Origin of the sequence: Bacillus siamensis KCTC 13613, from assembly GCF_000262045.1 — a bacterium.
Taxonomy (GTDB): Bacteria; Bacillota; Bacilli; order Bacillales; family Bacillaceae; genus Bacillus; species Bacillus siamensis.
The window spans coordinates 631,364-687,046 of the sequence record NZ_AJVF01000013.1 but is presented as its reverse complement, the minus strand read 5'-3'; the positions used below and the strand labels follow the sequence as shown (position 1 = coordinate 687,046).

Below are 55,683 nucleotides of genomic sequence, written 5' to 3'. Positions count from 1 at the left end.
TGACAGATAAGCTGACAGACAGGCAGCATGCCGAGCCCGTTCAGGACTTACATCATGCAAAACCTCAACTTTAGTGATTTTAGAGACTGTCCGTTAATGGTACAATAGAAATAAATGACAGTATACAGGGAGAAAGGAAAACCGATGGTAACCATAAAAGATATCGCAAAACTCGCCAACGTATCCCACACAACGGTATCCCGGGCACTGAACGGCAGCCCCTACATTAAAGAGCATACAAAACAGAAGATATTAGAGCTCGCTTCACAGCTGAATTACACACCGAATGTAAATGCAAAAAGCCTTGCCATGCAAAAGTCCCATACGATCGGACTGTTTTTTACAAGCATCACAAACGGAACTTCACACAGCTTTTTTTCCGATACCATCAAAGGGGTAAACCGCACAATCAGCGAGGATTACAATTTGTTCGTCCGCGCTATTGACGACCTGAAAAGCTTTGAAACCATTACGCCCATGAGATATGACGGAATCATCTTAATGAGCCAAAGCGACAGTGATAATTCCTTTATTTATCATATCCGTGAGAAAAACATCCCGCTCGTCGTGCTGAACCGGGACATTGATGACCGGAGCTTCACGAATATCCTGTCAAACGATAAAGAAGGCTCCAGACAGGCGGTCGACTGCCTGATCGCAAACGGACACAGAAATATCGCGATCATTGAGGGAAAAGAAGGATTCAGGTCAACTTCTCAGCGGAAAGAAGGCTATTTGTCATCTTTAATTGATCATGCTATTCCGATTAAGCAAGAATACAGTGTAAAAGGCAACTACGATATGGAGAGCGGCAGTCAGGCGATGGAAAAACTCTTGGCGCTTCAATCACCGCCTACCGCTGTTTTTTGTTCAAATGATGATATGGCGATCGGAGCGATGAACGCCATTTTCGCCAAAGGTCTGAACGTTCCCGAAGACATATCCGTCATTGGGTTTGATGACATCGGCATTTCACAATACATGACGCCGAGACTTTCGACCGTAAAACGCCCGGTTGAAAAAATCAGTATCCTCGGCGCAGAGAAGATTCTGGCGCTTATCGCTGATCCGAATACGGCGGCGGGAAAAATATATGAAAACACTGAGGTGATAATAAGAGATTCAATCAAAAAACTCACATAAACTGCCTCGTCTGAATATCCAGTTTTTTTGTACAAAAAATGTTAACGTGTGCATAAATACAGCAGGAGGCGGACAGCTTGCGGCAGATACATTCAATATCCTGAAAAAGTCCTTCAGTTCGGTGAAGGCAATTTCTTGCGGGCTTTATCAGTCCGGCAGATCGATTTTTAAGTTTGGTGTGACGTTATAAGAGAAAAGGCGATCCGTGAAAGGGTTGCTTTTTTGTTTTGGAATGAATTGTGAGAATGGGAAGTGCGAAAATGCAGGCAGAAGAAAAGTGTTACTGCATACTTGATTAAGTTATAATTTGGAATGACGCTGTAAAGAGCAATCAAAACGGAATGGTTTTTAATAGCGACATTTTTTCTGCTGCAATGAACCTCGTAACGTTTCATTTCTGGTAATGAAAATGTCCGGTCGCAATCGTCTTATCTTTTTCCCAGACTAATAGGCATATTTGAAAAAATAGAATGTAAATGGAGGGTGATTTGACATGGAGCAGGTTATTTTTGTGATTTCAATGCTCGCTTTAGGAGTTACACTGGTGACATTTTTCGGAATGATTTTGAATGACGGATTAAGAGGAGTATTAAACTTCTCAAGAAAACCCGTAAAATTTATGACCGGATCATTTCTGGTATACATTGTCGCGTTTGCTGTTTATATTTTAATAAGTGTAAGGTGATATCGAAAAATAAAAAAGCGTTCCTGTAAAGGACGCTTTTTTTATATTAATTTTATTCCGCTGATCAAAATAATCGCCGCCATCACAAACTGCAGCGGGCGCGGAGAGAATTTCGGCGAAAAGAAGCTGCCGAGGAGCACACCCGGTACGGAGCCGAGCAGAAGATTCAATACGAGCAGGTAATCGACGCTGCCGAAGCCTGCGTTTAACAGACCTGCGGCCGTTACGAGCAGAAAGGCATGTGCGATATCTGTTCCCACCACTTCTGCAGTTTTCATTCTGAACAGGTACAGCATGGCGATCGCGAATAATGAGCCGGACCCGATAGATGTCAGGCCGACGATGAAACCGAAAATGACGCCGATCAGTATCATAAGTGTCCGTTTTTCTTCAAGCGTTTTTTGCTGCCAGCGGTTCGGCCGCAGTTTTTTATCGAAAAAAAGGCGGGCGATAATGGAAATGGCGACAAGAGTCAGCACGTAGCCGAGCGCCTGTTTGATAATCTGCTCCTGATGCTGGTGAAAAGCGGGAAACAGGTGAAGAATGCCGATGGCGGCTGTTGCGCTGGGAATACTTCCGAGCGCCAAGTAGCCGACAAGTTTAAAATGAACGGTGCGCTGCTTCCAATGAGAAACGACACCGAACAGTTTGGTGATGGAGTTATATAAAAGGTCCGTGCCGACGGCAATTGACGGGTTGATTCCCAAAACGATCAGTAAAGGAGTCAAAAGCGCCGCTCCTCCCACACCCGTCAATCCGACCAGCGTTCCGACAATGAACCCCATAAACACAATGCTTACAGTCATCTGTGTGCCCCCTGAATAATCCTACTATTTTTATCAGATTATATATGATTAAGGGGCGATTATCAATTAAATTTTCGGAAAATTTTATACAGAACAAAAAAATCCGCCAGCCTGCTGTTATTTCGCAGACCGGCGGATGGCCGGATTATGATTTTTGCTGATAAAACGGAAGTTCCGTGTGGCCCATTTCTCTTACATACACGAAAAGATTGCCTTTATGATGAATTTCATGTTCCATCGCAAGCTGAAGGAGAGCGGAGCCGGTAATTTTTCTGCCGAAAGAGGCAGTCAGGTCAATTTCGCGGTTCAGCTGCTCTTCAGTCAGCTGTGACAGGATGTCTGTCGTTTTTTCAGTACATGCTTCCGCCAGTTTGACGAGGTCTGTTTCCGCTTCTTCTTTCGGCTTGTTCTGGATGGCTGATCCGTCTCCGTCTTTAATGACGTTTGCAAACATGAGAAAAGAATAAACGATGTGTTTTACAAGTTCCTGAGCGGACATTGATGTCTCTGCCGGCTTGTAATCGTAATGTTCGCGGCTGATTTTTTCCGCCAGCTCAATCGTCACGTTTCGATGTGACAGAAAGTGGCTGACCAATTGATTTTGTGCTGTCATGTGAAAACCCCCATTTGATCAAGAATTAAAATGATGCAAGGATATGCTATATCAACGGCACGGAAGAAACAAGCAATAAGCTCTTGATGAAGATAAATCGTTGCGGATTTCCGAAATTCGACAATTGCGGTCTTTTTGCGTTCTTCTTTTTCTAGCAAATATGATAAAATATGACATATCTCGGTCATTCCAAAAGGGGGGATTAATTGAGGATGAAGCAGACTATTCCGTCCTCTTTTGTCGGGCTCAAAATTAATGAATGGTATACCCATATCCGGCAGTTTCACGTCCTTGAGGCGGAGCGCGTCAAACGTGAAGTAGAGAGAGAGATCGAGGATATGGAAGAAGATCAGGATCTGCTGCTGTATTATTCATTAATGGAATTCAGACACCGCGTCATGCTGGATTACATTAAGCCCTTAAAGGAGGACCCTTCTCAGCCTGAGTTTTCAGAATTATTGGAAGACATTGAAGGCAGCCAGTATAAGCTGACAGGACTGCTTGATTACTATTTTAATTTTTTTCGAGGAATGTATGAATTTAAACAGAAGATGTTCCTAAACGCCATGATGTATTACAAACGGGCTGAAAAAAACCTTGCACTCGTTTCTGATGACATCGAGAAAGCTGAGTTTGCTTTTAAAATGGCCGAGATATTTTACAACCTGAAACAAACCTACGTCTCCATGAGTTATGCCGTACAAGCCCTTGAAACGTACCAATCGTATGAGACGTACAACGTCCGCAGAATCCAATGTGAATTCGTTATTGCAGGGAATTATGATGACATGCAGTATCCAGAAAGAGCATTGCCCCACTTAGAACTTGCTTTAGATCTTGCGAAACAAGAAGGCAATCCCCGTCTTATTAGTTCAGCCTTATATAATCTCGGAAACTGCTATGAAAAAATGGGAGACCTCTCTAAAGCAGCCGAATATTTTGAGACATCCGTTTCCATTTGCAAGTCAGAAAAGTTCGATAATCTTCCGCATTCTATTTACTCATTAACACAGGTCCTTTATAAACAGAACACCACTGCCGAAGCAGAGAAGCAATACCGCCTCGGGCTTAGTATCGCCCGCGAATACAATGATGAATTGTTTGTCAAGCTGTTTCAATTTTTACATGCGTTATATGGCAAGATGGATAACGCATGCGTCAGGCACACCTTTGAGTTTCTGGAGGAACACATGCTGTATCCGTATGTTGAAGAATTGGCGCATGACGCTGCCAAATTTTACATGGAGCATGGACAGCCTGAAAAAGCGCTCACGTTTTATGAAAAAATGGTGCACGCCCAAAAACAAATCCAGAGAGGAGATTGTCTATATGAAATCTAAACTGTTGTCAGGATTGCTGCTTGTTGCTGTCGGGTTCAGCTTTACACAGGGAATCGGCCATGAAAGCCATTTGGAAAACCAAGCGGACGGCACATTTCATATTGCCGCGCGCAACCAAACATAAGTAAAGACCCTTCTTAGGAAGGGTCTTTTTTTTGCCTAAGCACAAACATTCCACTTTTATCCGATTGCAGGGTCTATATACTCAAGGCGTCTGTCCTACGAATGCCACCTATTTATGAAAAAGGCATAAGGAGAGATGAAGAGTGGGGATTGAAGTGAAAAAACGGCTCGTATCGGCTGATAAATATGCGTTAAAATGTCCGAATCCAATGACGCCGGAGTATATTACCATCCATAACACGGCAAACGACGCATCCGCCGCCAATGAAATCAGCTATATGACGGGGAACAGCGAATCAACGAGCTATCATTTTGCAGTCGATGACAAAGAAGTGATTCAGGGCATTCCGCTGGACCGGAATGCCTGGCATTCGGGAGACGGCACAAACGGCACCGGAAACCGGAAGTCGATTGCTATAGAAATCTGTTACAGCAAGTCAGGCGGCGAACGGTACAGAGCCGCAGAAGAACTGGCGATTGAGTTTGCCGCTCAGCTTCTGAAGGAGCGGGGATGGGGGATTGACAGAATCAGAAAGCACCAGGACTGGAACGGAAAGTACTGCCCGCACCGCATTTTGTCTGAAGGCCGCTGGGATGAAGTGAAGGCGAAAATTGAAAAGAAATTAAACGGCAGTACGCCTGCAAAAAAGGCTGCCGTTTCTCCGTCGGTATCTGAATACCATGTGAAAAAAGGCGACACCTTGTCGGAGATTGCCGCATCACACGGTGTCAGTGTAAAATCGCTGCAAAGCTTAAACCATATCACCGACCCGAATCACATTACAGCCGGGCAGGTGATCAAGCTGTCTCAGACGGGATCTTCCTCGAAAAGTCAGGCTGCGTCTTCCTATCCGCTCCCGTCCGGAGTGATTAAAGTGACAAACCCGCTGACGAAAGGGACAAACGTGAAACAAGTGCAAAACGCTTTATCCGCCCTTTATTTTTATCCTGATAAAGGCGCAAAACATCACGGGGTTGACGGCGTTTACGGTCCGAAAACGGCAAATGCCGTAAAACGTTTTCAATCCGTCAGCGGATTAACGGCAGACGGAATTTACGGCCCGAAAACGAAGGCAAAAATCGAGGAAAGGCTGTAATCAATAAAACGGAAGCTCCCCGGGCTTCCGTTTTTCTTACATACAAACTGCGGCAAGAGCCTTTTGAATATCATAAATGCTTTCATCTTTTTTAAACTGCTTTGAGACAGCGGGAATTTCCGCGCCGGAAATCCAAATTTTCAGCTCTGAATCTAAGTCAAAGCGGCCGGCGGTTTCTACGCTGAATCTGGAAATGCTTTTGTACGGAATGGATTGAATCTCTGTTTTCTTACCCGTAAGCCCCTGTTTATCAACAAGAATAAGACGCTTATCCGTAAAGACAATGATATCGCGGACGAGTTTAAACGCGGCGTTGACATTCTCACCTTCCAGCAGAATACGGGCCAGTTCTTCTTTTGCTTCAGCCGTCGATATTGTCGACGCGTTACCCAGCAATCTATTGATAAACCCCATGATAGATCCCCCCTGATACGTATTCTTTCAAATCATACTATAAAAAGGTTTTCATTCCTAGACGAGTAGAGTAAACTGGTGCTGACTGAAAAAGGAGAGCATGTTAAACATGAAAGATCGATATGACAGTTTCGCAGCTCTTTCCGCTGCTGAATCGGAATACAGAATTATCTATGAAGAAAATGAGGGAAGTGAACATATCGTCCTCGCTCCCCACGGCGGCAGAATTGAGCCCGGTGTCAGTGAACTGGTGCGGGCATTTTCTGACCAAAGCTCAATTTACTTATTTGAAGGCACAAAGCAATGCGGCAATCGCTCCCTCCACTTGACAAGCACACGCTTTGATGAACCGCTGGCTTTAGAAAAAGTGACCGCTCATCATTATGCATTGGCTTTTCATGGGTACCATGATCGGGAAACGGCAAATACGCTCGTCGGGGGCGCGGATCTGGAAAAGGCCAGACTGATTTGTGATCTGCTGCGTGAAGCGGGTTTTAGCGCCGAGCTGACGGACATGAACGACCGGCTGGCAGGTGTAAACCCCGGGAATATTGTGAATCGGACAAAAAGGAAAATGGGGCTGCAATTGGAAGTAAGCACGGCACAGAGAAACGTGCTGTTCAGCAATTTTGGCTGCAGGGGAGAAGAATACACGCCAACGGATCTGTTTTTTCGGTATGTAGATGCCGTCAAACTCGGTTTTTATGATAAATGAACAGGGTTCACTGGGTCTGTGGGGAGCAAGAAGTGCTTGGCTGGCAGCACGGTGAGAACAGCTTCATAATGCAAAAACCTTTCCTCCGATGTCAAAATGATGACATTCTGCCGGCTGCGTTTTCAGCCGGCAGAGAATCGCTAGTTTTCAATAAAATACGGCGATTTTTCTTCAGCGGCATGCAAGTGTGTCTGCCTGCCTTCGTAATACACATTCGGCCGCTTGTCGGATAGCAGACAAGTGAGCCGCTTCTGAAATTGAATACCTGCTTTACGCCGTTCAAACAGCTCAAGCCTTTTTTCCGCAAATGACGCCGTCACCCGGAAAGCGGCTGCGATTAAAATGACGGCGTGGTTCCTCCGCTGAGGAAGCTCCATGTTTAACAGCATAAAGGTCGGTACACAGAAGTGGTACATAAAATGGTTGGCCTGGAATTCCTGCAGTTCCCTGAACAGCTTGTTCATGTGGAAATGGTTCCCGGTATGCTTCAGCACATGGCATAGTTCGTGTGCAAAATCCTCCCATTGCTCCTCAGGTGACTTTCTTTGGTTCAGGACGATGCTGTACATGCCGTCCCGCTTCAGCATCATGCTGTGCGTATCTTCAAAATGAATCCAAATGTCAAGCTCCTTGGCAATCGTTTGCATATCAATATGGAGGGGGGCGGTCATTCCCATGCGGCAATATAAGTTTTTGACGTATTCCTCAAGATGTGTTAAAAAATCGCCCAATTGAATACACCCTTTCGAACATATGTTCTTTTTTAAGCGAGAAAGAAAAGCCCTGATCGGACTTTGAATCAATTCCCTTTTCTTTCAAAAATAAACATTCAGATATTATATCGGCTGAACGTTAAGCATTTTAAGGAAAAGAGCGAATTATTTATGTTTCGGCCTGCGGTTTTTCTCTTTTTCTTTTAAATAATTAATGAATTCAATGGCCTGCTGTTTGCTTTCCGGTGAAAAGTCCTGCATGTCCCGATATGCGATCTGCAGGTCGGGATCGGCAAACATGTCTTCATCTGAAGGTTCTTTTCCGGTTAACAAATAATCCGTCGACACTTTGAAATAATCCGCAAGCTTTTGCAGCGTTTCATAATCGGGTTCAGATCGGCCGTTTTCATAATGAGAATATCTGGCGCGCGAGACACCGATATGATTTGCGACTTCTTCCTGCGTTTTTTTTCCTCTGAGACTTTTCAATCTTCCGCCTATCATCCGAACGACCTCTCTTTTTTCAACACCCTAAGTTACTTATCATTATAGATACAAAATGTATCAAAATAAAGCGATGATAAAAAAAGTATCAAAAAGGTCTTGATGATACGAAAAGTATCGTTTATAATCAACATCACAGGGATACAAAATGTATCGAAAAATGATAAGAAATTGATCAGGAGGGTGAGAGATGCATCCGATTATCATCCGTTTCAGCAGCAATCCGGCTGACCAAAGAAGTTTAGGAAAAGCAGGCGGGTCGATATCTTTTACCGCTTGCGGACTTCCGGTGTTCCGATTTGATAACCGATTGCAGTATGAACACTATATAAGTTTGAAAAACGGAGATGTCCGTTATGAATCGTAAAAGCTACCCGTTTTTTATCTATTCCGGATTATTGAATTCTGAACATTATGACAAAATAGGTTCCGCTTTATGGCTGTTTTTATGGTTCATCAGTTCAACGACAAAGGAACACGTAAAAGACGGCGTCAAGTGGGGGCTTGTCCTCGGACATAAGCCAGTAAAAGCAAGAGAAATGGCCGATGTATTCGCAGTCAGTGAAAAAACCGTCAGGCGGTGGCTCGAGAGCTTGGAACAGCATGAATATATCAAAACCGTCCGCGCGCCTTACGGACTTATCATCTCCGTAAAACACTCGAAAAGATTCACGCAAAAAGGGACATTGCCCCGCCCGGAAGCAACTGACCGGACAATATCGGCAGATCACCGGGACAAAAATGTCCAGAGAGAAATAGATATAACAAAAAATCATACTGCTGAAGAAGCGATTACCGAAATTGCCGCCCATTTTATCAGATTAAGGTCTGCACAGGAGGGGCGGAGCGTATACCCGTCGCCAAGAGATTATCAGGCCATCGCCCGTATTGTTTCCCTCGGTGCGTCAGCACAAGAAGCAATCAAATGGCTCGGCGAATGCTTTACAGCTTTTGAACAGCGGCGCACCTCTTCAGCTGAAACGATCAAGGCTTTCAGCTATTGCGCCAAGTTTATGGAGGACCGCTTGAATGCACGAATTGCGGGAAGGACAATCACAACAAAAAAAGAGAGGAATACGATACATGACAAAACGAACGATCGAGCAGATACTGGCCGACCTGAAAAACGGAAAACGTCCATTACTGGCGGACAGACCGGAAGAATCAGACGAAAGCCGCTTTGACTGTCCGCTCTGTAAGGATCAGGGCGGTTATCTCGAAAAACAGCTGGGAATGGATGTGTGGGTCAAGTGCCGCTGCGCCGCGGAACGAAAAGCAGAGCGCATCCTCAGCGCAAGTGAGATTACAGGCGCTTTTCGGAAGCTGGATTTCAAAGGATTTATTACGCAGGGCAAGCCTCAGGCGATCGTTGACGCATATGAATGCGCCCTTGAATTTGCTGACAACTTCGACAAGATTAAAAACTGCCGGAAAAACAGCATTGCCCTATTAGGGCGTCCGGGATCGGGGAAAACCCACCTTCTGACTGCTCTCAGCAATCATGTCATGAGACAGAAGCAGACACCGGTGCTGTATTTTCCTTTTGTGGAGGGATTTACAGATTTAAAAAATGATTTTGATCTGCTCGATACAAAACTGACCCGTATGAAACGGGCGGATGTGCTCTTTATTGACGATCTGTTCAAACCGCTGAACGGAAAACCCCGGGCGACCGATTGGCAGATTGAACAAATGTACGCCGTCGTGAATTACCGCTATTTAAATCATAAACCGCTTCTTATCTCGAGTGAGCTGGCGTGTGACGAGCTGGTGCAGGTTGATGAAGCATTGGGCACAAGAATGTATGAGATGTGCAGCGATTATTTAGTCATCATTAATGGAAACCCATACGAAGTCAACCACAGATTAGAGGGGGCGAGATAATGTGTAAACTGTGCGGGCCAAAGAAGGTCGTTGTGACGGAAACAAGTTTCGGCGCTGTCTTTCACCCTTGCCCGAACTGCAAAACAGGAACTGATTTAACGCCGGTCATTAAACGTCTTGAGCGAATGGTTCAAGACGCAAAAGCGAGGCTTGATGCACGTGTATAAATATATCAAATGGCTTTTTTGCCTGCTGTTCAGGGCGAAACGGATCGAAAAGCAAATTGAAGCATGGCATGAGGCTGATGGAAAGTGAGGATAAACATTGCAAGTAAACAACAGCCCCGCTCCATGGCGGGCCGTACACAGCGGAGAAGAAAAACCCATTTACATTTATTCTGCTTACAGCGAAGCGGAAAAAGAGAAATTTCCTTATTCAAACGGAAGGCTTATCGCGGCCGTTTTCAACTTAAGTTCATACTCACAGCGGATCAACGCGGCAATGATGGCGAAAGCCCCGGAACTTTTTGAGGCGGCCGAAACGGCTCTCCGCCTGCTCCGGGGAGAAAGTGCTGAAGAAAAAGAAGCATTCATAAATAATCTCGAAAGCCTCATACATGAAGTAAATATCCTGAAAAAGACGGAGGACGTAAAACATGAATCCTAAAAAACTGTCAGACATTGAACATACAACATTAAAAAGCCAGCTGGAAGAAGGCAAGGTGCGGGTGATTATTGTAGACGGGCTGAAGAATGAAGCCTGGCTCGCCGAGGCGCCGGAGCACGGCAAAACGCTTGTCGAAACGAGAAAAGGCGACCTGACCCGTGTCGAATATGAAATCGGCTTTAAATTGAATTAATCGAAAAAACAGAATACGTCCAAGACGGAAAGCCTGCGGACACTGATCAATCGCGCATATGCTGCGCATTGGTTGGTGTCCTTTTTTTGTCCGAAAAAGAGGAGGATCTATGATGGAAGACTTACTATTTGAATATAAACGCACGCTGAAAGAGACGAAAAAATGGTACAAGCAGCTGGGGGAAGCTGACGAAGCGGCTCTGACTTCAGAAGAACTGAAAGATAAAAAAATCATCAGAACGATCATTACAGATTTGGAATATGTCACCGAATGGCTTGAAAAAGGCCGGCAGCCCGGCATAAGAAGAGCAATAGACCGCAGAGACGCTTATCAAAGGATGCTGATTAAAGATCCTAGAATCATAGATACCTATTCACAGGCGCTGATGTTCGAACCTTCCGGGAATGTGACTGAAGAAGACAGAATCAGACTGCGGGAAGCATTAGCCGTTTTAACGGAAAGAGAAAAAGAAATACTGCTGCTCCACAAAGCGGAATGCTTTTCGTATGAACGGATCGCCGCATTGCTGAATGTAAAAAAATCAACCGTACAGACGACGGTCAAACGGGCGCTTCTAAAAATTCAAAAACAGCAGGAACAAAGAAATCAGTCGCCTGCTTAAAATGTTGTCATACGTTTGCCACTTAGAAGTGAACAGACAAATTACAAAAAAGCGGCCCGAAAGAAGCCGCTTTTTATTATAGACATCCATGTCGGAGGTGGCGGTGATGCCGTAGCATGAAAAACGCAAAAAGAGAACAGGCATTTACAATCTATCAGTCTCATAAAGGCCGCATCACAAATCGCGCCCTTGCCGGCAAATCAGGCGTATCCGCAAGAACGATCGGCAGATGGAAAAAAGAAGGGCGCTGGGACGAGGCGCTCGATAAGAACGCGGAAAGCGGCGGAAAAATCGCCCCGGCCGAAAGTGATGAGTTAAACGAACGGCAGCGGCTGTTTTGTCTTTATTATGTGAAAAGCTTTAACGCCACCCAATCTGCGATAAAAGCCGGGTATTCACCGGAAAGCGCGCATGTCACGGGAAGCAGGCTGTTAAAAAACGAAAAAGTCGCCAAAGAAATCAGCCGCATGAAAAAGGAAATGGTCAATAAAGTGTTTGTCGAAGCGATGGACGTTCTTCAAGTCTATGTGAAAATCGCTTTTGCCGACATTACCGATTATGTAACCTTCGGAAAAAAAGAGGTTCAGGCCTTCGGAAAATCAGGGCCGCTCTTTGACGAAAATGATAATCCGATTATGCAGGAGATCAGCTACGTTGACGTTAAAGATTCGAATCTGCTGGACGGAACGATCGTTACGGAGGCAAAACTCGGGAAAGAAGGCATTGCAATCAAGCTTGCCGACAAAATGAAAGCTCTTGAAAAGCTGTCTTTGTACTTTGACCTTTTCCCAGATCAATTTAAACAAAAAATTGAAAATGAAAAATTAAAGCTGGCGCAGCAGAAGCTGGAAAAATCAGAAGACAGCCAAAAGCCGATTGACATTGTCATTACGCGGAAAGAGGAACGGCCATGATTGAAAAAGCGGTCAACCCGCGCTTTGAAGATTATTTATTCAATTGGAATGAAACGTACCAATTTCTCGTCGGAGGCTATGGGTCGTCAAAAAGCTATCATACCGCGCTGAAAATCATCTTGAAGCTGCTTCGTGAAAAGCGGACGGCGCTTGTGGTGCGGGAAGTTTTCGATACGCACAGAGATTCTACCTTTGCCTTGTTTGAGGACATTATCGAAGAGCTTAAGCTGGGACATGCCGTAAAGGCCGTGTCTTCACCGATGCAGCTGAGATTTTCAAACGGAAGCCGGATTATGTTTAAGGGGATGGACAACCCGGCCAAATTGAAATCCATTCATCATATTTCTCTGATTTGGATTGAAGAATGCTCAGAAGTGAAATATGAAGGCTTTAAGGAGCTGATCGGCCGTCTGCGCCATCCCGAGCTTTCGCTTCATATGATATGCACCACAAATCCCGTCGGCACTTCCAATTGGACGTACCGGCATTTTTTTCGTGATGAGCAAAAAAAACGGTTCGTTTTAGATGATCAGATGCTGTATGAAAAAGGCACCGTCGTTAAGGGAGATACGTATTACCATCATTCCACAGCGTGCGACAATCTGTTTTTGCCGAAAAGCTATATTAAGCAGCTGGACAGCTTACGGCAATACGATCCCGATTTGTACCGGATCGCCCGCAAAGGACAGTTCGGCGTGAACGGCATCCGTGTATTTCCGCAATTTCAGGTCCTGGAGCACAACGAAGTAACAGAGAGGATTGCCGCCATCAGGCGCCCTCTGTTTCGGACGGGCATGGATTTCGGTTTTGAAGAGTCATACAATGCGGTCATCCGGCTTGCCGTCGATCCCGATCAAAAAGAGCTTTATATTTTCTGGGAGTATTACAAAAACAAAATGACCGATGACCAGACAGCTGAAGAGCTTCAGGAATTGGCGGATCAAAAAGAGCTGATCAAAGCGGATTCGGCCGAGCCGAAAAGCATCCAATATTTCCGCAGGCAGGGCTTTTGCATGGTCGCGGCCAAAAAATTTCCCGGCTCAAGGCTCCAGTATACGAAAAAGCTGAAACGGTTCAGACACATCTATTGCTCAGACAGCTGTGAAAATACGATCCGCGAATTGCAGAACTTAACATATGCGAAAAACAAAAACGGCGCTCTGTCGGAAGATGAGTTTTCAATTGATCCCCACACACTTTCAGCCATTTGGTACGCGCTGGATGATTATGACGCGGCGGATCTGAAAGAGTCATCGCAAAAACGGATGCGTCCGAATCGGGAAAGGAGGAGGTAAACGTTGCCCAACAATCAAAACGTTAGAGCCACCGTCATTAAATCAAAAATGGCCGCGCCGCAGGCAAGGCAGATGCACGAAGATCAATTTGCCGATCTGTACGGAGAAGATATCATTTCACCGCCCTATAATCTGATCGAGCTGAAAACGATCGCTGAATACTCGACCATTCTTCAGCAGTGCATCGACGCATACCGGGTCAATATTACGGGTTTTGGATTCGATGTGGAATATACCTTTGACGTAAATAGTTCAGATTGCTCCCCGGGCAAAAAGGCGCGGGCCGAAAAAAACTGGATGAAGCTGGAGAGCTTTTACAAATGTCTTCATTTTGATGAATCAGCTGAGACGATCCTTGGATATGCGATAGAAGACCGTGAAAAAACAGGCAACGGTTTTCTCGAGGTGCTCCGGGACGGGCTGGGAAAACCGGCGGGGATTGAATATCTGGATGTAAAGCATATGCGGGTATGCGGTGTGACTGATCCTGTTGAGGTCACGTTTTCCTATGAAGACAACGGCGCATCCAAAACGATTAAAAGGCAAAAACGGTTCCGTAAATATGTTCAGATGCTGAACGGACGGAAAGTGTTTTTCAAGGAATACGGTGATCCCCGCATGATGGATATGAGAACCGGCGAATACGTAAAAACCCTGCCTGAAAAGTTCAGGGCAAATGAAGCCGTTCACTTGAAAATCGGAAGCGGAACGTACGGTATTCCGCGCTGGGTCGGCAATATCGTCAATCTGTACGGCGCCCGGAAAGCGGAAGAACTGAATTTTATGTATTTCAAACAGGGCCGTCACGTGCCGGCCGCCATTACGGTTGAAAACGGTATGCTGTCAGAAGCATCGTACAAAGAGCTTCACGATTATATGAATGACCTTGAAGGGGTGGAAAACGCCCACAAATTTCTGCTGATTGAGGCGGAAGGCATTGCGAAGGAAAAAGACCTTCACGGAGGCGAAGACATTACGCCTGTGTCTGTGGAAATTAAATCACTTGCGGAAATTCTGCAGGAGGATGCGCTGTTTCTTGAATATGACGACAAAAGCAGAAATAAACTCCGCTCCGCGTTTCGTCTCCCGCCGCTTTATACGGGCGAGGCGCAGGAATACAACAAAGCAACAGCCGATACGGCACGCAAAATTACGGAGGAGCAGGTGTTTCAGCCGGAGCGGAAAACGCTGATTAATAAGCTTAATACGCTATTTTTGCCTGAACTGGGGCTTCACGATGTACAGCTCACATTAAAAGGGCCAGATTTTCGCGATCCGCTTGAAATTGCGAAGGTGCTTACGCCATTTATCTCCGCCGGTGCCGTTTCTCCTAATGATCTCCGTGATCTGGCCGGAAGAGTGCTCGGCAAAACGCTTGAGGAATGGCCGGAAGAGTACTACAGCCGGCCGGTGCTGAAAGGGAAAAAAGAGCAATCCTGAAAGGGGGTGAAAACATCTCGTGCCGAGAGAATTAAGAAATGCCGTCATCAGTTTTGTGAGCTATGTCGATAAAGCGGCGAACCAAACGGAATTTTTTTTCACAAAAGCAGCCGGCCTTCCGTCATTTGAAAAAAAGGTGCAGGTGTTTACAAAAAGCGAACCCGATGAGCAGAAGCTTGTCTACGGCATCGTTTACGAGCCTAATGTCCCGGATGCCCATGGCGATTATATGACGGCCGAAGAGATTGAAAAGGCCGCTCACGGTTTTTTGGCGGACGCCCGCAACATTGATACAAATCATAATTTTGAAGGCGGAACCGGCGAGGTGGTGGAGTCGTACGTCGCCCCGGATGACTTTGAAATCGGGAATGCTGTGATCCGGAAAGGATCTTGGGTGCTTGTCACCAAAGCCTCCGATGAAGTATGGGATCAGATTAAAGCAGGTGTCATTACAGGCTACAGCATGGCGGGAACCGCTGATGTTTACGAGGAGCCGGCAGAAAAGCAAGCCGGCTTAATCGGCGCGGTCAAGCAATTTCTCGACCGTGACCGCAAATCAAGATACCGCAAGGGAGAGGACTTGAACAAGATGAGAAAAGATGATTTAAGAGAATCGATTGAACACGCGCTGCACCCGCTCTTAAAGCGGCTTGACAGTATGGAGCAAAATACGGAAGACAAAGACGGGGCGCCTGCACAGTCTGATGAAGAAAAACTGAAAACGCTTGTCGAGGACATGCTGGCGCCGATTATTAAACGCATCGAAGCGCTTGAAAAAGCAAGAGGCGCTTCAAAGCAGCCGGAAGAAGAGACGGGCGGCCAAGAACCTGTTAAAAAATCCATTTGGAGCGGACTGCTTTAAGCCCAGTCAGAAGGAGGAACTGTTAGTGAGAAATCAAGATATCATCAGAAAGGCGGAAATGTCACTTTCCGCTTTAAAAAGCGGCGGTTTAATGAATCCCGCACAAGCTTCAGCATTTATCCGCATGGTGCAGAACACGCCGACCATTTTCAGCGAATCACGTGTGATTCAAATGGAAAACGACTCGCAGAAATTTGAAAAAATCGGTTTCGGCCAGCGTATTCTGCGTGCTGCTGAGGAAGGTAAAGCCTTAACGGACGATCAGCTGACCGTCCCGGCAACAAGTACGGTGCAGCTGAATACGAAAGAAGTCATTGCGGAAATTAACATCACCTATGACACGCTTGAAAACAACATTGAAAAAGACGGTCTGCAGCAGACAATCATGCAGATTTTAGCGGAGCGGGCGGCAGTTGATATTGAAGAGCTTGTCGTAAACGGCGATACATCTTCTTCTGATCCGTATTTGGCACAGCTTGACGGAATCCGTAAACAGACTGTGTCTCACGTCATCGACGGAAATGGGGAAGAACTGTCCAGAGCTACATTTAAAAAAGGTTTAAAAGCCATTCCGGCAAAATATTTACGCCTGCCTCAGGAATTCAGATTCTACACGTCTCAAGGCATGGAGATTGAATGGAAAGACCGTGTGGCTGACCGTCAGACCAATCTGGGGGATCTTGCGGTGCAGGGCGGTTTATCCTCAGCATTCGGTGTTCCGGTCAAGGGGGTTTCCAACCTGCAGCCGTACTCAGTCGGAGAAGGTGATTCCCAGTACGATGCGTCTGACATCATTTTGACTCATCCGAAAAATATCATTCTCGGTTTTTCACGGAATATCCGAATTGAAGTAGATAAAGATATCCGCAGCCGAAAATTTATTATCGTACTGACGGCTAAACTTGACAGCAAATTTGAAGAAGAAGATGCAAGCGCCAAAATCGTAAACGTTAAAGAATAAGCCGGGGGTGGCAGTTATGTTAATTCAGCCGTCTGACGTTGTCTCATATTCAGTTTATGATGAAGTCAAAAACAGGCCGGAGCCGCTGCTTATACAGGACATTCTGGAGGCGGAAGCGGAAGCGGCCAGAATGGCGGGGCACTCGTTCACTGATCCTGTTTACTCACCGCTTCCCGAGAAGGTTAAGCTTGCGTTATTAAAGCTTTCTCAATATTTTGCGCTGATCAATCAGAATGAAGCCGCCGCTTCCGCCTATCAATCTGAAAAGATAGGCGACTATTCCTATACAGTGTCGGGTGAAGGCGGAATCCGAAAACCGGCGGTATACCATCTGCTCTGTGAATATATCGCGCCGGGCTATTCCCCGGTTTCTATAAGCGCTAAGGTGAGACCGTTATGAGCTATGAACGGCTGCTCACTGACAGATGCGATATTTATCATGAGACGGTGTCAGTTCCGAAGGCCGGGCGCTTCGGCATTCCCGCTGAAAAGCTCCAGCCTGTTTTTACTTATCCGGACGTTCCCGACGCTGAAGACGTGCCGTGCCTGTTTGTTGAAAAACAGCAGCGGCTTATTCAGCTTGCGCCTGATCATAAAGTATATCAGCGGTTTCTCGTTCATTTTCCGAAAGAGGCTGCAGTGCGTGTTAATGACAAAATCATTTGGGAAGGACAGGCGTATATTCTGGAAATGCCGAAGAAAGCAAGACAGCACCATTGGGAGGCCATTGCTGTGAGAGATGACAGACTATGAGCAAAAAAAGCCTGGAAAAATGGAATCGGTCGCTGCAAAAGGCATCATCCGGAGAATTTGCCCGTCAGGCTGGCCGATGGCTGGAACAATCAGGGGAGGAATTTCTCGACCTGGTACGGGAGGAGCTCATGCATTCGGGAGGGATTGATACAGAAAACCTGCTGTCTTCCTTCCGAAAAGGAGCGCAGGATCATGTATGGATCATTGAAAACGGGGGACTGACCCTTGAAATCGGTACTAATGTAGAGTATGCCTCATTCATAAATGACGGACATTGGACCGTCTCAGATGAAAATGTCAGATGGGTGCCCGGGTATTTTCAAGGCTCCCGGTTCATCTATGATCCGTCAGCTTCAACCGGAATGGCGCTCAAAAAACAGTGGATCAGCGGGAATGGGTTTTGGGACAAAGCCCTTCTTATGTATGAAACCATCTTCGCCGGTTCGCTGGACAAGCGCTTCAATCAGTGGCTCAACACGTTAGGGGGAGATAACGGATGAATCGCGAGACCGGTTCAATCGCCGCTTTTTTGTATCAGCAGTGCGGCGTGCCCGTATATGAAAATGAACTGCCTGAACAATTTCAGGTGCCGTCCCTTTACATCCCGCCCCCGTATGTTTTTGACGAGAATGACACAGTCTCTACCTTTAAGAAGACATACAGTCTGAATGTGAAGCTGTTTCATGCTGACTCGGTGCAGGCGCTCTCTGCAGCCGACCGGATCGCTGATGCGGTGAGAGAATCAAGACAGATCATTCCGCTGCTTACGGAATCAGGAGAGGATACGGGTGATTTCGTCCGCATCAGCCGTATCGAAACAAGAGTCGGAGACAAAGGCGAGGCAGTGATCACCATCCGCTGGACGAGCCGCTACTACTATCAGAAACAAACATCTCCCGCACTGCGGGATGTGGACATTAACAGCGGGGTGAAACAAAAGTGAAAGAACATAAAAAGAAAAATGCCGCAACGGCAGAAAGAGCGGTTCTTTTTGACACGGCAGATTTAACAAAGCACGCGAAGGAGCTTTTCGGCGTAAAACCTGAGATTCTCCAGGGGGCTTTATTCGGCGTGAAGCAGAAACAAATGACAAAAGCGCAAGCCCAGACTTACATTCAAGCATTTTTAACCAAGGAGGTCATGCAATAATGAACGGCGGAACATTTACGCAAGGAAAAGAAAAAGAACGTGCCGGGATCTATTTTAACTTTAAGACAACTGCCCAGGAGCGGGTCACAATCGGTGAACGGGGGATTGTCGCCCTTCCCGTCGCATCTAACTGGGGGGAAGCGAAAACATTCGTCTCTATTTCAAGCATTGAAGATTTGAATAAAAAAGTAGGGCTCAGCATTGAAGATCCGTCACTGATTCTGCTGCGCGAGGCGAAAAAGAAAGCAAAAACCGTTTTGATGTACCGTCTGACAGAGGGAATCAGAGCGAGCGCCGATCTTTCGCAAGGTGTAAAAGCAACCGCTTTGTACGGCGGTTCAAAAGGAAATGACATCATCATCCGCATCAGTGAGAACGTCCTTGACCAGACTGCTTTCGATGTGACCACATACATGGATGAAGCGGAAGTTGACAAACAAACGGTGAAAAAGGCCGAGGAGTTAAAAGCGAACGGCTATGTCACATTCACGGGAACGGGCGAGCTGTCGGCTTCCATCCCGCTGACAGGCACTGACGAAGAGTCCGGAGAAACGTTAAATCCTCAGGCAGGCATCCGTCTTGCGGGAGGAACTGATAAAGCGCCGGTCAACTCAGACTATACGGATTTTTTAGCTGCGGCTGAAACGGAGAATTTCGATGTCATCGCTCTTCCTGTCGCGGATAACGATCAGCTGAAAGCGACATTTGCCGCATTCATTAAACGCCTTCGCGATGCGCAGGGACAGAAAGTGCAAGGGGTGACTGCCCATTACAACGGAGATTACGAAGGTATCATCAATGTGACTGAGGGCGTCCTGCTTGAAGACGGAACCGAAATTAAAGCTGAAGATGCGACCGCGTGGGTGGCAGGTGCAAGTGCCGCCGCTGCATTTAACCAATCCTTAACTTTCGTTGAATACGAAGGCGCGGTTGATGTGCTGCATCGCCTGACTCATGATGAAGTAATCGAACGCCTTTCCAAAGGTGAATTCCTTTTCTCTTATGACGCCCGTGATAAGTCAGTCAGCGTAGAAAAAGATATCAACTCATTGGTGACATTTACAGCAGAGAAAAACAAAAAGTTCGCGAAAAATAAAATCGTCCGTGTGCTTGATGCGGTGAATAACGATTTGACACGTGAACTGAAAGCCTTAATTAAATCGAAAAAAGGCACCGGAAGCGATCTTCCAGCGACAAACGACGGCCTTCAATTCGTCAAAACGATGATTATTCAATATTTGACAACGCTTCAGGATGCGGGCGGCATCGCTAACTTTGATTCAGATAAAGACATTACAATCGGCCTTAATGAAGACCGCGACGGCTTTTTAATTGATCTCGCCGTGCAGCCTGTGGATGCAGCAGAAAAATTCTACTTTAATGTGGAGGTAAACTAAGATGGCATTAAAAGCGCAAAACACAATTTCAGGAAAAGAAGGCCGTTTATTTCTCGATGGAGAAGAGATGGCGCATATTAAAACCTTTGAAGCAAACGTAGAAAAAAACAAATCAGAAGTAAACATCATGGGACGCCGCATGACGGGGCATAAAACGACTGGCGCCAACGGAACGGGCACGGCGACGTTCTATAAAGTTACATCCAAATTCGCCGTGCTTATGATGGATTACGTGAAAAAAGGCAGCGACCCGTATTTTACGCTGCAAGCCGTTCTTGACGACAAATCATCAGGCCGCGGAACAGAACGCGTCACCCTGTATGACGTCAACTTTGATTCTGCAAAAATCGCTGGACTGGACGTAGACTCAGAGGCGCTTGAAGAAGAAGTGCCGTTTACCTTTGAAGATTTCGATGTGCCGGAAAAGCTTTCTGAAACGTTTTAATCAAAATCAGTATGAATGAAACAGGCCTTGTACAGGCCTGTTTTTTATAAAAAAAAGAGTAAGGGAGTTTTCATCATGAGCGAAAAAAACGAACAAGTATATGATCTGTCATTCTTTATGCCGGGTAAAACAGTCGAAGCTGAGGAGATCCGCGTTCCGCTTTCAAAGCGTTTTGTCGATAAAAAAGGAAACATCGTGCCTTTTATTTTTAAAGCCATTACGACGGAACGCATTGATGAACTGGAAAAGGAAAGCACGACTTATAAAAATGTAAAAGGCAGAGGCCGCGTAAAAGACTTAGACAGCCAGCGTTTTTATGCGCGGATCGCAGTTGAATCTACGATTTACCCTGATTTCCGGTCTAAGGAGCTCCGTGATGCCTACAAAACGGCAGATCCGGTCGAAGTCGCAAAACGTGTTCTTTCAGTCGGCGGCGAATATGCAAATTGGCTGAATAAAGCGATTGAGATCAATGGTTTTGAAGATGAATTAGAAGATCTGGAGCAAGAAGCAAAAAACTGATAAAAGATGGGAATAAGGAAGCCGTGTATCTTTATTACGCGATGCACGAGCTTCATTATTCTCCATCAGAACTGAAAGAGTTATATGAAGCACCGAGGCATTTTAAGGCGCTGCTGTACGGTTTAATCGGTTACAAGCTGGACATTCTTGAAAAACAAGCGAAGAAAGGGGGAGCGACATCATGGCAAAGCTGACCGCCCGTTTTGAATTGGAAGATCGGGTTTCAAAGAAAATAAGGAAAATCCAAAATGGCTTCAGAGCGCTTGAGAAATACAGGAAAATGACAAAACGCCAAAGTGAAATTGATATACGCAAAGAGAGTAAATCTGTTTTAAGAACAATTGACCGCATTCAGCGCTCTATGAAAAGAAAGCTGGGCGCACAAACGATCTCTATTTCAGCTGAAGACGGAGCCAGTGCCGTCATTCAAAAGGTGCAAGCCCAATTAGCGGGTCTGCCTGCGTCTTTAACCATTAAAATAGGAGCAAAAGACAGCGCGACAGCGGCATTTGAGAGATTGCGGAATCTGGCTGCGGGTTTCAAAGGATTTACCGTTTCACTGTATGCGTCAGACGAAGTGACCCCTGCCATGGAACGCATCAAACGCTACATGCAATCTGCGTTAAAAAACGGGTACTCCGTCACTATACGCGTCATAGATCATGTCATGAAAACAGTCGGCCGAATTTCATCGGGCATTGATTCGCTGACGGGAAAAAACAATGTCATTCAATTATCGTTAAACGAAAAGGTGACAGCACAGCTGGCTGCAATGCAAAAGAATATGCCGGACTTCGGAAAAGCTTCTGCATCTGCTGCTCCTGCTTCGCCGAAAACCGATTTTTCAATGCTTGATTCCGTTGCAGACACCTTCATGAAAAAAGTCAATGACATCGCATCCAAGTTCTATCCGGAAACGATTATCGCGGAACTGGACAAATTCGCCGCAAACTTTATGAAAAAGGCAGACGAAATTGCAAGCAAATTCAGTCCGGAAACCATTTTAGCGGAGCTGGATAAGTTCACGACATCATTCATGGGAAAAGTGGATGAAATCGCAAGCAAATTCAGTCCGGAAACGATTTTAACCGAGCTGGATAAGTTCACGACGTCATTCATGGGAAAAGTGGACGAGATCGCGAGCAAATTCAGTCCGGAAACGATTTTAACCGAGCTGGATAAGTTCACGACGTCATTCATGGGAAAAGTGGACGAGATTGCGAGCAAATTCAGCCCGGTAACAATATTAGCCGAACTGGACAAGTTCACGACGTCATTCATGGGAAAAGTGGACGAAATCGCAAGCAAATTCAGCCCGGAAACGATTTTAACCGAGCTGGATAAGTTCACGACATCATTCATGGGAAAAGTGGACGAGATCGCAAGCAAATTCAGTCCGGAAACGATTTTAACCGAGCTGGACAAGTTCACGACGTCATTTATGGGAAAAGTGGACGAGATCGCAAGCAAATTCAGTCCGGAAACGATTTTAACCGAACTGGATAAATTTGCTGATTCGTTTATGAAAAAGGTAGACGGAATCGTGAGTAAATTCAGTCCGGAAGCCATATTGAAAGAGCTGGATAAATTCACTGATTCATTTATGAAAAAGATAGATGACGTTGTCAGCAAATTCAGTCCGGAAGCCATATTGAAAGAGCTGGATCATTTTACTGATTCGTTTATGAAGAAAGTCGACGACGTTGTCGGTAAATTCAGTCCTGATAAGCTGATCGACCGCGCCGAACAATTTGTAAATGACACGATCGACCGAATTTCTGAGAAATTCGATTTTCTCAATCCGGATAAGATTCTGGAAAAAGTGGAGCAGTTTACATCCTCACTGTTCGGAGGCATTGATAAAAAGTTCGGCAAGTTCAGTCCTGATGCAATCATCGAAAAAGCTGAGGCATTTGTTGATAAAATTGTCGGTAAGATTGCAAAGAAATTTGAGAAATTCAGCCCGGACAAAATCATCGAAAAAGCCGGGGAATTAATAGAAAAAATATTCGCAGGCATCGCCGAAAAATTAGGCAAACTCAATATCGGCGGATTATTAGGCGGCGGCACGAAAAAAGAAAAGAGTAAGGGCGGCCTTTCTGCCGGCGGCGCCAACGGCCCGAAGCGTCCTGATCTGACAAAGGGTTCACAGCGCACGGCAACAGCGACAAAATCTTCAGGAAAGTCAGCCAAAAAAACCGGCGGGGCTTTTGGGGGATGCTGCTGCTGTACCGGAGTGACAATGGGCAAAAGCAGTAAAGTCGAAGGGCGAAATAAATCTTCGAAAAAAGGCTCCTCTGTAAAGGAAAGCAAACAGGCATCTGTAAACACGCCGAAAACAAAAGGGGCAGGTAAAGGAATCGGCGCATTTTTGAAAGACTTGGGAGGTTCAAAGGCGCTGAAAGGCGGTATGAAAGGGTTGAAAGGTGCCGCTAAAGGAATTCCAGGCATAGGTGAATTGTTGTCACTTACTGATTTAGCCGGCATCAATAAAGATAATGCAGGGGAGAAAGTCGGCTCGGCGGGAGGCGGTCTTGCCGGCGCAGCGGCCGGCGCGGCAATAGGCAGCGTTGTTCCCGGAGTGGGCACATTAATTGGCGGCGCGGTAGGCGGCATCGCCGGCAGTTTAGGCGGTTCCAGCTTAGGAGAGGCCTTTGATTCAGGGACTCTGAAAGACACGTGGAATGATATTTCCGAAGCGGCACAAAGTGCTTGGACAACAATACAAGATACTTGGGGAAGCGTTTCATCCTGGTTCATGGAGAATGTATGGACGCCGGTTTCAACGGCAGTAGTCGGAGTGGCGACAAGCATCTGGTCAAATATCGTGAATGCGTGGACGACGATTCAAGGGATTTTCAGCACGGTGTCATCCTGGTTTATGGAGAATGTGTGGACGCCGGTTTCAACGGCAGTAGTCGGAGTGGCGACAAGCATCTGGTCAAATATCGTGAATGCGTGGACGACGATTCAAGGTGTCTTCAGCACAGTATCCGGCTGGTTTATGAGCACTGTCTGGGAGCCCGTAAAATCGGCTGTAGTCGGAGTAGCGACGTCCATTTGGAGTAAGATCACAGGAGCTTGGGATAAAATTAAATCTGTTTTCAGTACGGTATCCGGCTGGTTCATGGATATTGTCTGGAACCCGGTGAAAAACATGGTGGAAAAAGTCGGAAAAGGAATATCAGACGCTTTCACGACTGCTTTAGATACGGTAAAGGATATATGGAAAGGGTTAAGCGGCTGGTTTGAGAAAAATATAAAAGAACCTCTTGTAAAAGTGGGAACAGCCATATCAGATGCTTTTTCTGCAGCATTCGACTGGGTGAAAAAGATTTGGGATAAAACCGGCGGCAAATTGATTTCAGGCGTAATGGACTTCGTCACAGGCGGCGGAGATAAAAAGAAAAAACCGGACAAAAACGCCACAGGCGGCTTCATTACAAAGCCGACCATTTCGTGGATCGGTGAAGCCGGTAAAGAATTTGTTATTCCCGTTGACAACAACCGCGGCCGCGGGAAAATGCTGCTCTCACAAGCTGCGTCTAAGCTCGGCATGCGTGTCGTCGACGATATGGGAGCGGCTTCGGCTCAGTCTTCCGCTGCACCGGCGGGAGCAGGCGGTGTTTCTTCTTCGGCGTCTGTATCGGCCGCTGCGTCTGTGGATGCTTCCGGATTTGCCGGGACGGCTTCATCACTCGGCAAACAGTTTACAGAAGGCTTTGACAGCGGGATCAGCAATAAAGCGGTGGATATGGACGGCTGGAAAGAGAAAAACATCGGCACGCCGTTTAACGCCCTCATTTCGTCTTCGCCCGATTACGGAAAGCAAGTCGTTGCGGGCTATGCGAAAGGTCAGAATACGTCACAGACGGGCACCGATTCGTTTTTAAAAACAAAGGTGAAAACACCTTATCAATCGGCGGTCAATCAATCGTCCTCCTGGGGCACCGCTACAGTTAAAGGATTTTCGGCCGGACAGAATGCAAAAGATACGGGAACCGCACAATACGTGAGCACACACATCAATAAACCGTTTGTGCAATCAAGAGATTCTGCGAACGGCTGGGGGTCAGGCCTGATCGGACACTTCGTATCAGGGATGAATGCGAAGGGAAGCGAAGTCAAACAGGCGGCCAAAGATTTGGCCAAAAAAGTCGAGGAAGCATTCAGGGAAGAGCTTGATATTCACTCTCCTTCCCGTGTCATGATGAGTCTCGGACGCTTTGCTTCAGTCGGCGTCGTCAAAGGGCTCAGCTCAGTTGACGTGAAAAAATACGCCGAAAAACAGGCAGGCTCGCTTGCAGCGGCCTTTTCCGGCATGGGTGCAGCGGGAGGAAGCGTCAAAGAGTGGCTGTTGGCCGCAATGAAAGCGACCAATACTCCGATCAGCTGGCTTCCCGGATTAATGACGATCGCACAGAATGAATCAGGCGGCAATCCTAATTCCATTAACTTATGGGACAGCAACGCCAAAGCCGGACACCCGTCACAGGGCTTAATGCAGACAATTCCGAGCACTTTTGAATCTCACAAAGCGCCGGGAATGAATGATATCAGAAATCCAATCCACAACGCCGCTGCCGCCATCGGCTATATTAAAAGCAGATACGGCTCGATCAACAATGTGCCGGGGATTAAGAGTATGGCGCACGGCGGCCCATACGTCGGTTATGCCAACGGAGGCCTGATTACGAAGGAGCAGATCGCCCGTGTCGGCGAAGGGAACAAACGGGAGTGGATCATCCCTGAAGAACGGGGCATCCGCGGCCGTTATCTGCTTCAAAAAGCGGCTCAAGCGCTCGGCATGGAAGTGTCTGATCCGTCCCAGACGGAAACCGCGGCACTTTCAGCCGGCACGGTTTCCGCAGCCGTTAAAGGCGGCGGACAAACCGTTCAAAAAACGGGAACAAAAGAGATCAAAATCGAATTCAGCGGCGATCAGCATTTCCATAACGGACAGGACGCCGACAGCCTCGCCGCCAAAATCAAACAGGCGCTGATTGATGAACTGCAAAAAGACATTTATACCGGAGCAAAGGGGGCCGTTGCTTTTGACTAAATCTGTTTACGAATTTTGGCTGTCACAGGGGAAGGACAAGCTCCGGCTTCCCGTTCTCCCTGAAGCGATTGATATCGCAAACAGCGTGCAGAATGATTCCGTGAAAGTCACGGGTCTTGGAGAGGTGACGTTTATTGAAGAACCGGGAGCGAAAGAAATTTCGTTCTCTTCTTTTTTTCCGAAACGATACACCCCGATTGCCGAATATCAAAGCATCCCTTCGCCGGAAAAAGCCATTTCAGCTATTGAAACATGGATGAAAGCGAAAAAACCCGTTCAGTTTTTAATTACAGGAACAAAAATCAATGTTACATGCAGTATTGAAAGTTTCAATTACAGCGAAGGTGACAATGAAATCGGCGACCGGAATTTTGATATCGTACTGAAAGAATATAAAACTGCTTCGCCAAGAAAAATTAAACAAAAGAAAAAAACGAAAGCGAAGCGCCCATCCAAAGCTTCACCCAAAACATATACCGTCAAAAAAGGGGATACGCTTTGGGACATCGCCGGCAAGTTTTACGGAAACCACACGGAGTGGCGGAAAATCTGGAACGCGAATAAAACCGCCATGATTAAGCGCAGCAAACGGAATATCCGGCAGCCGGGGCATTGGATCTTCCCGGGGCAGAAGCTGAAGATACCGCAATGAAACGGGTGAGAAGATGATTGAACTATTTGTTATAAAAGAAACGGAGTGGCTCGAGCTTGTCACGGAAAGCGTAACGCTGGAAGGACACAGATATCAGGCGCCCCGCTCCATCGAAGCGACAATTGTCGTAAAGCAGGGCAGCCAGACGTATTACGGCGTATCAGAAGGGGATACGGTTTTGTTCAAATGGAACGGAAAAGAGCTGTTCCGCGGCATTGTCTTTGCAAGAACGCCGGATGAGCATACCGTCGCCTTCACCGCATACGATATGCTCCAATACCTTGTGAAAAACCAGGACGTTTATGTGTTTTCCAACAAGCGCGCCGATCAAATATTAAAAAGGATCGCCAGCGATTTTCAAATTCCCGTGACATCCATTGCCAACACAGGGCATACCATTAAATCACTCGTTTTCAAAAATGATACAAGTCTTTACGATATGATGTTAAAAGCGTTAAAACAGACAAAAAGCCAGACGGGCCGCAATTATCAGCTCTATTCAGAAAAAGGCAGACTCGGCTTGCGTGAATGGCCGGATCCGTCTGACATTTGGGTGCTGGAAACAGGAGTTAATATTACAGGGTATCAATACAGCACTTCAATTGATGATACCGCAACCCGTGTCGTCATGCGGCTGCAAAAAGACGATAAAACCGTGAAGGCTTCCGCGTCAGACAGCGCGGGCATGAAAACATTCGGCGTTTTACAGTATACCGAAACGGTTTCTGACGACATTAACGAAGCCCAGCTGAAACAGCGCGCAAAAGTGAAGCAGGCTGAGAAAAAAGGCGTTAAGAAAGAGCTGAAAAATATACAGGCGATCGGTATTCCGGGGTTAGAAAGCGGATTGCCGGTCTATATCTCAATTCCGGAAATCGGGCTGAAGAAAACTTATTATGTAGATACGGACCGCCATGAATTCCAAGGAACAAAGCATACCATGACGATTGATGTCACGGAGAAAAATTCACTTCCGGAGGGGACATCCTGATGAGATTAAGCGATGCTATTAAACATTTAGCCGTCGGGGCGGTTGACGCCGAAGCGCCGGTGGAGCTGATGACGGCGGAAGTGACCTCGGTTTCGCCGCTCGAGCTGAAGCTGAAAGATCACGACAAACTTTTGATTCCGTCTGATGCACTCATTGTGCCGAAGCGGCTGAAATCCGGCGGAGATGATCAGCTCCAGGCAGGAGACCGGGTGATGACCGCCGCATTAACAGGAGGACAGTCCTTTTTTGTGCTGGATAAAATTTAACCGCATTCGATGAATGCCGGGAGTGTGACTTTGAAAATTCATCCGTCTGGACAGAAATGTATTAAAGATATCAGCCTGTTAAAGCCGCTTCTTTTTCTGAAGAGGGCTTTTTTACATGAATAAATCAAAAAGGAGCGGGTGCAATGGCCCTGACACCGGAAATCGAATTTGAAGATTTGGAGGATGCGAGTGAGGCCATTGAAACTTCACAAACCTACCGAATTGATTTTGAAAACAACCGGATTACCAATGAACTGATAAACGGACTGGACGCCATCAGACAATTCGTCTATATCGCTCTTCACACAGAACGGTATTCATATTCTGTTTTCAGCCATGATATCGGGAATGAACTGCAGGAAGTGCTTTCTGATCAAAACACGACGGATGCTTATAAAAAAATGGAGATTCCAAGACTGATAGAAGAAGCCTTGCTGTATGATGACCGGATTTTGGCTGTTGCCAATTTTGAGATTGAGAAAAAAGATGATGCCTTCATCGCCTCTTTTACCGTTGAAGCGGATGAGGGCATGCTTGAGATAGAGGAGGTGCTGGGAGAGGATGTTTGAAGCTCAGACGTTTGACGGCATTATGGACAGAATGCTGGCGCGCATTACGGCGGATATTGATACGAGAGAAGGAAGCGTCATTTACAATGCGCTCGCGCCTGCGGCCGCTGAGCTCGCAAAGTCTTATATTTGGCTTGATACCGTGCTGGAGCTTGTTTTTTCCGATACGGCTCAAGGAGAATTTCTGGACAGGCGGGCTGCCGAAGCGGGAATTGAACGAACATCTGCCACAAAAGCGGTCAGAGCCGGAGAATTCACAGCGGGCATCACCATTCCGACAGGCTCCCGTTTTTTCGTCGACAACCTGTATTTTCAATATACAGAGGATGGAACGCTCGAATGTGAAACGGCCGGAGAAGCGGGGAATGCCGGCATTACAGGTCAAAATCTGCTGCCGCTTGATACGATTCCCGGGCTTGAGAAAGCGGTCATGGGCGATATATTAATTCCCGGCCGTGAGGAAGAAGATGACAGCAGCTTAAGGACACGATATTTTACCCGAGTCCGCCGGGAGGCAGTCAGCGCAAATAAACAGCATTATAAACAGTGGGCTGAAGAAGTGGACGGTGTCGGCAGAGCGAAAATCTTCCCGCTTTGGAACGGAGACGGAACGGTGAAAGTTGTCATTACAAATGCGAATTTGGAACCGGCATCAGATATTCTGATCAAGAAAGTAAAGGATTATATTGATCCCGATGAAGGCCAGGGAGAAGGCCAGGCGCCGATCGGAGCTGCAGTAACAGTGGAAAGCGCGGTATGGAAAGAGATCGAAATCTCCGCTTCCGTGCTGCCTGAACTGAACAGCTCGATCGATGACGTGAAAGCGGAGATTGAAAAAGGCATCCTGAATTTATTTAAGAAAATGGCTTTCGAAGAAAACACCGTCCGCTTATCACAAATTAACAACATCGTTTATAACGCGGCATCCGTCAGTGACTACGCAGATATCAAAATGAACGGTGCGGCGGAAAATCTTGTGCTCAGTGATGTGGAAATTCCTAAACTCAAAGGGGTGACAATCCTTGAGCAGACTCGATGAGATGACGGCATATCTCCCGCCGTTTTTAACTCAATTAAAAGAGATGGCGGAAATTCTTGAGGCGGAAGCTCCCGAGTTTGAGCGGCAGAATAACGATATTTTCGATTTGACAGACCAGCTTTTTATTACGACGGCGACGTGGGGGCTTGACCGCTGGGAAAAAATATTAAAAATACCGCGGGAGTCAGGTGACACAGAAGACATGAGACGGCTCAGGCTGATCTCGAAGATGTCGAATATTCCGCCCATCACCCATCAAGCGATCGAACAGGCGCTAAACCGTTTTTTAAAACATCCGTCAGCTTATGTTCGGATGTTTCCGGGGGAATATCGTTTTTATGCCGATATGGAGCTTGATGACCTGCAGTACATGAACGACCTGATTGAAACGCTTGAAAAAATCAAACCCGCTCATTTGGCGTATACACTGAGAGCTGCATTAAACGAAACACTGGAAATCAAAGACCGGGTCATTCTCAACAATCGGAGATACCGAAAAGTCAGTGAACTGAAGGTCGGTTATTCCGTCACACTCAACAATAACGAGGTGGTCTTACCATGATATCAGCCGCTTACAGACAGCGTGCCGCAGCCGATTTGAAAAACAGGATCACAAAAGTGCTGTTAAACGGCAAAGAAACACCGATTGCGGACATTTCTGTAAAAGATGCCGCAGTCACCGTTCTCACACGCAGGGAAGAAGACATTAAACATATTGAAACCGTGCAGATGCTTGACGAAACAGGGAGCATCATCACAGAACGAAAAACAAATTTGGACCTCAGCAATAACAGAACGCTTGATTTAAGATTTACTTTTGAGGTGGTGTAACGATGGCTTACGAAGAAAAAACAGACTGGCTTCCAGACGACCCGATTAACGAAGATGACGTCAATCGCTGGGAAAAAGGCATAAAAGACGCACACACGGATCTGGCGGCCCATAAAAATGACATGAACAACCCGCACAAAACGACAAAGGCCCAAATCGGCCTCGGAAACGTGGATAATGTCCAGCAGGCAGCAAAAAAAGATTTCGACCAGCACAATCAAGATCAGAACCGGCATGTGACGATAGCTGATAAGGATAAATGGAATGCAGGACAGCTGTTTAAAATCACTGCCGATAATGGCACTCAGAAAATCAATTTAACTTCCGGCTCGTTTTATGACTCGTTAAAAGACGTTGGTTCTGTAACTTTTTATGGAACCAATGCAGTAACAGACAACCCGTCAAATACGAGCCTGCGCGGTATGCAGTTAGTGGGGCAGCCTGGAATAGGTAATGGTTATGCCGTAGACGTGAAAGGTAATGCATGGTGGTTTTACTATAACTCTAATCAAACAGCAATCAATTGGTATCCTATAGAGTCTACAACTGATGTGCAATCAAAGATAGATGCCCATGCTAATAAAACAGATATTCACGTAACAAAAACTGATAAAGACAAATGGAACAATTCGCAGTTAAATAAAATTTCGAATGATGACGGCCAGCCGTTATTAAATGTCACAACTGATCTTCATGCTGAATTGTTAAACTATCCGTCATTAACCTATTTCTCATATGAAAAAACTGCGGCGAATACCCCGCCTGCAGGCGGACGCGGGTTTTGGACCTGCAGCGTCGGAAAGTCATATGGTCATGTTCTTGCCATGACAAATGACAACAGAACATTTCGTAAGTCTTTGGCAAATAACGTTTGGAGTGATTGGGTTGAGTTGGACAGCACAGAAGGTGCACAAAAACTAGTAGACGCTCACGCCAATAAAAAAGACATCCATGTCACACAGGCGGATAAAAATATGTGGAACGGCGGGCAGCTTTCCAAAATCACAAACGACAGCGGCGGCATTCTTCTCGCGATTGGTGATGAAGATAACTTTCTTGAAAAAATTGTGAAAAACGGCAGGGCGTTCGGCACCTTTTATTCAACCGGCAAAGCGGCAAACAGTCCGAGCAATGCTTCGACCCGCGGCATGTTTCATTTTACCTCTATTGACAGTGAGGGAAAGGGAACGTTTGGGTATGTCATTGCCATCGATTATAAAAATAATATGTTCACGAACTATTTGGATTTGAACTTGGGCTGGCAGGGCTGGAGGCGGATCGTTACCGAACTTGATACTGAAAATGTTCCTTGGATAAATGTTCCTTATAAAAATGGCGCTAAGTCAGGAGACAGGCCGCTTCAATATCGCAAAGTGGGAAACACCCTTCACCTGAACGGACACGTTCTTACGGACAGAGAAGTGGTATTCGGCAGTGTGCCATCCTCTTGTGCGCCGGCAAAAGGCGTTGTGACTATGGTCGCAGCCAGCGGCACCACCGGTTACAGTAAGATTGTTATTTATTCTAATGGAGATATGAAGCTGACGGGAATTATGGCCAATATAGAAAATAATGTTAACGGCTATTACATTGATCTTGTTGTGGCCCTCACGTAAAGGAGCGAGAATATGAAATTAATATTTCCGTATGACAATGACAACATTTATACAGGCAGTCCGGTTGAGCTTTATCCGGATTCTGAGACAGGAGATTATATAATGCCGGCTAACGCTGCGGACTTTCCGCCGGAAATAAACGGCGAAGGCATGTGGCGCCCATTTTTTGATGAGGAAAAACAAGAATGGGTGGAAACGGCTGATGAAGCATATAAAAACAGTTTAAAAAAAGATATGGCCCCCGATGCAAATTCATTAAACCAGCTTGCGGGCCTCGGCGCGCAGCTGGCAAATGAGAAATTGGCCAGAAAAGCAGCCGAACAAGCACAGCAGTCACTCGGCGTGCAAATAGCATCTTTAAAACTGGAACTCTTAAACGTAAAAGGAGAATGAAAAAATGAAGAGACTTAACTTTTGGGTTTACGCTTTGTTTTATAAGTGGGCCTCAACAGAAATGGTCAAACAGGCTATGGGCTATAATGACTGTTCTGCCGAAGATCTGGCTGAAGGGGTGGCCGCGCACTATATCACGCCTGAGGAATTTCAAGAAATAACGGGTGAAACATACGCAAACTATAAAAATGCTGTGTCATAAGCCAAACGGCTTTTTTTATTTGTCATTTTTAAAAAAGGAGGATGGCCAATGATAAAGCATTCATTTGAATTTCCCGCTGATCAACTTGGCAGGCCAGGCGCCGTAAAAGCTTATCGCGGTAACAAAAACGATTATGCCACACCGGTTGCTGATTTGTCCGGAATGGCAGAGCTGCTTACCAACACGCCGCTGCAGGCAATTGAAGTTTACAGCCAATTCGGACAAGACCGTTTAGGGGCCGTCTTAATAGACAGAGCACAGGGTTGGGCTTATTCGGACCGCAGCGGAACTCTTTTTATCGAAGAGAGCGAAGATAACAATTCGTGGACAGCTTCACATTCTGTCACAGTCAAAGGCGGAGTGCTGACCGCTTCGGGGTGGGTCTGCCTGACAAAAAGATATTACCGGTTCCGTTTTGAAAATGGAAATCAAAAGCAGTCCGAATTTGTTTTATACCAATCCGTCGGTACGGGCGGTGATATGGCGTTTTCATATACAGACGTGATTTTTCATGAAGATGCAGCAGAGGCGGGCGAGGGGGTCATCTTCTCAGCGGGCGCCTGGAAAAAACTTCTCGTCGAAATCACCGGCACGGCTGAGTCGGGCCATGTCGCGTTTTGGGGAAGGTCTATCTCGGGGAAAAATGTGCCGATCAGGGGAATCAGATCTGACGACGGAACCTCAGCCGCCGGCACGTCAGGCACAGGAGAAGTGTGGTTATTTGATATTGCCGGCTTTAAAGAAATCGTCATGGAAATCAAGAGCATTTCCGGCGGCAGCCTGTCTGTCAAAGGCACGGCATTTTCTTAAGAATGAAGCTTCCGAAGGGAGGTGAGAACAATGTAAGAGGGGGGAGCGGAAGTGCTTCTGGATGAACAAGCGGTGCAAAAAGAATTCGCAGGCATTAAAGGTGAACAAAAGGTGCTTGAACAGCGGGTGGCCGCATTAGAGCGGGTATCCGACCGGCAGGATCAGCAAATCATGACGCTGAATGAAAAACTGAACAAAATTGACGAAAACACAACATGGATTAAGCGGACCATTACAGGAGCGATCGTGACAGCAATCTGCACGGGCGTCATTGGCGGAGCCATCGCCATCATGTACAATCTGCTGCAAAAGTAAGGGGGAAAACCGATATGAAATTCGCGGACAAAGGCACGGTCGTCAGGACGGTGCTTCTTTTGCTTGCTTTATTAAACCAGACTTTGCTGATGTTCGGCAAATCGCCGCTTGATATTCAGGAGGACCAGGTCAGCCAGCTTGCAGATACACTGTATGCCGCCGGATCGGCCGTTTTTACGATCGTAACGACAGCCGCAGCCTGGTTTAAAAACAATTACGTCACTGCAAAAGGGAAAAAACAGCAGGCTTTATTAAAAATAAACAATTTATCGAAATAGGAGAGATGAGAACATGGTAAAAATCACACAGGATTTTATCCCGGCAGGAAACAATAACCGCCCCGGCTATGCAATGACACCGATTTACATTACGGTGCACAATACGGCCAATACCGCAGCCGGCGCTAACGCCAAAAGTCACGCAAACTATGTGAAAAACCCCGATACGCCGACAAGCTGGCATTTCACAGTCGATGATACGGAAATTTATCAGCATCTTCCGCTCAACGAAAGCGGATGGCATGCCGGAGACGGAAACGGGGACGGCAACCGCAAATCTATCGGTATTGAAATTTGTGAAAACGCCGATGGCAACTTTTCAAAGGCCGTGGCAAACGCCCAATGGCTCATCCGCACATTAATGACGTCGCACGGCATCCCGCTTTCAAATGTCGTTGCGCACAAACATTGGTCAGGAAAGCTTTGTCCGAGAAGACTGTTGGATACATGGGACGAGTTTAAAGCGGGAATCGGTTCTGAGGAAAGACAGACGTATACTGTTCAAAAAGGAGATACGCTGTCGGCCATCGCGCGAAAATTCGGCGTCAGTGTGGCTGATCTTCAGAAATGGAATAACATCGCAGACCCGAATTTGATTAAAGTCGGACAAGTGCTGTTTGTCAGCCCGCCGGTTGAAGCACTGTATCCTCTTCCAGATGAGGTGATTCAGCTGACAGAGCCGTACACGTCCGGTGAAAAAGTATACCAGGTGCAAAACGCGCTCGCCACGCTTTATTTTTATCCTGAAAAAGGAGCTGTCAATAACGGCATTGACGGCATCTACGGACCGAAAACCGCAAATGCCGTGGCCCGATTCCAATCTGTAAACGGACTGCCGTCTGACGGCATCTACGGTCCCGCTGTAAAAGCGAAAATTCTGATGCAGCTTTAAAAAATAAAAGGCTGGGTCCCGATCACATTACGGGATTCAGCCTTTCTTCTTTTTTAATCGGTTCAATAGCCCGAGACTCCTCGCCCGCATCCTCAGAGAATAAGCGGAAAGCCCGAACCGTCCGTAATCCACAAACTTTACGCGCCTTACAATTTTCTTCACATCATCACCTGTCGCATCTCTTTGTTGATTTTATTATATGAAATATAAGGAAAAAAGGAATAAGGACAAGAGCCGTGTCTCCTGTCCTTAGTGTAATCAAGCTTTTTTTTGTTTATACTTGTCAATCAGCCGTTCGTTTTCTTTGAAAATTCTGGCGGTATGAGGGCTGACCTGGTAACTTGCGATACTTGTCATTGAGCGTTTTTTAAACATTTTGAACGGTTTCGCTCTTTGTTCCGGCTGCCCGTTTTGAAATGCCTGCTCCATTATTCGTCACCTTCCTCTTCTATTGGCAGCATTAAATCATAAATGCTCGTGAGCGATGTGAAAAGCAAATAATCGAATTCCGTCAACAGGTTTTCTGACGTCAGTTTGATCACATAATGGCGGTCCTGGACTGTAAACGGAATAAGCACAAGCCTGCCCTTTTGATCATAGTAGACGTCTTTTCGGTTAAGGCGGGACTGAACGTCTGCCGCATCAGGCATATGCTCCGTCAAGCGGTCCTTATCCGACTGTGCCGAATAGTCGCACAATGAAGCCGTGACATTCATTTTTTCTGCATAAGCGGCCAGCAGTCTGCTGATGCCTTCTGCATAAGCTTCTGTACTTCCATAATATACATGGATCGGTTCATTTTTCAACAGATATTGATAGGTTTTCAGTTTTTCAAGGTAGGAGTGAAGCATTTCATTGTTTTCTTCCAAAATCTCCCTCGTATCCGTCTCTAATTCATTGCCGGCGAGCTTTTTGATATATGCGCTCAAAAAGATAAACGCATCAATAAGAGCAAAGCAGACGGCAACAATCAAATATTGTCTCCATGCGGAAAAGAGCGATTCGGGATCATATGTCCAATAGACCATGGAGCCCAGTACAAATAGTAAATACCACGTTTTACGGATGGCAAACATTTTTTCTTTTACCTTTGCCTCAAACCGCCAGGATGCGTACACATATAAAATGAGTGCGGCGGCCATCGTCCACACCATGATCTGAAAAAACATGAGCATGAGCATCCCTCACAATTCGAAAAATGGTCTGCTATGTTCATTCTATGTCATGACATCATTTTCCTGTCACAAAAAAACCGCTTCTGTAAAGAAGCGGATGCCGTCATTAGAAAAAGAGATCTAAGATGAAAAAGGCGATGGCGCCGAGTGTGCCTGCAATCGGCAGGGTGATGACCCATGTAATGAGCATCCGTTTAGCCGTTCCCCAGTTTACGCCTTTTACGCGGTGGGAAGCGCCCACACCGAGAATGGAAGACGAAATGACGTGCGTCGTGCTGACAGGGAGATGAATAAACGTGGCCCCGAAAATAATGGCTGCGCCGGTTAAGTCGGCAGATACGCCGTTTACCGGACGGATTTTCATAATTTTACCGCCGACGGTTTTAATGATTTTCCAGCCGCCGATGGATGTGCCGAGACCCATTGCCAGGGCACAGGAGAGCTGCACCCAGAAAGGAATCGTATCACTTTTATGTAAATTGGCCGTCATAAGCGCCATCGTAATGATACCCATCGCTTTTTGCGCGTCGTTTGTTCCGTGTGTATAGGACTGAATGGCAGCCGTCAAAATCTGCACTCTGCGGAAGCGTTTATTTGTTTTCGCCAGATTGCTGTCTTTAAAAATCAGCTTCACGATCGAATATACGATAAAGCCGAGAACAAAGGCGATGATCGGTGATAAAATAAGTGCTTCGATAATTTTAATGAACCCTTTATAATTAAGCGTCGCAAAACCTGATGCTGCAATAGCCGCACCGGCGATCGCTCCGATAATCGCATGTGAAGAGCTGCTCGGAATGCCGAAATACCATGTGATCAAGTTCCAGGCGATTGCGGCGAGTAAAGCAGCAAGAATGACAACCGATCCGTTGTCTAATGTATAAGGATTCACAATATCTTTCGTAATGGTTTTCGCCACACCGGTAAACGTCATGGCTCCGAGAAAGTTCATGATGGCGGCCATGATAATCGCGTGCCGCGGCTTCAGCGCTTTTGTCGAAACTGAGGTGGCGATTGCGTTGGCGGTATCGTGAAATCCGTTAATGAAGTCAAATACCAAAGCGCAAATGACAATTAATATCGTTAAAAGTAATAGAGTATCCATTATAACCCCTCGTTACGCGTTTTTCATAATGATGGTTTCAAGGTTATTGGCAACGCTTTGGCAAGAGTCGGCAATTTCCTCAAGCGTTTCGTAAATCTCGCGGTACTGAATCACTTTAATCGGATCGGTTTCTGTGCCGAACAGATTTTTTAATGATTTTCTGTGCAGGTTGTCACAGTTGTGCTCATACTCTTTAATTTTGATGGCGTGAGGCTGAATGTCCTTTAAGCGGTTTTCTGCCAACAGCTCAGTTGCAATTAAAATTTCTTTCGCACATTCTCTAATGTATCCGCTGAATTTGTCGATATGCTCGTCTGATGAAGTAATTGAGAAAATCTCCATCATGGCAGAGAAATGTTCAATTCCGTCAAGCACATCATCCAGGCTGTTTGTCAGCTGAAGGATATCTTCGCGTTCAATAGGAGTGATGAATGCTTTGTTAAGCTCTTTAATCATGACATGAACATGATTGTCACCTTTTGTTTCGTATTCTTTTAACGTATCTGCAAATTCTTTAAGTGTTGTTTGGTTTGTGACTTTAAAGTTCACAAAATACTCTGCAGTTTCATCTATATTTTTTGCGATTTCTGTTAAAAGGAGTGAGAACTTATCTTTTTTTCTTTTTATCATTAAAAACCCTCCATTGTTTGAATGAGACAATGCACACATCAAATTATTATATAGCCTTTTGTCGAAAAAAAACAGATGAAGTCGAAAAAAACGCCTCTTGATTTTTTCGTAAAAACGTGTCTCATCCTGTTTTTCTTATGTTACCCACTTTGCCAAAAAAACGTAACATACTTCGAATTCAGACATCTTGCTTAAAAAGTATAACAAAAGATGTGAATTTGCTGTCAACTTTTGCACGTGATTTTGCCGAAAAAAAACGGCTCCCGTAAAAGGAACCGTTTTTGTCAGTCATTTCTGCGGTTTTTCAGCCAAAAATAAAGCGGGAGTCCGGCAAGACCGATCAAGATGGAAAGCCCGCAGCTCAGTGTATCTGTAATGATCGTGCTGATCAGCACAAACAGTGAACCCGCTATGGCCAAAACAGGAATGACCGGATACAGAGGCACGCTGTAGGCGCGCGGTTTTCCGCCGCTTTTTTTTCTTAGGATGAAAACGGCGAAAAAGGCCATGACGTAAAAAATATAAATCATGAAAATAGAGATTTCAGACAGCTTATCAGGGTTGCTGATGATCATAAAAATAATAGCCAGCGCGATCTGAAATGACACGGCAATCCAAGGAGTGCGGAACGTCGGATGCACCCGTGAAATCTGTCCGGCAAACGGCAGCTGTTTCCGTTCCGCCATTGCAAACGAGACACGCGGAAAAGCGAGAATCTTTCCGTTTAAACAGCCGAAAATGCTGACGATGATCCCGACGCTGATCAATTTTCCTCCGATACCGCCAAACAGCATTCCGGCAGCGGTGCCTGTGGCATTTTCACCGAGTTTGACAATGTCGGTCGCGGGAAGAATGTGCAGCAGTGCGAAGTTAATGAAAAGATAAATGGCGGTGACAACCAAGAGTCCGCCCGTCATCGCTCTCGGGAGAAGCTTTTCCGGGTTTTTCATTTCACCGCCGAGAGCCGCAAGCAGAATCCAGCCGTCATAGGCAAACAAGGTAGCCAGTATGGCAGCGCCGAAATTCATTTCTGACATGCTGCTTGTAACGGCTGTGAAAATATGCTGATCGCCTTTCCAAAGGCCGAACACAATCATGCAGATAATCGGAATCAATTTGCCGACCGTCGTAATTCCCTGGACGATGCCGCCATATTTCGTTCCGATAATATTAATGATGCTTAAAAACAAAACGGCTGCAATTCCGATCAATTTAGACCAGCCGGAATCCCAATTGAACAAGTGCGCCATCAAAGAGCCGAAATACAAGCCGATTGCTCCGATAATCGCGGGTCCGTAAATGATGATTTGCACCCAGCCGCATAAAAAGCCCCAAAATTCGCCGTACACTTCTTCAAGGTATGTATAGAGTCCGCCCGTTTTCGGAATCTGAGTGCCGATTTCCGCAACGGTCAAGCCGCCTGCAAGCGTCAAAATGCCTCCTAACAGCCACGCGATAAGCGCGGTTTTTGCATCACCGGAGTAGGCAAGCACGGCGCCTGGTTTCATAAATACGCCGGAACCGATGATGGTGCCGATAACAAGTGAGAGGGCGATGGTAAGGCCGATCTCTTTTTTTAGTCCGTTTTCTTCAATCTGCATATCCTTTCCCTCCAGATGTAAAATCGTCATGCTGAAAAAACTATTTTCCATATTGTAAACCCTAATTGCTGAAACACGAATAAAATAAATTTTCTGATTTCGGCTTTTGGCTTAAAAACAAAGGTTTTCGCTTTTGATAAGAAAAATATCTTATTTTAAAAACGAACATTAAGAGTTTTAAAATTTCTATAGTTCGTTATTTTGAAGACGGAAATCTGCAGACCGTCGGCAAAGCAGATGTGTTGACTTTATGCTCCGGATAACATAAATTGTATATATAAAATATCTCGAAATCGAGATAATTGAGTGGAGGATAACATAATGAAAGTTAACGGAATACACCATGTATCAGCAATGACGGCTGATGCGCAGAAAAATTTAGATTTCTATCGGGACATCCTGGGACTGAAACTTGTGAAAAAGTCCGTAAACCAAGATGAACCGACGATGTATCATTTGTTTTACGGTGATGAAACAGCCAATCCGGGATCTGAATTGACGTTTTTCGAAATTCCGCGGATTGCGCCGTTTCATGCGGGAACAAACAGTATTTCTTCAATCGGCCTGCGTGTCCCGGATGCACAAGCGCTGCAATATTGGAAAAAACGATTCGAAGAGCATCAGGTCGCTCATGGCGACATCGTGACAATAGCGGGCAGAGAGACACTCGCTTTTCAGGATCATGAAGGACAGCGGCTTGTACTGACGGCTGACGAAAAAGGAAAAGACATCGGTGAAGCGGTGAAACAAAGCGGCATTCCGGAAGAATATTCTTTCCGCGGTCTTGGTCCCGTTGAATTGACTGTCCCGTATGCGGAGCCGACGCTGCGTGTGTTAACCGATGTGCTCGGCTTCACTGAAATCGGAAAAGAAACCCATGAAGACCGGGGCACAGTTACAGTGCTGGAATCAGGAAACGGAGGCGCGCGCACGGAAGTCCATCTGATTGAAAGAAACGATCTTCCGCGAGAGCGTCCGGGGAAAGGCAGCGTCCACCATGTGGCCTTCCGCGTTCAGAATGAAGAGGAGCTTGCTTTATGGCACCGCATCATTACAAAAGAAGGTTTCAGCAACTCAGGCATCGTAGAGCGTTATTATTTCAAAGCGCTGTACTTCCGGGAACCGAACGGAATTCTGTTTGAATTGTCAACGGATGGTCCGGGATTTATGGTTGATGAAAAACCTGAGGAGCTCGGCAAAACGGTGGCGCTTCCGCCTTATCTCGAACACCGCCGTTCTGAAATAGAAGCGCGGCTGAAACCGATTCAATAAATCAGGAATAATGACAGATGCCTCCCGCGGCTTGAGGGAGGCATCTTTTTTTGCTTTCTAAAACCGTTTTGTCATTCTTTTTACCCATTTGTCAACGGCAAAATAATTGTCTTTGTTTATTAATAAATTTTTCACATTTGGTTGTTACACTTGTTCAAAGTTCAACCAAAGGAGTGAAATACAGGTGAAAATGAAAAAACGCGAGATAGACGCAGTCTTAATCCTCATTTTACTCGTTTCCGCATTCTTGAATATGTACAACATCTGGAATGACGATACGGTGAACCCTTATTACACCGCAGCGGTAACGAGTATGCTACAAAGCTTTCATAATTTCTTTTACGCTTCATTTGACGCAGCCGGATTTATCACGGTAGATAAACCGCCTGTTACATACCAGATTCAAACGATCAGCGCGCTGATATTCGGTATGCACGGGTGGAGTGTCATCCTGCCTCAGGCATTGGCGGGTGTAGGCTCGGTTCTATTCATGTACTTATTAATAAAGCCGACGTTCGGAAAAACGGCGGCCCGCATCGCCTCATTTGTCATGGCATGCACCCCGATCGCTGCAGCGGTCGCGCGGACAAACAATGTCGATGCTTTACTTGTCTTTTTCCTGCTGTTCGCCACATGGCTCCTCTTTAAAGCGATTCGAAAAGGAAAACTGATTTGGCTTCTGGCGGCGTTCTTTGTCGTCGGGGTAGGCTTTAATACAAAAATGCTTCAGGCTTATATGATTTTACCGGCTTTCTTGCTGTTCTATATGATTGCGGCAAACACAACCATTAAGAAAAAAATCATTTCATTGGTAAGCGCGCTGGCCGTATTAGCGGCTGTTTCGTTATCGTGGCCGCTCATTGTTGACAATATCCCTGCCGGCAAACGGCCATATGTCGGAAGCAGCCAGACCAACTCCGTATTGGAATTGGCTTTCGGATATAACGGGATTCAGCGGCTGACAGGCCAAAGTTCGGGCGGCGGTCAGGGCATGCCGCACGGAAACGCTTCGAAAGAAAAGGCTTCTTCCGCCGGTTCTTCACAACTGCAGGCGCCGCCCGGACAGTCTTCAAACGAAGGCAAATCTCAAAACGGCAACATGACGGCACCTCCATCTAACGGGCAAATGCCAAGCGGCGGTCAAGGAGGCCCTCCAAGCGGCGGAGGAAAAGGAGGCGCAGGCACCAGCTCAAAAATGCAATCAGGTTCAGGAATGTTCGGGACGGGAACCCCCGGTCCGCTGCGGCTCTTCCAACAAGAATTATCTGATCAGATCAGCTGGCTCCTGCCGTTTGCGATTTTTGGAATGGCCGGTTTACTGATCGCCGGAGCGAGAGAAAGAAGAAGATTGTCAGAAGAACAGAAGGAAACGATCTTTTGGGCAGCATGGCTAGTGCCGATTGCCGGATTCTTCAGTGTGGCGGAATTTTTCCACCATTATTATCTCATTATGCTGGCCCCTCCGATTGCTGCTCTTGCCGGTGCGGGATGGGTCGCCCTCGTTCATCTGTACCGCACGGAGACAGGCTGGAAGTCTTGGCTTCTGCCGGCCGCCATTCTTGTGACAACCGGATTTGAGCTGTTTATCCTCAGAAACTGGATTGATCAAATCGGCGCAGGCTGGAGCATCGGTGTTGGCGTTATCGGAGCTTTGTCTGCAATCGCTCTGTCCGTGTTCAAACAGCGCCAAAAACCGTTCGGTTATTATCTGTCACTTGCCGCTCTTCTCGTCTTGCTGGTGATGCCGTTATATTGGGCGAGCACACCGCTTCTGTACGGGGGCAACAGCTCATTGCCTGAAACAGGCCCCCAGCTTGCGTCAACAAGCGGGAAAGGCATGGGAATGAATAACGCCTCTGTAAATAAAAAACTGATCAGCTATTTAGAGAAACATAACGCCGGAGCGGACTATCTATTTGCAACAACGGATTCCAACACCGCGGCGCCTTACATTATCAAAACGAAAAAAGCGGTCATGGCGATCGGCGGATTCAGCGGATCTGATCCGGCCATCACGCTGACTCAATTTAAAAAGCTCGTAAAAGAAGGGAAAGTAAAATACTTCTTAACATCCGGAATGGGCAAAGGCGGAAACAACGAAATTGTTGAATGGGTTGAGAATAACGGTAAGAAAGTATCTTCAGATAAATGGCAAACAAGCACAGATCAGAAAACGAAAAATCATGATGCAGCTGATACAAAGCGCAGCAAGACCTCAGGTGAAAACAGCCGGATGGGCGGCGGCCCCGGCGGAATGAATCAGTCAGCTTCATTATACGAACTGCAATCTGATGAATAGGAGGAAAAAATATGAGCAGACATATTCAATATTCAATTGTCGTCCCGGTGTATAACGAAGAACCCGTCATTCAGACAACCTATCAGCGTCTGAAAGAAGTCATGGATCAAACAAAAGACCATTATGAATTAATCTTTGTTAATGACGGAAGCAAAGACCGCAGTATTGAAATATTACGAGAACACAGTCTGATTGATCCGAGAGTGAAAATAATTGATTTTTCCAGAAACTTCGGACACCAGATCGCGATCACCGCGGGCATGGATTACGCAGAGGGAAATGCAATCGTCGTCATTGACGCCGATTTGCAGGACCCTCCCGAACTAATCCTTGATATGATTGAACAGTGGAAAGAAGGCTACGATGTCGTGTACGCCGTCAGAACAAAACGAAAGGGAGAAACCTTTTTCAAGAAACAGACGGCTTCTATGTTTTACCGGCTGCTTCGGAGCGTGACTGATATTGATATTCCGCTCGATACCGGAGATTTCCGCCTGCTTGACCGAAAAGTCTGTGACGAAATGAAAAGATTAAAAGAGAAAAATCCTTTTGTCAGAGGGCTCGTCAGCTGGGTCGGCTTTAAGCAGACTGCTGTTGAATATGAACGTGATGAGAGGCTTGCGGGAGAAACGAAATACCCGCTTAAAAAAATGCTGAAGCTTTCCATGGACGGTATCACAACGTTCTCCCATAAACCGCTCAAGGCGGCAAGCTACGCGGGAATGATGATGTCCGGGGCGGGTTTTCTCTATATGTTTATCGTTTTATATATGAAACTCTTTACAGACAGCACCATAACGGGCTGGTCCTCTCTGATTGTGATACAGCTGTTATTCAGCGGCATCGTTCTTTTAATGCTCGGAATAATCGGCGAATATATCGGAAGGATTTATGATGAAGCAAAAGACCGTCCGCTCTATATCGTGCAAAAAGCGTACGGCATTAAAAACGAAAAGGTTTATCGGGATCAGCATATGTCTTAACCGAAACACCCTGTCCGGCCACCCGGGCAGGGTGCTTTTATGTCAAAAATAAAAACCGCAAGAACACAGAGTGTCCCGCGGCTTTTTTCATTCATCTGCGGCCGGTCTGGATGTGCAGAGAGCGCATGATCAAGCCGGTTCCCGTCAGGTTCAAAAAAATGCTTGCACCCAGCGTCACGCCCCAAGCAACGTTTTGCTGAGGAAGCTGAATGCTCAGCTGCAATAAGATAAGGCCGGTAACGACCAGCAAAAGTCCGGTATGTTTCATAGGTATGTATCCTCCTTTGTACAATCTTTCATACGGACGGTCTGCGCTTTAAAGTTTCATTATTGATGTAAAAAAATCCAAGGCCGCTGCCTTGGATTTTTGTTAAGACGATGTTTCTTCTTTTTGAGTCAGTTTCATTTTTTTCGTCATTTCCTTGCCGTTTCTGATAATCTTCACGTCAACGGTGCTGCCGACTTTCGTATTCTTATAGAGAATATTGCGAAGTTCGCTGCCCGTGTCAGTTTCTTTCCCTTTCAAGCTGATAATGATGTCTTCTGCTTTTAATCCGGCTTTGGCTGCAGGGGATCCCTGCGCCACTTCGCGAATGTAAACCCCTTTATTCAGCTGTTTGCCGAATAGGCCGAGTGTGCCTTCCTGATAGTTTTGCGGCACTTGCTCCAAGTCGATCATGCTCACCCCGATATAAGGGCGCTCCACCTGTCCTTTCGTGAGAAGCTCTTCGGCAATCGGTTTTACATCGTTGCTCGGAATCGCAAAGCCGATGCCTTCTACATCATTTTCACTGATTTTCATGCTGTTGATGCCGATGATTTTGCCGTCTGTATTCAAGAGCGGTCCGCCGCTGTTTCCGGGATTGATGGCGGCATCGGTTTGAATGACGTTGATGCTTGACTCGCCGGCTGACGTGGAAATCGAGACCGTTCTGTTTAAGCCGCTCACAATCCCCTGTGTGACGGTGCGGGAAAGGTCTTTGCCGAGGGGATCACCGATGGCGATCACGGATTCACCCGTTCTGAGAGCGGATGAGCTGCCGAAGCTTGCCGTTTTTGTTACGTGTTTATCACTGATTTCTAACACGGCCAAGTCTGTCAGCGAATCACGGCCGACGAGTTTAGCTGTTACATCGGTCCCGTCATATAATGACACCTTAAGAGAAGAGGCGCCTTCAACCACGTGGTTATTCGTAATAATATACGCTTTGCCGTTTGCTTTTTTAAAGATAACGCCTGAACCTGAGCCTGTTTCCGCATCTTCACCCGATGAATTTGAGTTCGAATCTGAACCGAATCCGAATAAATCTGAACTGCTTTGCTGCTTTTGCAGATTGGTGATTCCGACGATCGCCGGTGAAATGTCTTCCACCATATTCGAAATGCTGCTTGAATTTGCGGATGAGCTGTTTGCCGATTTGCCGCTGCCGGAATCAGAAGATGTCTGCTTAGCGGTTACTGAAGACGTTTCCTGAGCGGGAGCCGGATTTGAAGTATCTTGAGTCTGATGGTCTCCAAGCGGCGTAAATGTATAGATGCCGAGGGCGAGCCCCCCGCCGATCACCCCGCCGAGAAGCGGTCTGAACCAGCCGAAGCTTCGTTTTTTCTTGTCATCGTCCGACGCGGAATATCTCGCCGGCTGCTGATTTTCTTTTACTAAAAGGACTTCCTGTTCTTTTTGGTCTGTCCGATTTTCATCACGATAGTTATCCATCATGTTCACTCCGTTTCTCTATTTCATCATAGCATGATTTGCCTATTATTACTGACTCCATCTTAAACAAAAAATGTGGGATAATAATGAAAAGATTGTGGGAAATTGTGAAAAAGACGTAATCGGATGGCTGCGCTCTATATTGACAATTTCCATCGGATTTGAAATAATAAATAAGATATTATGTTCAATCCTTCACATGAAAAGATATGAAAATTCTGTCAAGCTAATGGGGGAAATCTGTTAGCTTTTTCACTTTGTCAAATTTTAGAAAGGGGCTGTCAAATGAAAGAAAAACATCACTGGATTATTTCTCTGCTTGCTGTGCTGGCGGTCGGGCCGGGACTGATGTCGAACACCGCTCTTGCGGCTGTCCAAAGCCTTGTCCGGCAGACGGTCGGCGGGGAAAACTTTGACTCTTTTCATCCGATTATTATCGGTAATATGGCATTCGCCTTATTTGTGCCGGCTGGGCCGTATTTAAGAAAAAGGTTCGGCTCCCGGCCTGTCTATATGATTTCGATGGCTGCAGCTGTCATCGGTGCGCTGCTTGCTGCTGTGACGAATGATATTTACCTGCTCGCTGCGGGCCGTTTGCTGCAGGGAGCTGCGGCGGGCACTATGCTGATGATTATGATTCCGATGCTGGTGCTTTCGTTTCCGATTGAGCGGCGCAATTACGCATTATTTGTATTAATCGGCGGATTTTACGGAGCCGTCATAATGGGGACCGTATTAGGCACGGCGGCGGCAAGCGCCGGCCATTGGCATTGGCTGTTTATCATTTTTTGCCTGCTGTCTCTATTCGGCTTGATTTTCAGTTATATGTGGCTGCGGGATGATGCTCATAAAAATGCTGAAAAATCTCCATTTGACGGCATCGGTTTTCTTTTGGCCGGTATATCAGCCGTGCTGACCGCTTATACGTTTATTCATCTGCCGAAATGGGGCTTTTCGTCTTGGCATACATTGGCGGGATTTGGCGGAAGCTTCGTCATTCTGCTGATCCTGCTGATTATGCAGTACAGAAACGAACATGCGCTGATTTCGATTAAACTTATGCTTATTCCAAAGCCGATTCTGGGTGTTTTCATGATCGCTGCGGGCAGCATTTCCATAGCGGTCAGTCTTTCTGCATTTCACGGGGAGCTTCAGACCGCATACCATTTGTCACAAACCCAGTTAATATTCTTATATGCGAGCCTTTTGGGAGGCGTGGCCGTTGCCGCTGTCATCAGTGCTTTAGCATATGATAAAGTCGGCCCGGGCATGCTCGGCATAACAGGCTCTGTTATATTGGTGTTCGTGAATTTTCAATGGATGACGACGGATCATCATCTGCCGCTTATTCTATTTGCGGGTCTTTTCGTGATGCTGGCGGCAGGGACAGGGCTTATCGTGGCGGCCGGACTGATGGGCGCCGCGTTGGGCGGACCGCTTCCGGAACTGGTGAAACGCATGACGGCCGTTCAGTTTTTACGGCTGTTCATTTATATGGGCGCGCCTGTATTAATCGGGTATTTTACGAAAAGAGATGCTTCGGGCACGCTTTGGGGCGCGCGCAGCACACAATCGCCGCATGACCAGCTGATGGGGACATACAGCGATCTGTTTCTAATTGCTTTTATCTTTAGCCTGCTTTTAGTGTGTTTATCATTTGTCATGAATGCGACCGGCATGGGACATAAGCTGGCGCATAAACCGCATGCCGTACGCAGGCAGGCGGCTGAAGAGCCTTCGCCGCAGGCTCCTGAACCGATCAGGCATCAGGTCATTCCCGATCGCGAATACAGAAGTGCGGTCAGACAGTTTCAGGGTCACCCTATAAACAAAAACAGTATGTAACTTTTTCTATCAACAAACCCTTTTCCCTGTGAAAAGGGTTTGTTTTTTCCTATAAAGGCATAATGGTATATTGCATGTTTCATCCTTTTTTAATATAATTTGTTAGAATATTCATAATTTAATATCGGAATTTAAATAAAAAAGGAGGCATTATATGAAACTGTATCTATCTGTAGACATGGAGGGGATTTCCGGACTGCCGGATGAAACATTTGTCAATTCCCGCATGCACAATTATGAGCGCGGCAGGGTTCTGATGACTGAAGAAGCAAACTGGTGCATCGCTGAAGCGTTTAATAACGGATGCACGGAAGTGACTGTGAATGACAGCCACTCTAAGATGAATAATCTGCTTGCAGAAAAACTTCATCCTGAGGCAGAGCTGATCACGGGGGATGTCAAGCCGTTTTCTATGATGCAGGGGCTTGATGAATCATATTCGGGCGTGATGTTTATCGGCTATCATGCAAGAGCCTCGATGCCGGGCGTCATGTCACACAGCATGATTTTCGGCGTGCGCCATTTTTACATAAATGATCAGCCGGTCGGTGAACTGGGGCTGAATGCCTACCTCGCCGGATTTTACGGCGTCCCGGTTATCATGGCAGCCGGAGACGATTGCGCCGCAAAAGAAGCGGAGGAGCTGATACCGAATGTGACGACTGCCGCCGTCAAACAATCCATTTCAAGAACCGCTGTCAAATGCCTGTCTCCTCAAAAAGCCGGGCGGCTCCTGACGGAAAAAACAGCTTATGCGCTCAAAAATAAAGATAAGGTCAAGCCGCTGACACCGCCTGATCGACCTGTATTAGGCATTGAATTTGCCAACTACGGACAGGCTGAATGGGCCCATTTAATGCCGGGCACAGAAATTGTACCGGGAACGACAACCGTTCAATTTCAGGCAAAAGACATGCCGGAAGCTTATCAGGCCATGCTCGTCATGACAGAACTCGCCATGAGAACAACATTCTGTTAAAGGGGTGAACGGCATGCTGCGGTATTTTATCAAACGTTTTATCGCCATGATTGTGACCGTGCTCGTCATCACCACTCTGACATTTGTCATGATGAAAGTGATACCCGGCTCGCCTTTTAACGAGGAGCGGGGCACAAACGAAGCGGTCCAGCGAAATCTCGAATCCTACTACCATCTGAACGAACCTCTTATCACTCAATACGCCATTTATCTAAAATCCATTCTCGCCTTTGATTTCGGTCCTTCAATCAAAAAACCGTCAGACAGTGTAAACGCCATGCTTGAACGCGGATTTCCCGTTTCCTTTGAGCTTGGCATAACGGCGATCATTGTCGCTGTTATTTCAGGACTTGCGCTCGGCATAACGGCCGCTCTCAGACGCGGCGGCTTTCTCGATTATGCAGCCATGAGCCTTGCGGTGCTGGGGATTTCCATTCCGAATTTTATTATGGCGACACTGCTGATTCAGCAATTTGCGGTTCATCTGAAATGGTTTCCGGCAGCCACCTGGACGAGCCCCATTCATATGGTGCTGCCGACTGTTGCGCTTGCCGTCGGCCCTATGGCCATTATCGCGAGGCTGACAAGGTCAAGCATGGCCGAAGTGCTGACTCAGGATTATATCCGCACGGCAAAAGCAAAAGGTCTTTCCCCTGTCAAAATTATCATCAAACACGCCTTGAAAAATGCTCTTATGCCCGTTGTGACAGTACTCGGCACGCTTGCCGCAAGTATCCTGACGGGCAGTTTCGTCATCGAGAAAATCTTTGCCATTCCGGGAATGGGCAAATATTTCGTGGAAAGCATCAATCAGCGTGACTACCCGGTGATTATGGGAACGACCGTTTTTTACAGTGTGATTCTGATCGTCATGCTGTTTCTGGTTGATTTGGCATACGGCCTGCTGGATCCGCGCATAAAACTTCATAAGAAAGGGTGAGTCTGATGAGTCTCCCGCAAGAAACGGTAAAACACACAGAAGTGCCAGATGACTGGTTTCAGCCGGGCCTGGAAAGAAAGGGTGAAACCGAGTCGGTGAAGCGCCCGAGTCTGTCTTACACACAGGATGCGTGGCGGAGGCTTAAAAAGAACAAATTGGCGATGGCCGGCCTTGTGATTTTATGCTGCCTGTTTCTATCGGCTGTGTTCGGTCCGCTGATATCACCGCACAGTGTGACGAGGCAGACGCTCGCCGAGCAGAATCTTCCGCCGTCTTTTTCACATTGGTTCGGAACCGATGAGCTTGGGCGGGACGTGTTTACAAGAACGTGGTACGGAGCGAGGATCTCTTTATTTGTCGGTGTGATGGCGGCGTTGATCGACTTTTTGATCGGCGTCATTTACGGCGGCATCGCCGGCTACAAAGGAGGGCGGACAGACAGCGCCATGATGAGAATCATCGAGGTTCTCTACGGCTTGCCGTATCTGCTCGTTGTCATTTTGTTAATGGTGATGATGGGGCCGGGGCTCGGTTCCATCATCGTCGCTCTGACCGTGACGGGATGGGTCGGCATGGCGCGGATTGTCAGAGGGCAGGTGCTGAGGATGAAGCATGATGAACACGTGCTTGCTTCGAAAACGTTTGGAGCGAAAACATTTCGGATCATTAAGAAAAATCTGCTGCCGAATACGATGGGAGCTATTATTGTCCAGATGACGCTGACGGTGCCGGCGGCGATTTTTGCGGAATCATTTCTAAGTTTTCTCGGACTCGGCATTCAGGCGCCGTTTGCAAGCTGGGGCGTCATGGCAAACGACGGGCTTCCGGCGATTTTATCAGGCCATTGGTGGCGGCTGTTTTTCCCCGCCTTTTTCATTTCCTTAACGATGTACGCGTTTAACGTGCTTGGAGACGGCCTGCAGGACGCGTTAGATCCGAAACTGAGGAGGTAGGAAAAATGACGCAGCCAATTCTTTCAGTTCAAAATCTGCATGTTACTTTTTCGACATACGGCGGCACCGTAAAAGCCGTCAGAGGCGTCGGCTTTGATTTATATAAAGGTGAAACGTTTGCGATCGTCGGTGAATCGGGCTGCGGAAAAAGCGTGACGTCACAAGCCGTGATGGGTCTTCTTCCGAAACATTCGGCAAAGATTGAATCCGGGAGCATACAATTTAAACAGAAAGACCTTTGCCAAATGACGGAGCGGGAAATGCGGGGAATTCGGGGGCGCGACATTTCTATGATTTTTCAGGACCCGATGACGGCGCTCAATCCGACGTTGACCATAGGAGATCAGCTTTCGGAAGCGCTGTTGGAACACCGCGCCATGACGAGAAAAAAAGCTGAATCCGAGGTTCTCGCCATGCTGGATCTGGTCGGAATCCCTGACTCGAAATCCCGCCTGAAGCAGTACCCTCACCAATTAAGCGGGGGCATGCGGCAGCGGATCGTGATCGCGATGGCGCTGATCTGTGAGCCGGAAATCATGATCGCCGATGAACCGACAACGGCTCTTGACGTGACGATTCAAGCGCAAATCCTTGAATTATTTAAGAAGATTCAAAGAAAAACAGGCGTATCTATAATTCTGATCACGCATGACCTCGGTGTTGTTGCTCAAACCGCTGACAGGGTCGCCGTCATGTATGCGGGAAAAATCGCCGAAATCGGCACGAGGCATGATATTTTTTACCGGCCGGCTCATCCCTACACAAAGGGGCTGCTTCGCTCAGTGCCGCGGCTGGATATGGAGGACAGTGAGCTTTCGCCGATTGACGGGACTCCGCCTGATTTATTCGATCCGCCGCCGGGCTGTCCGTTTGCCGCCCGCTGTCCGGACAGGATGATCGTCTGTGAAAAGGTATATCCGGAAACAACCGTGAAATCCAAAAGCCATTTCGTCAATTGCTGGCTTCAGGATCACCGTGCAGAGCGGCTGAAGCACAAACAGCTGACGGCAGCAGAGGAAAAAGGGGGATTCAAATGAAAAAGAAATGGGCGATCGGAGTGATTGCTGTTGTTTCGTTTGCTTTGATGGGCTGTACGGCCAATGAGCAGGCGGGGACAGAACCCGGCAAAGCAAAAGAACAGGGGGGCGAAACGGTGCTCCGGCTCAATAACGAAAATGAGCCGACCTCACTTGATCCGCCGATCGGATTTAATAATGTTTCCTGGCAGCCGCTCAATAACATCATGGAAGGCTTAACGAGGCTTGGAAAAGATAATAAGCCCGAACCGGCCATGGCGGAAAGCTGGAAGGTGTCCGCTGATAAGCTGACATATACCTTCAATATCCGTGATAATGCCAAATGGACAAATGGCGATCCCGTCACGGCGGATGACTTCGTCTACGCCTGGAAACGGATGCTTGATCCGAAAACGGGCGCATCTTCCGCATTTCTCGGCTACATGATCAAGGGCGGAGAAGAATTTAACAGCGGAAAAGGCAAAAAAGAAGACGTGAAAGTTGAGGCAAAAGATAAAAAAACACTGGTCGTCACATTGGCGGCACCGCAGGATTATTTTCTGAGCGTCGTGTCCAATCCGGCGTATTTCCCGATTAATGAAAGGGCCGCCAAGGCTGATCCGAAATGGTTCACTGAAGCGAAAACCTTTGTCGGCAACGGACCGTTCAAGCTGACGGAATGGAAGCATGATGACAGCATGACGATGGTCAAAAACGAGACGTACTGGGATAAAAAGACGGTGAAACTGGATCAAGTCACATGGGCGATGGTCAGTGACCGGAATACAGACTATCAAATGTTCCAGTCGGGGGATTTGGATACCGCTTTCGTGCCGGCAGAGCTGAGTGAGCAGCTGATGGGCGGAAAAAACGTCCGCACGTGGGATCAGGCCGGACTTTATTTCTATCGCTTTAACGTAAAAATGGAGCCGTTCCAAAATGAAAAGATCAGAAAAGCGTTTGCTGCAGCAATTGATCAAAAAGAAATCACGGATTATGTGACCAAAAACAGGGAAAAGCCGGCGCATGCTTTCGTATCTCCGGGATTTACGCAGCCTGACGGGAAAGATTTCCGCGAAGCGGGCGGCAGTTTATTAACCCCGAATGAATCAGAAGCCAAAAAACTGCTGGAAAAGGGCATGGCAGAAGAGCATTATGACAAGCTGCCTGATGTCACACTGACATACAGCACAAAACCGGAGCATAAGAAAATAGCGGAAGCGATACAGCAGAAGCTCAAAAGTGTGCTCGGTATAGACATTAAGCTCGCCAATATGGAATGGAACGTCTTTTTAGAGGAGCAGAAAGGACTGAAGTTCCAGTTCTCTCAAAGCTCATTTTTACCGGATTACGCAGATCCGATCAGTTTTCTTGAAGCTTTCCAGACGGGGAATTCCATGAACCGCACAGGATGGGGCAGCGCGGATTACGACGAATATATCAAGCAGGCAAAACAGGAAGCCGATGCAAAAAAACGTTTTGCGCTCATGCATAAAGCGGAAAAGCTGCTCATGAACGAGGCACCGATCATTCCGATTTATTTTTACAATCAGGTGCATCTGCAAAACAGCGGCGTGAAAGGCATTGTCCGGCATCCCGTCGGTTACATTGATCTGAAATGGGCGGAAAAGTCCTGATATCACAACGGAAACAAATACCGCTCTTTTGACGGTAAAGGAGCGGTCTGTTTCACTTTTCAATCCATGGAAAAGGAGATTGAAAAAGCCATGAACCATAAACCGAAAGCACTGCAAAAAGGCGACACGGTCGGTGTGATTGCCCCTGCGAGCCCGCCTGAGAGCAGGACGCTGCAAACCGCGCTGCTTTTTTTAGAAGATGAGCTTGGTCTTCAAGTGAAACTCGGCCGGGCGCTGAAAGCCCGTCACGGCTATTTGGCGGGAGAGGACCGCGCGCGTCTCGATGATCTTCATGACATGTTTAGCGATCAGAAAGTCAAAGCAGTGATATGCGCGTGCGGAGGATTCGGCACGGGCCGCATTGCCGCTGATATGGACTTCGGCTTAATCCGCCGCAATCCGAAAATTTTCTGGGGATACAGCGATATTACGTTTTTACATACCGCCATTCATCAAAATACGGGGCTCGTCACATTTCACGGCCCGATGCTGAGTACGGATGTCGGGCTTGATGATGCTGATCCGCTGACAAAGGCGTCATATCACCAGCTTTTCGCAGAAACGGAATTCACCTATACGGAGGACATTTCCCCATTAGAGGTGCTGACAGACGGAAGAGCCGAGGGAGAGCTTGCGGGCGGCAATCTGTCCCTTATTACATCGACACTCGGCACGCCGTTTGAAGTTGATACAAAAGACAAATTGCTGTTTATCGAGGATATTGATGAGGAGCCGTATCAAATCGACAAAATGCTGAATCAATTAAAAATGGCCGGAAAACTGTCAGACGCGGCAGGAATTCTGGTCTGTGATTTTCACCAATGCGAACCGAAGAATAAAGAAAAGTCTCTTACTTTAGAGCAAGTGCTGAACGATTACATTGTCAAATCAGGAAAGCCCGCGCTCAAAGGCTTTAAAATCGGTCATTGTTCACCGAGCTTCGCCGTTCCGATCGGAGCCCGCGCGGTTATGGATACGGCGGCCAAAGCGGTAACGATTGAATCGGGGGTTTCCGGAAGGGAGTGATCAGGCGTGAGAATAACAGATATTCAAACGGGGCGGATATCCGTCCCGCTGAAAAAGCCGTTTAAGACCGCTTTGCGCACGGTTTACTATGCTGAATCTGTCATTGTGAAGCTCACATTTGACAACGGTCTGACCGGATGGGGCGAGGCACCGCCGACGGTTGTGATTACAGGCGACAGCGCGGCCGGTATTGAAAGCGCAGTCTGCGATGTGCTGAAGCCCGCTCTCTTAGGGCGGAGCCTTTCCGGCATGGAAGCTGTGCTGTATGATATCAGCCGGCTGTTGGAAAGAAATCAAAGCGCAAAAGCCGCTGTAGATATGGCTGTATATGACGGATGGGCGCAAATGCACGGGCAGCCGCTTTACCGGCTGCTCGGCGGCTATCGGAATACACTGGAAACGGATTTTACCGTCAGCGTCAATTCTCCAGAGGAGATGGCGGGGGACGCGGACCATTATGTAAATAAAGGGTTTCGTATTTTAAAAATAAAAGTCGGCATAGGTGACATATCAGACGATGTGGCGCGGATTCAGGCGGTCAGATCACGTGTCGGCGCAAACGTCAAACTGAGACTGGACGCGAATCAAGGCTGGACGCCGAAAGAAGCCGTGGCCGCGATCCGAAAGATGGAAGACGCCGGACTCGGCATTGAGCTGGTCGAACAGCCTGTTCACAAAGACGATATCGGCGGGCTGAAACAGGTCACCGATGCCGTAGACACGCCGATTATGGCGGATGAGAGCGTGTTTACGCCCCGTCAGGCCTTTTGCGTGCTGCAGACAAGAAGCGCCGATTTAATCAATATTAAGCTGATGAAAGCGGGCGGCATCAAGCAGGCGGAAACAATCAATGCGATGGCGGAAACGTGCGGGGTGGAATGCATGGTCGGCAGCATGATTGAGACCAAGCTCGGCATCACCGCCGCAGCCCATTTTGCAGCGGGCAAACGCAATGTGACAAAGTTTGATTTTGATGCGCCGCTTATGCTGAAAAATGATCTCATTAAAGGCGGCATCATATACAGCGGCAGCCAGATTACGATCCCCGATGAACCGGGTCTCGGCATTACCGGTGTGTCGGTGCAAGAGGAGGCGAAACAATGAGGGCAGCCGTAACAGCGGCGGCAGCCAACATATGGACGCTGCCGTCATCTCCCCGTTCGCATGATGCGCCGATGCTCGAAAACCCGCCCAAGATCAGAAAATGGCTGGCGGCTATGGGATATGAAGAGCGGCTCCGATTATGCACGGACAATCTTGTCCAAACGCAAGTGCTTTTCGGGGAAGAGGTGATCATTCTCAAAGAAGAAGGAGAATGGGCTTTTGTTGCCGTTCCCGGTCAGCCTTCAAAAAAGGACGCGCGCGGATATCCGGGCTGGATGAAGAAAAGCCAGCT

At 47.0% G+C, this 55,683-nt stretch carries 67 protein-coding genes (1 of these 67 running past the window's edge); 54 read left to right on the top strand and 13 right to left on the bottom strand.

Annotated elements, in window-relative coordinates; translation table 11 throughout:
* The first annotated feature begins 144 nt into the window (after positions 1-144).
* Both Y79_RS0103620 and Y79_RS0103615 read left to right on the top strand, forming a co-directional pair.
* Entirely contained in the window at positions 145-1,143 is a 999-nt protein-coding gene (locus Y79_RS0103620; protein ID WP_016936472.1) for a LacI family DNA-binding transcriptional regulator, read from the top strand.
* 493 nt (positions 1,144-1,636) lie between these two features.
* Complete coding sequence (locus Y79_RS0103615) at positions 1,637-1,828, top strand: hypothetical protein (protein ID WP_014304836.1); 192 nt, start codon at positions 1,637-1,639, stop codon at positions 1,826-1,828.
* Between the two features lie 41 nt (positions 1,829-1,869).
* Here the strand turns inward: Y79_RS0103615 and Y79_RS0103610 are convergent, their stop codons facing one another.
* Together Y79_RS0103610 and Y79_RS0103605 are read right to left on the bottom strand one after the other, a co-directional pair.
* The gene (locus Y79_RS0103610; RefSeq protein WP_016936471.1) at positions 1,870-2,634 is read right to left on the bottom strand and encodes a sulfite exporter TauE/SafE family protein; all 765 of its coding nucleotides are present in this window, start codon (positions 2,632-2,634) and stop codon (positions 1,870-1,872) included.
* A 145-nt stretch (positions 2,635-2,779) separates the two neighbouring features.
* The gene (locus Y79_RS0103605) at positions 2,780-3,247 is read right to left on the bottom strand and encodes a DinB family protein (protein ID WP_016936470.1); all 468 of its coding nucleotides are present in this window, start codon (positions 3,245-3,247) and stop codon (positions 2,780-2,782) included.
* Between the two features lie 206 nt (positions 3,248-3,453).
* On the opposite strand from Y79_RS0103605, the gene Y79_RS0103595 reads away from it, so the two are divergent.
* From Y79_RS0103595 to Y79_RS0103585, 3 genes are all read left to right on the top strand, one after another.
* A complete protein-coding gene (locus Y79_RS0103595) occupies positions 3,454-4,587 on the top strand; it encodes a Rap family tetratricopeptide repeat protein (protein WP_095240872.1) in 1,134 nt (377 codons plus the stop codon).
* Complete coding sequence (locus Y79_RS1000000121165) at positions 4,577-4,711, top strand: PhrA family phosphatase inhibitor (protein ID WP_016936467.1); 135 nt, start codon at positions 4,577-4,579, stop codon at positions 4,709-4,711. Before Y79_RS0103595 ends, Y79_RS1000000121165 begins: the two co-directional genes overlap by 11 nt.
* 142 nt (positions 4,712-4,853) lie before the next feature.
* Complete coding sequence (locus Y79_RS0103585) at positions 4,854-5,807, top strand: N-acetylmuramoyl-L-alanine amidase (RefSeq protein WP_016936466.1); 954 nt, start codon at positions 4,854-4,856, stop codon at positions 5,805-5,807.
* A 36-nt stretch (positions 5,808-5,843) separates the two neighbouring features.
* Here Y79_RS0103585 and Y79_RS0103580 read toward each other — a convergent pair whose 3' ends face one another.
* Positions 5,844-6,221, bottom strand: a complete 378-nt coding sequence (locus tag Y79_RS0103580) for a PH domain-containing protein (RefSeq protein WP_016936465.1) — start codon at positions 6,219-6,221, stop codon at positions 5,844-5,846.
* A 109-nt stretch (positions 6,222-6,330) separates the two neighbouring features.
* Here Y79_RS0103580 and Y79_RS0103575 point away from each other — a divergent pair, with 109 nt between their 5' ends.
* A complete protein-coding gene (locus Y79_RS0103575; RefSeq protein ID WP_016936464.1) occupies positions 6,331-6,936 on the top strand; it encodes a poly-gamma-glutamate hydrolase family protein in 606 nt (201 codons plus the stop codon).
* Between the two features lie 140 nt (positions 6,937-7,076).
* On the opposite strand, the gene Y79_RS0103570 is transcribed toward Y79_RS0103575, so the two are convergent.
* Both Y79_RS0103570 and xre read right to left on the bottom strand, forming a co-directional pair.
* Positions 7,077-7,667 carry an ImmA/IrrE family metallo-endopeptidase gene (locus Y79_RS0103570; protein WP_016936463.1) on the bottom strand — a complete coding sequence of 197 codons (591 nt, stop codon included), beginning with the start codon at positions 7,665-7,667 and terminating at the stop codon, positions 7,077-7,079.
* Positions 7,668-7,814: 147 nt separating this feature from the next.
* The gene (gene xre / locus Y79_RS0103565; RefSeq protein ID WP_016936462.1) at positions 7,815-8,153 is read right to left on the bottom strand and encodes an HTH-type transcriptional regulator Xre; all 339 of its coding nucleotides are present in this window, start codon (positions 8,151-8,153) and stop codon (positions 7,815-7,817) included.
* A 190-nt stretch (positions 8,154-8,343) separates the two neighbouring features.
* Here xre and Y79_RS1000000121450 point away from each other — a divergent pair, with 190 nt between their 5' ends.
* From Y79_RS1000000121450 to Y79_RS0103375, 36 genes are all read left to right on the top strand, one after another.
* A complete protein-coding gene (locus Y79_RS1000000121450; protein WP_016936461.1) occupies positions 8,344-8,520 on the top strand; it encodes a hypothetical protein in 177 nt (58 codons plus the stop codon).
* Complete coding sequence (locus Y79_RS0103555; protein ID WP_016936460.1) at positions 8,510-9,337, top strand: hypothetical protein; 828 nt, start codon at positions 8,510-8,512, stop codon at positions 9,335-9,337. The genes Y79_RS1000000121450 and Y79_RS0103555 overlap by 11 nt, the downstream gene beginning before the upstream one ends.
* On the top strand, positions 9,237-10,037 hold the full coding sequence (locus Y79_RS0103550; protein ID WP_016936459.1) for an ATP-binding protein: 801 nt from the start codon (positions 9,237-9,239) through the stop codon (positions 10,035-10,037). Before Y79_RS0103555 ends, Y79_RS0103550 begins: the two co-directional genes overlap by 101 nt.
* Positions 10,037-10,204: a hypothetical protein gene (locus tag Y79_RS1000000121445; protein WP_016936458.1), complete on the top strand. Its 168-nt coding sequence runs from the start codon at positions 10,037-10,039 to the stop codon at positions 10,202-10,204. Before Y79_RS0103550 ends, Y79_RS1000000121445 begins: the two co-directional genes overlap by 1 nt.
* Positions 10,205-10,301: 97 nt before the next feature.
* Complete coding sequence (locus Y79_RS0103535) at positions 10,302-10,643, top strand: hypothetical protein (RefSeq protein ID WP_016936456.1); 342 nt, start codon at positions 10,302-10,304, stop codon at positions 10,641-10,643.
* Positions 10,633-10,836: an XtrA/YqaO family protein gene (locus Y79_RS0103530; protein ID WP_016936455.1), complete on the top strand. Its 204-nt coding sequence runs from the start codon at positions 10,633-10,635 to the stop codon at positions 10,834-10,836. The genes Y79_RS0103535 and Y79_RS0103530 overlap by 11 nt, the downstream gene beginning before the upstream one ends.
* Positions 10,837-10,948: 112 nt before the next feature.
* The gene (locus Y79_RS0103525) at positions 10,949-11,458 is read left to right on the top strand and encodes a sigma-70 family RNA polymerase sigma factor (RefSeq protein WP_016936454.1); all 510 of its coding nucleotides are present in this window, start codon (positions 10,949-10,951) and stop codon (positions 11,456-11,458) included.
* Between the two features lie 116 nt (positions 11,459-11,574).
* Positions 11,575-12,372, top strand: coding sequence for a terminase small subunit (locus tag Y79_RS0103520; RefSeq protein WP_016936453.1), 798 nt, complete (start codon positions 11,575-11,577; stop codon positions 12,370-12,372).
* The gene (locus Y79_RS0103515) at positions 12,369-13,667 is read left to right on the top strand and encodes a PBSX family phage terminase large subunit (RefSeq protein WP_016936452.1); all 1,299 of its coding nucleotides are present in this window, start codon (positions 12,369-12,371) and stop codon (positions 13,665-13,667) included. The genes Y79_RS0103520 and Y79_RS0103515 overlap by 4 nt, the downstream gene beginning before the upstream one ends.
* A 48-nt stretch (positions 13,668-13,715) precedes the next feature.
* Positions 13,716-15,107 (top strand): phage portal protein, encoded by a 1,392-nt coding sequence (locus tag Y79_RS0103510; protein WP_155816712.1) that lies wholly within the window; start codon positions 13,716-13,718, stop codon positions 15,105-15,107.
* Positions 15,108-15,126: 19 nt separating this feature from the next.
* Entirely contained in the window at positions 15,127-15,969 is an 843-nt protein-coding gene (locus Y79_RS0103505) for an XkdF-like putative serine protease domain-containing protein (protein ID WP_016936450.1), read from the top strand.
* A 25-nt stretch (positions 15,970-15,994) separates the two neighbouring features.
* A complete protein-coding gene (locus Y79_RS0103500) occupies positions 15,995-16,930 on the top strand; it encodes a phage major capsid protein (protein ID WP_007407274.1) in 936 nt (311 codons plus the stop codon).
* Between the two features lie 16 nt (positions 16,931-16,946).
* The gene (gene yqbG, locus Y79_RS0103495) at positions 16,947-17,330 is read left to right on the top strand and encodes a protein YqbG (protein ID WP_016936449.1); all 384 of its coding nucleotides are present in this window, start codon (positions 16,947-16,949) and stop codon (positions 17,328-17,330) included.
* A complete protein-coding gene (locus Y79_RS0103490; RefSeq protein ID WP_016936448.1) occupies positions 17,327-17,683 on the top strand; it encodes a DUF3599 family protein in 357 nt (118 codons plus the stop codon). The genes yqbG and Y79_RS0103490 overlap by 4 nt, the downstream gene beginning before the upstream one ends.
* Positions 17,680-18,183: an HK97 gp10 family phage protein gene (locus Y79_RS0103485; RefSeq protein WP_016936447.1), complete on the top strand. Its 504-nt coding sequence runs from the start codon at positions 17,680-17,682 to the stop codon at positions 18,181-18,183. The genes Y79_RS0103490 and Y79_RS0103485 overlap by 4 nt, the downstream gene beginning before the upstream one ends.
* Positions 18,180-18,626, top strand: a complete 447-nt coding sequence (locus tag Y79_RS0103480) for a hypothetical protein (RefSeq protein WP_016936446.1) — start codon at positions 18,180-18,182, stop codon at positions 18,624-18,626. The genes Y79_RS0103485 and Y79_RS0103480 overlap by 4 nt, the downstream gene beginning before the upstream one ends.
* Positions 18,623-18,832, top strand: coding sequence for a YqzN/YkzM domain-containing protein (locus Y79_RS0103475; RefSeq protein WP_016936445.1), 210 nt, complete (start codon positions 18,623-18,625; stop codon positions 18,830-18,832). Before Y79_RS0103480 ends, Y79_RS0103475 begins: the two co-directional genes overlap by 4 nt.
* On the top strand, positions 18,832-20,229 hold the full coding sequence (locus Y79_RS0103470; RefSeq protein ID WP_016936444.1) for a phage tail sheath family protein: 1,398 nt from the start codon (positions 18,832-18,834) through the stop codon (positions 20,227-20,229). Before Y79_RS0103475 ends, Y79_RS0103470 begins: the two co-directional genes overlap by 1 nt.
* A gap of 1 nt (position 20,230) precedes the next feature.
* A complete protein-coding gene (locus Y79_RS0103465) occupies positions 20,231-20,674 on the top strand; it encodes a phage tail tube protein (protein WP_003154837.1) in 444 nt (147 codons plus the stop codon).
* A 75-nt stretch (positions 20,675-20,749) separates the two neighbouring features.
* Positions 20,750-21,196 (top strand): phage tail assembly chaperone, encoded by a 447-nt coding sequence (locus Y79_RS0103460; protein ID WP_003154836.1) that lies wholly within the window; start codon positions 20,750-20,752, stop codon positions 21,194-21,196.
* Positions 21,197-21,237: 41 nt separating this feature from the next.
* Complete coding sequence (locus Y79_RS1000000121160; RefSeq protein WP_015239684.1) at positions 21,238-21,390, top strand: hypothetical protein; 153 nt, start codon at positions 21,238-21,240, stop codon at positions 21,388-21,390.
* Positions 21,378-26,258 (top strand): transglycosylase SLT domain-containing protein, encoded by a 4,881-nt coding sequence (locus Y79_RS0103450; protein WP_016936443.1) that lies wholly within the window; start codon positions 21,378-21,380, stop codon positions 26,256-26,258. The genes Y79_RS1000000121160 and Y79_RS0103450 overlap by 13 nt, the downstream gene beginning before the upstream one ends.
* Entirely contained in the window at positions 26,251-26,910 is a 660-nt protein-coding gene (locus Y79_RS0103445; RefSeq protein ID WP_016936442.1) for a LysM peptidoglycan-binding domain-containing protein, read from the top strand. Before Y79_RS0103450 ends, Y79_RS0103445 begins: the two co-directional genes overlap by 8 nt.
* A 13-nt stretch (positions 26,911-26,923) precedes the next feature.
* Positions 26,924-27,901: an XkdQ/YqbQ family protein gene (locus Y79_RS0103440; RefSeq protein WP_016936441.1), complete on the top strand. Its 978-nt coding sequence runs from the start codon at positions 26,924-26,926 to the stop codon at positions 27,899-27,901.
* Entirely contained in the window at positions 27,901-28,167 is a 267-nt protein-coding gene (locus Y79_RS0103435; protein WP_016936440.1) for a DUF2577 family protein, read from the top strand. Before Y79_RS0103440 ends, Y79_RS0103435 begins: the two co-directional genes overlap by 1 nt.
* Positions 28,168-28,310: 143 nt before the next feature.
* Positions 28,311-28,736 (top strand): DUF2634 domain-containing protein, encoded by a 426-nt coding sequence (locus tag Y79_RS0103425; RefSeq protein ID WP_016936438.1) that lies wholly within the window; start codon positions 28,311-28,313, stop codon positions 28,734-28,736.
* Positions 28,729-29,775 (top strand): baseplate J/gp47 family protein, encoded by a 1,047-nt coding sequence (locus Y79_RS0103420; protein WP_016936437.1) that lies wholly within the window; start codon positions 28,729-28,731, stop codon positions 29,773-29,775. The genes Y79_RS0103425 and Y79_RS0103420 overlap by 8 nt, the downstream gene beginning before the upstream one ends.
* On the top strand, positions 29,759-30,337 hold the full coding sequence (locus tag Y79_RS0103415; protein WP_016936436.1) for a YmfQ family protein: 579 nt from the start codon (positions 29,759-29,761) through the stop codon (positions 30,335-30,337). Before Y79_RS0103420 ends, Y79_RS0103415 begins: the two co-directional genes overlap by 17 nt.
* Positions 30,334-30,606 carry a hypothetical protein gene (locus Y79_RS0103410; protein ID WP_016936435.1) on the top strand — a complete coding sequence of 91 codons (273 nt, stop codon included), beginning with the start codon at positions 30,334-30,336 and terminating at the stop codon, positions 30,604-30,606. The genes Y79_RS0103415 and Y79_RS0103410 overlap by 4 nt, the downstream gene beginning before the upstream one ends.
* Before the next feature lie 2 nt (positions 30,607-30,608).
* The gene (locus tag Y79_RS1000000121370) at positions 30,609-32,222 is read left to right on the top strand and encodes a hypothetical protein (RefSeq protein ID WP_016936434.1); all 1,614 of its coding nucleotides are present in this window, start codon (positions 30,609-30,611) and stop codon (positions 32,220-32,222) included.
* 12 nt (positions 32,223-32,234) lie between these two features.
* A complete protein-coding gene (locus Y79_RS0103400; protein WP_016936433.1) occupies positions 32,235-32,615 on the top strand; it encodes an XkdW family protein in 381 nt (126 codons plus the stop codon).
* A gap of 4 nt (positions 32,616-32,619) precedes the next feature.
* A complete protein-coding gene (locus Y79_RS0103395) occupies positions 32,620-32,817 on the top strand; it encodes an XkdX family protein (protein WP_016936432.1) in 198 nt (65 codons plus the stop codon).
* Positions 32,818-32,865: 48 nt separating this feature from the next.
* Positions 32,866-33,627, top strand: a complete 762-nt coding sequence (xepA, locus tag Y79_RS0103390; RefSeq protein WP_016936431.1) for a phage-like element PBSX protein XepA — start codon at positions 32,866-32,868, stop codon at positions 33,625-33,627.
* 51 nt (positions 33,628-33,678) lie between these two features.
* Positions 33,679-33,942 carry a hemolysin XhlA family protein gene (locus Y79_RS0103385; RefSeq protein ID WP_003154815.1) on the top strand — a complete coding sequence of 88 codons (264 nt, stop codon included), beginning with the start codon at positions 33,679-33,681 and terminating at the stop codon, positions 33,940-33,942.
* A 14-nt stretch (positions 33,943-33,956) separates the two neighbouring features.
* On the top strand, positions 33,957-34,220 hold the full coding sequence (locus tag Y79_RS0103380; protein WP_016936430.1) for a phage holin: 264 nt from the start codon (positions 33,957-33,959) through the stop codon (positions 34,218-34,220).
* 13 nt (positions 34,221-34,233) lie between these two features.
* A complete protein-coding gene (locus tag Y79_RS0103375) occupies positions 34,234-35,112 on the top strand; it encodes an N-acetylmuramoyl-L-alanine amidase (protein ID WP_016936429.1) in 879 nt (292 codons plus the stop codon).
* 36 nt (positions 35,113-35,148) lie between these two features.
* On the opposite strand, the gene Y79_RS1000000121150 is transcribed toward Y79_RS0103375, so the two are convergent.
* The 6 genes from Y79_RS1000000121150 to Y79_RS0103350 all read right to left on the bottom strand — a co-directional run bounded on the left by Y79_RS1000000121150 (position 35,149) and on the right by Y79_RS0103350 (position 39,623).
* Positions 35,149-35,274, bottom strand: coding sequence for a hypothetical protein (locus Y79_RS1000000121150; RefSeq protein ID WP_141228459.1), 126 nt, complete (start codon positions 35,272-35,274; stop codon positions 35,149-35,151).
* Between the two features lie 96 nt (positions 35,275-35,370).
* Positions 35,371-35,541, bottom strand: coding sequence for a type II toxin-antitoxin system SpoIISB family antitoxin (locus Y79_RS0103370; RefSeq protein ID WP_003154807.1), 171 nt, complete (start codon positions 35,539-35,541; stop codon positions 35,371-35,373).
* Positions 35,541-36,287, bottom strand: coding sequence for a type II toxin-antitoxin system SpoIISA family toxin (locus Y79_RS0103365; protein WP_016936428.1), 747 nt, complete (start codon positions 36,285-36,287; stop codon positions 35,541-35,543). The genes Y79_RS0103370 and Y79_RS0103365 overlap by 1 nt, the downstream gene beginning before the upstream one ends.
* A 106-nt stretch (positions 36,288-36,393) precedes the next feature.
* On the bottom strand, positions 36,394-37,392 hold the full coding sequence (locus tag Y79_RS0103360) for an inorganic phosphate transporter (protein WP_016936427.1): 999 nt from the start codon (positions 37,390-37,392) through the stop codon (positions 36,394-36,396).
* A 12-nt stretch (positions 37,393-37,404) separates the two neighbouring features.
* Positions 37,405-38,022 carry a DUF47 domain-containing protein gene (locus Y79_RS0103355; RefSeq protein WP_016936426.1) on the bottom strand — a complete coding sequence of 206 codons (618 nt, stop codon included), beginning with the start codon at positions 38,020-38,022 and terminating at the stop codon, positions 37,405-37,407.
* Positions 38,023-38,306: 284 nt separating this feature from the next.
* On the bottom strand, positions 38,307-39,623 hold the full coding sequence (locus Y79_RS0103350; protein ID WP_029575218.1) for an APC family permease: 1,317 nt from the start codon (positions 39,621-39,623) through the stop codon (positions 38,307-38,309).
* A 321-nt stretch (positions 39,624-39,944) separates the two neighbouring features.
* Here Y79_RS0103350 and Y79_RS0103345 point away from each other — a divergent pair, with 321 nt between their 5' ends.
* The 3 genes from Y79_RS0103345 (at position 39,945) to Y79_RS0103335 (ending at position 44,177) form a co-directional block, all read left to right on the top strand.
* Positions 39,945-40,895 carry a ring-cleaving dioxygenase gene (locus Y79_RS0103345; protein ID WP_016936424.1) on the top strand — a complete coding sequence of 317 codons (951 nt, stop codon included), beginning with the start codon at positions 39,945-39,947 and terminating at the stop codon, positions 40,893-40,895.
* 184 nt (positions 40,896-41,079) lie between these two features.
* Positions 41,080-43,194, top strand: a complete 2,115-nt coding sequence (locus tag Y79_RS0103340) for an ArnT family glycosyltransferase (RefSeq protein ID WP_016936423.1) — start codon at positions 41,080-41,082, stop codon at positions 43,192-43,194.
* 11 nt (positions 43,195-43,205) lie between these two features.
* A complete protein-coding gene (locus tag Y79_RS0103335) occupies positions 43,206-44,177 on the top strand; it encodes a glycosyltransferase family 2 protein (protein WP_016936422.1) in 972 nt (323 codons plus the stop codon).
* A gap of 91 nt (positions 44,178-44,268) precedes the next feature.
* On the opposite strand, the gene Y79_RS1000000121440 is transcribed toward Y79_RS0103335, so the two are convergent.
* A complete protein-coding gene (locus tag Y79_RS1000000121440) occupies positions 44,269-44,445 on the bottom strand; it encodes a hypothetical protein (protein WP_016936421.1) in 177 nt (58 codons plus the stop codon).
* A 102-nt stretch (positions 44,446-44,547) separates the two neighbouring features.
* Positions 44,548-45,891 carry a serine protease HtrA gene (htrA, locus tag Y79_RS0103325; RefSeq protein ID WP_016936420.1) on the bottom strand — a complete coding sequence of 448 codons (1,344 nt, stop codon included), beginning with the start codon at positions 45,889-45,891 and terminating at the stop codon, positions 44,548-44,550.
* Positions 45,892-46,176: 285 nt separating this feature from the next.
* Between htrA and Y79_RS0103320 the strand changes: the two genes are divergently transcribed.
* The 9 genes from Y79_RS0103320 to Y79_RS0103280 form a co-directional block, all read left to right on the top strand.
* Positions 46,177-47,736 carry an MFS transporter gene (locus Y79_RS0103320; RefSeq protein ID WP_016936419.1) on the top strand — a complete coding sequence of 520 codons (1,560 nt, stop codon included), beginning with the start codon at positions 46,177-46,179 and terminating at the stop codon, positions 47,734-47,736.
* Positions 47,737-47,890: 154 nt separating this feature from the next.
* Positions 47,891-48,715, top strand: coding sequence for a M55 family metallopeptidase (locus Y79_RS0103315; protein WP_016936418.1), 825 nt, complete (start codon positions 47,891-47,893; stop codon positions 48,713-48,715).
* Between the two features lie 13 nt (positions 48,716-48,728).
* Positions 48,729-49,655 (top strand): ABC transporter permease, encoded by a 927-nt coding sequence (locus tag Y79_RS0103310; RefSeq protein ID WP_016936417.1) that lies wholly within the window; start codon positions 48,729-48,731, stop codon positions 49,653-49,655.
* 5 nt (positions 49,656-49,660) lie between these two features.
* Complete coding sequence (locus Y79_RS0103305) at positions 49,661-50,608, top strand: ABC transporter permease (RefSeq protein ID WP_016936416.1); 948 nt, start codon at positions 49,661-49,663, stop codon at positions 50,606-50,608.
* Between the two features lie 5 nt (positions 50,609-50,613).
* The gene (locus Y79_RS0103300; RefSeq protein ID WP_016936415.1) at positions 50,614-51,645 is read left to right on the top strand and encodes an ABC transporter ATP-binding protein; all 1,032 of its coding nucleotides are present in this window, start codon (positions 50,614-50,616) and stop codon (positions 51,643-51,645) included.
* The gene (locus Y79_RS0103295; RefSeq protein ID WP_016936414.1) at positions 51,642-53,261 is read left to right on the top strand and encodes a peptide ABC transporter substrate-binding protein; all 1,620 of its coding nucleotides are present in this window, start codon (positions 51,642-51,644) and stop codon (positions 53,259-53,261) included. The genes Y79_RS0103300 and Y79_RS0103295 overlap by 4 nt, the downstream gene beginning before the upstream one ends.
* 66 nt (positions 53,262-53,327) lie before the next feature.
* Entirely contained in the window at positions 53,328-54,287 is a 960-nt protein-coding gene (locus tag Y79_RS0103290) for a S66 peptidase family protein (protein ID WP_016936413.1), read from the top strand.
* 6 nt (positions 54,288-54,293) lie between these two features.
* Positions 54,294-55,391, top strand: coding sequence for a mandelate racemase/muconate lactonizing enzyme family protein (locus tag Y79_RS0103285; protein WP_016936412.1), 1,098 nt, complete (start codon positions 54,294-54,296; stop codon positions 55,389-55,391).
* Positions 55,388-55,683: the 5' portion of a C40 family peptidase gene (locus Y79_RS0103280; RefSeq protein ID WP_016936411.1), read on the top strand. It continues 604 nt past the right edge of the window; only the first 296 of its 900 coding nucleotides appear in the window; it begins with the start codon at positions 55,388-55,390; the stop codon falls past the right edge of the window. Before Y79_RS0103285 ends, Y79_RS0103280 begins: the two co-directional genes overlap by 4 nt.

Excerpts from the sequence above, each read along its gene's own strand:
- Y79_RS0103620 (WP_016936472.1), top strand. The coding sequence starts at position 145 with ATGGTAACCATAAAAGATATCGCAAAACTCGCCAACGTATCCCACACA.
- Y79_RS0103615 (WP_014304836.1), top strand. The coding sequence starts at position 1,637 with ATGGAGCAGGTTATTTTTGTGATTTCAATGCTCGCTTTAGGAGTTACA.
- Y79_RS0103610 (WP_016936471.1), bottom strand. The coding sequence starts at position 2,634 with ATGACTGTAAGCATTGTGTTTATGGGGTTCATTGTCGGAACGCTGGTC.
- Y79_RS0103605 (WP_016936470.1), bottom strand. The coding sequence starts at position 3,247 with ATGACAGCACAAAATCAATTGGTCAGCCACTTTCTGTCACATCGAAAC.
- Y79_RS1000000121165 (WP_016936467.1), top strand. The coding sequence starts at position 4,577 with ATGAAATCTAAACTGTTGTCAGGATTGCTGCTTGTTGCTGTCGGGTTC.
- Y79_RS0103580 (WP_016936465.1), bottom strand. The coding sequence starts at position 6,221 with ATGGGGTTTATCAATAGATTGCTGGGTAACGCGTCGACAATATCGACG.
- Y79_RS0103575 (WP_016936464.1), top strand. The coding sequence starts at position 6,331 with ATGAAAGATCGATATGACAGTTTCGCAGCTCTTTCCGCTGCTGAATCG.
- xre (WP_016936462.1), bottom strand. The coding sequence starts at position 8,153 with ATGATAGGCGGAAGATTGAAAAGTCTCAGAGGAAAAAAAACGCAGGAA.
- Y79_RS1000000121450 (WP_016936461.1), top strand. The coding sequence starts at position 8,344 with ATGCATCCGATTATCATCCGTTTCAGCAGCAATCCGGCTGACCAAAGA.
- Y79_RS0103555 (WP_016936460.1), top strand. The coding sequence starts at position 8,510 with ATGAATCGTAAAAGCTACCCGTTTTTTATCTATTCCGGATTATTGAAT.
- Y79_RS0103550 (WP_016936459.1), top strand. The coding sequence starts at position 9,237 with ATGACAAAACGAACGATCGAGCAGATACTGGCCGACCTGAAAAACGGA.
- Y79_RS1000000121445 (WP_016936458.1), top strand. The coding sequence starts at position 10,037 with ATGTGTAAACTGTGCGGGCCAAAGAAGGTCGTTGTGACGGAAACAAGT.
- Y79_RS0103530 (WP_016936455.1), top strand. The coding sequence starts at position 10,633 with ATGAATCCTAAAAAACTGTCAGACATTGAACATACAACATTAAAAAGC.
- Y79_RS0103525 (WP_016936454.1), top strand. The coding sequence starts at position 10,949 with ATGGAAGACTTACTATTTGAATATAAACGCACGCTGAAAGAGACGAAA.
- Y79_RS0103520 (WP_016936453.1), top strand. The coding sequence starts at position 11,575 with ATGAAAAACGCAAAAAGAGAACAGGCATTTACAATCTATCAGTCTCAT.
- Y79_RS0103515 (WP_016936452.1), top strand. The coding sequence starts at position 12,369 with ATGATTGAAAAAGCGGTCAACCCGCGCTTTGAAGATTATTTATTCAAT.
- Y79_RS0103510 (WP_155816712.1), top strand. The coding sequence starts at position 13,716 with ATGGCCGCGCCGCAGGCAAGGCAGATGCACGAAGATCAATTTGCCGAT.
- yqbG (WP_016936449.1), top strand. The coding sequence starts at position 16,947 with ATGTTAATTCAGCCGTCTGACGTTGTCTCATATTCAGTTTATGATGAA.
- Y79_RS0103490 (WP_016936448.1), top strand. The coding sequence starts at position 17,327 with ATGAGCTATGAACGGCTGCTCACTGACAGATGCGATATTTATCATGAG.
- Y79_RS0103485 (WP_016936447.1), top strand. The coding sequence starts at position 17,680 with ATGAGCAAAAAAAGCCTGGAAAAATGGAATCGGTCGCTGCAAAAGGCA.
- Y79_RS0103480 (WP_016936446.1), top strand. The coding sequence starts at position 18,180 with ATGAATCGCGAGACCGGTTCAATCGCCGCTTTTTTGTATCAGCAGTGC.
- Y79_RS0103470 (WP_016936444.1), top strand. The coding sequence starts at position 18,832 with ATGAACGGCGGAACATTTACGCAAGGAAAAGAAAAAGAACGTGCCGGG.
- Y79_RS0103465 (WP_003154837.1), top strand. The coding sequence starts at position 20,231 with ATGGCATTAAAAGCGCAAAACACAATTTCAGGAAAAGAAGGCCGTTTA.
- Y79_RS0103460 (WP_003154836.1), top strand. The coding sequence starts at position 20,750 with ATGAGCGAAAAAAACGAACAAGTATATGATCTGTCATTCTTTATGCCG.
- Y79_RS1000000121160 (WP_015239684.1), top strand. The coding sequence starts at position 21,238 with ATGCACGAGCTTCATTATTCTCCATCAGAACTGAAAGAGTTATATGAA.
- Y79_RS0103450 (WP_016936443.1), top strand. The coding sequence starts at position 21,378 with ATGGCAAAGCTGACCGCCCGTTTTGAATTGGAAGATCGGGTTTCAAAG.
- Y79_RS0103440 (WP_016936441.1), top strand. The coding sequence starts at position 26,924 with ATGATTGAACTATTTGTTATAAAAGAAACGGAGTGGCTCGAGCTTGTC.
- Y79_RS0103435 (WP_016936440.1), top strand. The coding sequence starts at position 27,901 with ATGAGATTAAGCGATGCTATTAAACATTTAGCCGTCGGGGCGGTTGAC.
- Y79_RS0103425 (WP_016936438.1), top strand. The coding sequence starts at position 28,311 with ATGGCCCTGACACCGGAAATCGAATTTGAAGATTTGGAGGATGCGAGT.
- Y79_RS0103420 (WP_016936437.1), top strand. The coding sequence starts at position 28,729 with ATGTTTGAAGCTCAGACGTTTGACGGCATTATGGACAGAATGCTGGCG.
- Y79_RS0103410 (WP_016936435.1), top strand. The coding sequence starts at position 30,334 with ATGATATCAGCCGCTTACAGACAGCGTGCCGCAGCCGATTTGAAAAAC.
- Y79_RS1000000121370 (WP_016936434.1), top strand. The coding sequence starts at position 30,609 with ATGGCTTACGAAGAAAAAACAGACTGGCTTCCAGACGACCCGATTAAC.
- Y79_RS0103400 (WP_016936433.1), top strand. The coding sequence starts at position 32,235 with ATGAAATTAATATTTCCGTATGACAATGACAACATTTATACAGGCAGT.
- Y79_RS0103395 (WP_016936432.1), top strand. The coding sequence starts at position 32,620 with ATGAAGAGACTTAACTTTTGGGTTTACGCTTTGTTTTATAAGTGGGCC.
- xepA (WP_016936431.1), top strand. The coding sequence starts at position 32,866 with ATGATAAAGCATTCATTTGAATTTCCCGCTGATCAACTTGGCAGGCCA.
- Y79_RS0103380 (WP_016936430.1), top strand. The coding sequence starts at position 33,957 with ATGAAATTCGCGGACAAAGGCACGGTCGTCAGGACGGTGCTTCTTTTG.
- Y79_RS0103375 (WP_016936429.1), top strand. The coding sequence starts at position 34,234 with ATGGTAAAAATCACACAGGATTTTATCCCGGCAGGAAACAATAACCGC.
- Y79_RS0103370 (WP_003154807.1), bottom strand. The coding sequence starts at position 35,541 with ATGGAGCAGGCATTTCAAAACGGGCAGCCGGAACAAAGAGCGAAACCG.
- Y79_RS0103365 (WP_016936428.1), bottom strand. The coding sequence starts at position 36,287 with ATGCTCATGTTTTTTCAGATCATGGTGTGGACGATGGCCGCCGCACTC.
- Y79_RS0103360 (WP_016936427.1), bottom strand. The coding sequence starts at position 37,392 with ATGGATACTCTATTACTTTTAACGATATTAATTGTCATTTGCGCTTTG.
- Y79_RS0103355 (WP_016936426.1), bottom strand. The coding sequence starts at position 38,022 with ATGATAAAAAGAAAAAAAGATAAGTTCTCACTCCTTTTAACAGAAATC.
- Y79_RS0103350 (WP_029575218.1), bottom strand. The coding sequence starts at position 39,623 with ATGCAGATTGAAGAAAACGGACTAAAAAAAGAGATCGGCCTTACCATC.
- Y79_RS0103345 (WP_016936424.1), top strand. The coding sequence starts at position 39,945 with ATGAAAGTTAACGGAATACACCATGTATCAGCAATGACGGCTGATGCG.
- Y79_RS0103335 (WP_016936422.1), top strand. The coding sequence starts at position 43,206 with ATGAGCAGACATATTCAATATTCAATTGTCGTCCCGGTGTATAACGAA.
- Y79_RS1000000121440 (WP_016936421.1), bottom strand. The coding sequence starts at position 44,445 with ATGAAACATACCGGACTTTTGCTGGTCGTTACCGGCCTTATCTTATTG.
- htrA (WP_016936420.1), bottom strand. The coding sequence starts at position 45,891 with ATGGATAACTATCGTGATGAAAATCGGACAGACCAAAAAGAACAGGAA.
- Y79_RS0103320 (WP_016936419.1), top strand. The coding sequence starts at position 46,177 with ATGAAAGAAAAACATCACTGGATTATTTCTCTGCTTGCTGTGCTGGCG.
- Y79_RS0103315 (WP_016936418.1), top strand. The coding sequence starts at position 47,891 with ATGAAACTGTATCTATCTGTAGACATGGAGGGGATTTCCGGACTGCCG.
- Y79_RS0103310 (WP_016936417.1), top strand. The coding sequence starts at position 48,729 with ATGCTGCGGTATTTTATCAAACGTTTTATCGCCATGATTGTGACCGTG.
- Y79_RS0103305 (WP_016936416.1), top strand. The coding sequence starts at position 49,661 with ATGAGTCTCCCGCAAGAAACGGTAAAACACACAGAAGTGCCAGATGAC.
- Y79_RS0103300 (WP_016936415.1), top strand. The coding sequence starts at position 50,614 with ATGACGCAGCCAATTCTTTCAGTTCAAAATCTGCATGTTACTTTTTCG.
- Y79_RS0103295 (WP_016936414.1), top strand. The coding sequence starts at position 51,642 with ATGAAAAAGAAATGGGCGATCGGAGTGATTGCTGTTGTTTCGTTTGCT.
- Y79_RS0103290 (WP_016936413.1), top strand. The coding sequence starts at position 53,328 with ATGGAAAAGGAGATTGAAAAAGCCATGAACCATAAACCGAAAGCACTG.